Source organism: Chthoniobacterales bacterium, assembly GCA_018883245.1.
Lineage (GTDB): Bacteria > Verrucomicrobiota > Verrucomicrobiia > Chthoniobacterales > JACTMZ01 > JACTMZ01.
In genome coordinates, this window is the sequence record VEQL01000022.1 from 1 (window position 1) to 48,218 (window position 48,218).

A 48,218-nucleotide genomic window follows, 5' to 3' on the forward strand; every position below is an offset into this window, starting at 1 on the left:
GAACAAGACAGGCTACGAGCCAGAAAGGAACTGCGGGTCGCCTTGCATTCCTCTCCAGGCAATGTGCTCGTGTTCTCCGCCGAAGCGTTGTCGCACCTGCAGGAGGAGGAGTTGGCTGATTGCCTCGGCCTTTTCCGGGATCTCGATGTGAACCTCGAGGCTATAGCCTACGTCCGCCACTACCAGAGTTGGTGCGAAAGCTTTTTCCAGCAGGCAGTCAAATATGGCGACTGGCCGACGAATCTCTTTCCATTCGGCACTGGATGCTACCGCTTTGCCATCGAGAAGTTCGACCTTTTGCTGGGGCGGGACAAGGTGAAGCTTTTCAAATACGACCGCAGTGCCTTTGCGCAGGGATGTGTCGTGCGCGATTTTTTTCTGCAGGCAGGACTCGGCGAATTTTCCGGCAGCAGCGAGAATTACAATCCAGGACTTTCCTTGGAAGCTGCCAAGTTTCTCCGTGCCTTTCACCAGAGCGGGATCCGCCCTCTTTCCGATACGTCCGGCATCATCCGGAATCACCGTTTGGCCATTTACATGCGGAGTCTTCGTGGCACCAAGGTCCGATTTCACCCGGAGCTCATGCAAGAGCGCATGCAGGCTGATGAAGCAGACTTGTCTTGGATTGAGCAAAGACTGGGGCAATCAGTCCGAGACGAGTCCCACAAACCACATCTGGAAGGAATGATCCGGCGCGAAGCGGACCTTGACAGATTCAGCGAGGCCAGTCTCGCATGGTTAAGTCGCGAATCCGGAGTGGCTTTGGACCCTAACGGGGATCGACGGGGGCTTCCGTTGGAAGTGGCCCGTGCAATGGCCGCTCTGCAGGACAAGATCTTGGCTGATCCGGAAATGCGCAAAGCCCCGCATGTTTCACGGCGTGTCGTGCCGAAGATCATATGGACGTTTTGGAGCCAAGGAAGGGAGAACGCACCACCATTGGTGCAGAAGTGCTTTGATTCGTGGCAGGAGATGAATCCCACCTGGAGTTTGCGCGTGCTCGACGCCCGCGAGGCCGAGCCCTATCTGTGCCGCGCGGCTATCCCGCCGCACCGGCTCAAGGCATTGCGCATTGAAAAGCAATCGGAGATTTTGCGCATGCGCCTGCTTTCTGAAGTCGGTGGTGTTTGGACCGATGCCACCAATTTTTGCCTGCAACCGCTCAGCGACTGGCTGCCCGACTGCATGGACGCAGGCCTCTTCGCCTTCCGGGATACTGCACCGTTCGTCATGGTCAGCAACTGGTTCCTCGCCGTGTCGCGAAGCAGCCGGCTCGCCGAGCTTTGGCGCGACCAACTCGAGCGGTATTGGGCGTCCAAGGATTATTTGCCAAACGGTAGCTATCCCGGAGAAAAGGCGATGGAGCTTCCGCCCTTTCAACGCGCACTTCTGCAACTTTTTCACCAATGGTTCGACCGCGACACTCGATCGACGCGTCATTGGTTCCATCCCGCCGTCCGCCTTCTGTTCCGCAGTTATCCCTACTGCGTAATGCTCTGCCTTTTTTCCCGGGGATATCACCGGGATCCCGAATGGAAACACCTCGTCGACGAGATGCCTTACAGACCGGCGAAGCCGATCCTCTCCCCTTACGGCCTGGTGGAGGAGGGAAAAACTTTCGATGAAATTCTCGGGATCGGGCGAAGCAGGAATCTTCCGCTGATGAAGTTCAATTGGAAAAGACCGCCCCGGATCCAGCAAAGCGCGTAAAGCTCGCGCCCGATCACCCTGCCGGGCAGCGATCAGTTGCCGCGCGCAAGCATGTGCTCCAACCGGCTTGTCCAACCCGTGGCATATCCGCCGAACCGTTCGGTGCACCGGCGAATGATGTCTTCGTGGGCATGCGCTATTGCTCGCGTGGCCAGCGCCAGGTTCTTGCTTCCTGCGAATTTGCGCGCGATACCATCGCAGGAAAGATGGGACGGTGAAGGATACACTGGGGAGCGCGTGAAGTAGTGGACCTCCTTGCATGGCGGTATCCAAAAGTCGGCGCTTTTTCTGAGATTCCACGCCAGCCAAGAGGTGCCGGAACGCTGGGCTCCGACACAGAGAAAGTGGACCCCGCATGAATCACGATGTGCCATATTCAAGATCGAGCCGCTCTACAGCTTCCCGTATCGCTCCAGTGCTTCGATGCAGAAGCCCGTTGTCAGCTCGCGCGAGCCCCAGCACAGATCTCGCCCGTAACCGTCGTAGTAGAAGGCGCATGCCGGCCATCCACCATCCTCAAGCTGTGCGGATAAAAGCGCAGAAACTTTTTCATCGAGGTTCGCCGAGTCCGGCGCGACGGAACTTTGAACGCGGATGCAAAGAGCCAAATACAGGGACGAAAGTCCGCGCCAATCGATGCCCGAAACCCGGTCCGAGATCAGGGGCATCAAAGGGCGCACGGATGCGCAGCCTCTTTCGACCGCGCGGGTCAAAGCATAAAACAAAGCAAGGTCGCTCTGGTAGTAACGATCGGTGCCGCTCGCAGCACCTTTCCGGACTACACCGGAAAGCCATGACGCGACCGGCAGAGTCTCACGGATATCGCCCAAATACAGCAGGACGTTGGCATTGACCACCGATTCAAACGTGTCTTTGCGCGGTATTTCGGAGCCGCATTCGAAGAAAATGCGGCGCGCCGCCCGGCTGGATAAAGAAGCTGACAGAAACGCCCTGCCCTTCCGAAAGAGCAAATGTTTGCTACTGGGCGTGATCCATGTGCGGAATAGCCCTTGCCGGTTGAGGTTGGCCAAGAGCATCCGCCGGTTGTCGGGCATGCTGTAGCCCAGCGCGCCAAGCAGTGAGGCCGCGCACGCCGTGTCATCGACGTCCGGCGGCATACCCCGGCTTCCGGGGTGCGCTTTTGTCCAGAATTTCCAGAGGCCGCCGGGCTGCATTTCCGTAAGGAGAAAGTCTGCAGCGTGCCGGACGATGCGCCGCGCCCCTAGATCATCGATATCAATAAGCGATGTTGCCACGTTGACCGCGGTAAAAACCGAGGGATCGTGTTTTGCATCCTGCAATAAATCCGGTCCCGGACCGACCAAAGTTAAAAATTCCCCGCTGGGAAGTTGGGACTTCTCGAGAAACTCCAATCCCGCGCGGACGGATCTCTGGCAATCATGCCGAAAGTTCACGACCAGCTTCCCTCGAGACGGATCAGCTGGCCGAGCGTGCGTGCGCGAACGTTCGCGCGCGTGGGTTCGCCGGCCACCACAAACCGCGCGGGAGAATTTTCGATTCCGAAAGTGGCCACGGGAATCCGTGAGCAGCCCTCCCGAATTGCCGCGCGGATATGGAACAAGCCGGGCATGAGGGGCAGAGCGGGCACCGTGAAACGGAAGTAATTCTTTCCCGGCCGGCAAGGAACAGGCGCGCCGCTGTCTTCCGAGGCGACAACCGTGAGCAGGTCGCGGGAGAGAATCGAGATGACGGCGAATGCCTCGGACTCTTCCCGAAAATCGGCGGTGATCACGATGTCCACGGCTTCGCCCGTGCGGATGTTGCCGCCGGCGCTGGCCGATGCAACGGTCACGGAGTCGATCCTGCATTTTGCGTTTTGAGCCGGGCTGAAATTATCAGCGTGGATTCCGCCGGTGCCGGGCGACGGCCGATGCAGATCGCTTTCGTAATAGTGATCGAGCGCCTCCAGAGCGGAACCCCGGAAGACGCTGCGTCCCCGGTCGAGGACAAGGCCGTGCGTGCAGAGCATCTGGATTTGGTTGGCCGCGTGCGAAACAAAGACCAGCGTGCCGCCTTCTTCCACGAATCCCTGCATGTGGCGCAGGCACTTTTGGCGGAAATCGGAATCGCCCACGGCGAGGACTTCGTCCACGAGGAAGATATCCGGCGCGAGACCCCTGCCGATCGAGTAGGCCAGCCGCGAGCGCATCCCGGAGCTGTAGAACCTGACCGGCGTCTCCATAAAATCGCGCAGGCCGGAAAATTCGACGATGGAAGGAAGAAGCTCGTCCACCTCCTCCCGCGGAAGCCCGAGGATGGAAGCGTTGATGTAAACATTCTCGACCCCGGAGAGAACGGGATCAAAGCCCGCCCCGAGTTCGATGAGCGCCGCCATCCGCCCGTTGATCGTTATTTCCCCCGCGTCCGGCTTGATCAGTCCGTAAAGCAACTTGAGCAAAGTGCTTTTGCCCGATCCGTTGCACCCGATCACCGCCAGCGCTTCGCCCGGGCGGACTTGGAACGAAATGTCGTCCAACGCCCAAAATTCGCCGGGCCGCAAACGCGCGGACTTCCCATCCCCCAGCAAAAACTCGCTGGCGATATCGGCGATGCCGTAGCGCAAAGTTTGCCCGAGGCTCTTCGCGAATTTTTTGCCGAGACCGCCGACTTCGACGCGTGGAGACGAATCCGCTTGGGAGGGGAGCGCCGCGTCTTCGTTGGATGGCGCGGTCAGCATAGGCGCACACGAAGACGTCTGATCGAGCGGAAGGCATCGCTCGGCTCGTAAGGCACTTCATCGAGCGGCTGATCCGCGCGCATGGCCGGAAGCCGCGAGGCCAGCGCGGAAGCGACTCCGATCGCCATGGTCTTGGCGATCATTGCACCAAGGCAGAAATGGATCCCGTGCCCGAAAGCAACCGAGGTCACGGTCCGGTCGAAGCGGAACTCCCGAGGCTGCGGAAAAACCGACGGATCGCTGTTGGCCGCCAAAATGCAAATTTTCACCATCGCATTGGCCGGGATCTTCACGCCGGCCAACTCGAAGTCCTGCAGGGCCTTGCGCGGGAGAACACCCGTGGGGCCTTCCATGCGCAAGGCCTCGTTGACGAAGCCCGCGAGGAGGGCTTTGTCCGCGGAGAGCTTTTCCGCAAGGTCCGAGTTTTTCAGCATGAGAAGGATCAACGAAGGCAGAAAATGCGTGCTCGTCGATGTTCCGGCGAACCAGAGGAGACGGAGCAGGCCTGTGATCTCGTCGTCCGAAAGCGCGTCTGGAACGCCCAAGGATTTCAGGGCACCGAAAACGGTGGATGGATCACGATCGTTCGCGGCAGAGACCAGTTGCGAAAGATAGGCCGTGACGTCCGGCCAGCTTTCGTTGAGCTGCGTGCGATTGGACGGCCGCATCGCCATGAGGGTCTCCGTCTCAAGTTTGCTTAGTCCGAGCATGTGCCCCGTGAACTGCTCGGGCAAAGGACAAGCCAGATCTCCCACCACTTCGAACGCCCCGCCGTTTCCTGCCGTCTTTTCCAGGAATGCCTGCATCCAGTTCGCGGTGTAGGATTCGACCATGGCGGCATCGCATCCCGCCATGGCGCGCCCGAGGATCTTGCGGTAAGCCGTGTGCTCGGGCGGATCATTGCCCACCACCAAAGGATCGAATGACTCCGTATACTTGCTGGACAAGATCTGGGGATTTTTGAACGCCCAGACTGCTTCGTCGTATGACAGCACATACCACTCGCCCAGCGACGCATCGAAGCAGACAGGCGACTGCGCGCGCGCCGTGCGGTAAAACTCGTGCACATCAGGTCGAGAACTGCTGAAGGAAAAGTCAAAGGAAGGAGCACCTCCGGTGGAAAAGCGCGGGCGACTGCGGAAAGACTTGGCAAGACGATCAAGGAGAGGACGCATGAAAGTTCAGAGCCGCGCGACAATGTGGGGCCGGGCGGCCCGGTAGAAAACCCACGCGAGCAAAAGCGCCGCGAAGGATGCGATGGTGACGGCAAAAAAACCGGGCGACGGAGGCAATTCGAACCCCTGCAGCCATCGTCTGCCCGTAAGCAACAACGGAACCAACGGGTTGAGTTCGGAAATGAGCGAAACGGGCCAGGTTTTGGGAATCGGGTAAACCACGGGAGTGATGAGGAAACCGAAGCCCAGCGCCACATCGAGCGTGCGGTTGATGTCGTCGTAGAGGAGCCCGACGGGCGCGAGCAAAAGTCCGACTGCCAAGCCCAGACAAATGATCGAAAAGAGAACCAGGGGAGTGAGCAATACGGTCCAACCGGGCAGGCGCGCGTAGTAGAGGAAGGCGACCGCCACCAACAAAGCACGGATGAGAAAGTTGAAAACCACCGTGCCGATGCCGGCGAGCATCACCGCCTCGTGGGGCAGGCGCACTTTCCCGAGAATGTCGCGCGAACTCTTGAGATCAAGGAGCGGACACTTCAACGCATCGACAAAAACGAACCAGAACATCGTGCCGATGAGGACAAAAAGCGGATACGGGACCTTGGTCTCGCCCACGGTTATGACGCCCGATTCGTTGAGACCGGTCCAAACGACGGCGGAGGCAAGCGGCGGCAAGAGCAGCCAAGCATACCCGAGTAAGCTTTGCCGGTGCTGACTGCGGAGATTTTTCAGAAAAAGATGCTTGGCCGGCTCCCATGAGCGGCGCACATCGGCAAAGGCTTCGCGCAAAAAACGGCGCGGATCGCGCAGCGCGGAGGCTGCCGAGTAAACCGTCACGGATTTGGCGGAGGTGCTCTTCAAAGTTCCTTCCAAGATAGCGATCAGGCGTCTCTTTTCATAGCCGCGGGACGCCAGACTTGCCGCGCACGATAAAAGATCCGGCGCCAGCAGTCCGGAAAAAGCGCCAACTGCACCGGAAACAAAACCAAGTAGCGCGGATCACCCCGGGATAACGCCAGAATCAAAGTGAGCGGGAGCCACAGCTGGTAATATTTAATGAGAGCAAAGCGGCAATCCGGGCGGGGGACGACCGCTACCGAAGCTATCCCGCAGCGGCGCCAAAGGATGAGCTGCGTGACGACGTAGGCTACCGCAAAAAGCGGCACGAAAGCAGACCAGCCCATACACAAAAGTGCGGCCAAAGCGCCCAGTTCGAACGGGAGAACAAAGAACCGCACAAAGTGCCGCAGCTTCTCCAGCCCGAGCTTCACCGCAAGTGTCTGCACTCCGGCCACGCGATCGGCGGTAAAATCGCCGGCTTGATGGTAAAGGATGCCGCGCAAGCCGAAGGCAAAAGACCAGACCGCCAGTGCGAGGATAAAGGTCGTCTGCGCCTCGGGGTTTGCCAGAAGCGCGCACCAAAGCGCGGGAAATGCGGTTCCACCGCAGGCATCAGCCACCACACCTGCCGCACCGCGCACTTTCAGCCGGAAGGGCTGCACGGAATACAGCGTGAAGATGATCCAGTTGGCGGCATAAAGCAGGCCCGCGCTCCGGTTGCCGGAAAAAAAGACGAAGAAGCAAATCAATCCTCCGAGAATGCAGGCCAGCACCCAACCGGCTTTCAAGAAGGAAGACTTGCCCTGCATCGTGTTGCTTTTGCCCGCAGTCCGGTCCTCCTGCTCGTCCGTGATGTCGTTGATAACGCACACATAGGAAGCGAGGGGGATGATGGAGACCAAGCAGGCGACGAAAGCAGGCCAAGCGGCGAAAAAGTCGATGCCGCCGACAAACGCAGACAGGTAGGCGATGCCGAGAAAAATGGCCGCCTTGAATTCCCACCAGGTGCGCGCACGCATCGGCGCGAAGAAAGCAGCAACCGGCGCTAGCACAACAAAGCTTCCAGTTTGTCGGCGAATGCCGCGCAGGGATCGCGGGGAAAATAGCGCCAGACGCTCTCGGACGCCTTGCGTCCAATCCCAGCCCACTCGTCGCGACGCGCCCACGCCCGCTCCATCGCTTCGTCGAGCGCATCGACCGTCGAAGCCGACGCAACGAAGCCGGTCACGTTGTCCTCGAGGATCTCCCCCGCCCCGCCGGCCGGGCAAACGATGGGAACGCGGCCGCAGATCATGGCTTCGACTTGCGCCAGCGGCAGACCCTCCGCCCTCGAAGGCAGCACGAGCGCATGGTGGTCCCGCCAAACCGTGGCGATATCGTCGCTGAATCCGCGAAAACGGACGTTTTTCAGTCCGAAAAACTCAGCCATCCCCTCGAGGCCCGCAGCGTGGGAACCGGATCCGTAGAAACTGACTTCCACCGGACGCTCACGCCACTTTGGCCGCGAAAGGACCTGCAAAAGAATGTCCTGACCCTTTTCGTCGGCGTAGAGCCTTGCGACACAAGCCAGGCGCAAGATGCCGTCCTGCGCCGGAGGCCAGGGCAAAGGTTCGTGGGTGGCAACGCAGAAGGGATTGCGAAGCACCTCGCCGTGGGCCAGGGGCAAGCCCAGTTGCATCCGGGCCACATCGAGATTGTGCTCCGAAACGAAGTAGATTTTTTCCGCCCGGGAAAAATGACCCCGGTATCTTTCGCGAAGATCGTCGTTGGGCCACTCGGTTTCGGTATTTTTCTGGCAGACAAGAACAAAGGGCTTGGCTGCTTGGTGTGCGATCAAAGGCAACTCGACGGAATACATCGCATCGTAAGTGTTGCCTTGGGCGATGACGACCAAGTCGGGTCGGAGTCGCCGCAACCGGAAGCACAACCACCGGTTGCCGAGGCCGTAGAGGAAAAAGGCAAGGGGCTTCCAGAACAGCAGGACAGCATCCGGCACGGCGCGCAACAACATTGGAACGGTGAAGCCTCCGATCTCGAGGCCTTGGGCTCGCAACTTCTCCCACCTCGGATGCTTTCGCCAATCTCCGCCCCTCTTGCTGCGACTGCACAACACCCGATGACCACGTTTGTGCAATTCGACGGCTGCGCCGGACCACAGTTCCTCACTGCCGCCCCACACGTCGTAGCAAGAGGTCAGAAAAAGAATCGAACGTGAGCGCTTGGCCATGCGAGCAGCCCGTAATATCCCGCACGACGTCGTGTCGCGCCATCGAAAATAAGCCCTTGGCGCGACTTCAAGTTCAGCGGCGGGGACGGATTGAGTAGGAGATCCGCCGCGAGACCCTCCGCAGAGAAGCGATCGGGTCGCGCACAATGCCGAAAAACCATTTGGGCCAGGTCATCCAGCGAGCAATTTCCGGCGGAGGGACGATCGGGCCAGTGGCACGCCGCGAAGGCTCGCCGACAATGCCGGAAAAAATCTCGACGTAGTCATCGATCATTCGTCCGAGAGAAAATTTCTCGGCGATGGTGCGTGCGGCAGCCACGGACATTTGCCGACGGTCCGCCGGGTTTCGCCAAAGCCACTCCAGTCGATCCGCGAAAGCTTCGGTGTCGCCCACCGGCGCGATCAAACCATTCTCGCCTGCGACTATCGCATCAGGCACACCGCTCCGGATATCGCTCACCACGGGAACCACGCCGCGGGACATTGCTTCGAGCATTCCGAGGGAAAGACCTTCGAAGGCCGAGGGCAGCAGATAGGCGTCGCACGCGGGCAGCAATCGGAGCACGTCGGAATTGGAAAGCGTGCCCTTGAAGACGATCTTGCCGACATCGATCAGATCGGCTGCGGCCTCTTCCATGGCTCGCCGGAGTTCCCCGTCGCCGACAATGGCCAACTCGAAGGGCACTCCCCGTCCGTCGAGCGCGCGGGCGATGGAAATCAAATCAAGCGCCCGCTTTTGGCATTGCACCAAGCGACCCGTGTAAATGATGCGCAACGGATCACCGGGAAGTCGGTGGCTGCGCGCAGCGCAAAGATCCTCAATCGGGTCCGGCGGAAGCGCGATGCCGTAGGGAACGGTGTGCATCTTTCCCGAAAATCCGGGAGCAATCGCGCGGAGATGTCCGGTGATCGCGCTGCTGACGCCGACGATGGCATCGCAAGCGTGGCCGATGCGGCAAAGATTTTCGTAGTGCCACGGATCGTCGCTGTGCCCGATGCCGACCACCCGGACACGCCCGAAAAGTTGCGGGCAGATGCAGGCGTCGCCAGTATTGTAATCGGGCACATAGATGCAGGGTGCCAACCGCTCGATATGCTCGATAGCGAGACGCCAGCGATCCGGCCATGGCAGGAAATCACCTACCGATCCAGGATCCCGGGCTTCGAAGGGAAGATCCGTGGGGGGCGTGAGAGGGCTGGTCGCGGTATTCGGAGACGGACCGTATAACCTGGCGTCGATACCTCGTTCACACAGGCCGCGCACCAAAAGGCCGGCGAAGGTATCAACCCCGGTGATGGTCGACGACGATGTTGCCACGATGACCTTGCACTCCGCGAGACTCCCGGACCAAGACGGAGCAGGTGGGCGGGCCGAGGCGTCGACCAGCGGGGCGTCGGGCCAGGGCACGAGTTTGTTGGCATATTTGACGTCGCGGTGGCCGTGACACCGTGTGATTTTTTCCGCACCTGATGTCTTTCTCGGAGGCGGGACGAGCAAGCCGCGGCGGCGGACAAACCCGCCACGGGAAGAACGTTCCTCGATCCGATCGAGGAGAGAGACATATTTTGCCACCGTATCCTCGGACAAACGACCCTCCTCGCCCGCTACGGGAATGCAGACGAGACGGGTCTTCAGGAAAGGAAATCTGCGGGCGAGTTGCTGCTCCAAGGGACCGCTTCCCGCGATGACCGCATCCAGGTAACGGCCGAGGCGCGCGAACTGCCTGATCTCCGCTTCGCTTCCGCAACCAACGAAGCCGATTGCCTTCACATTCCGCGAGAGCCGTGGCACGACGACGTTATAACGCCAATCATCCGGCATCAGGTAAAAGCACGGCGCCCGTTCCTCCAAATATCTCTCCAACGCCTCCCACCGCTGGCCCCATGTGTCATCCGACCCGACCGGAAGGCGCTCGCAAATCAAGGACGGCGACTTGAGAAGACTGGGCGCCGAAGAACTGCCATTCCCACGATCTATTCCGGTCAGCAGGAGCTTCGCATCATGGCCTCGGTCTACCAATCCACCTGCCAAGAACTCCGGGAAAGCGATCGTTTCTCGCCGACTTAAAGTCGAGATTCCGAGGATCACTCTATGCGGCATGGGATAGAGGGAGAAGGAAGCACGATCCGCGAGTCATCGTAAAATTCAATATTTCCCACGAAGAGATCGATGCCAATAAAAAGCAAGAGCCTGTGGAGGCTTGTTTTCTCGGGATGTCGGGAATTCTGTGAGTCTCCCATCCATGAAATGTTTGCGCCTACCCAGCCAGTTCATTCGGACCATCACTGCCGTTCTTTTTGTTGGAGGTGCCGCCTAATCAGCCGAGGCCTCACGGTTCCTCGGGAGACGGACCAAGACATCGATCTGAAATTCCGCAACGGCTAGCAGGATAATTTCCCGTGACGGCACCTATCGCATCAATGAAAACAGCAACGGGAAGGGATACACCGACATTTCCGCACACCGGAACGCGCCCAAGAGATTCGACATGACCGCAGGGTTCAGGCGTGTTTGCGCGAGGCGACGATCCCGACGAAAAGCATCAGCAGCGCGACGACAGCCGCGACTATCAGGCGCGGCTCCAGATACTCCTTGAAAGGGCCCAAGGCAAGCAGCGCGCCGCCGAGGAAGCAGGCCATCCAGATACTCGAAATAGCGCCGAGTTCCGCTCCGGCACTGCGTTGTCTGGCCGTCGCGCAGAACCGCAAAATACCAATGGTCAGACCGCCGCCTGTAGCCGCACCGCAAAGCGCAGCGCCAGCAAGTTGCAAGGCTCCGAATGCTGGAGCGAACACAAGCACAAGCGCGACGACGAGCGCGGAAGCACCCGCGCCGAGAACAACAGTCCGCCCCGGCACACGCCCGGCGGGAACAAGCCGTGCGATCACCAGACAAGCAGCCATGGCGCATGCGAAAACAAGAAATGGACGAGGAAGAATCGGCGTTTCTTTGGTGGTGTCCGCCACCACAAAAGTGGTGACAAGAAGTCCGCTCACGATGGCAATACCTGCGATGAACACCTTCCACCACCGCGCATAGGGCGCACGGTTCGATTCCGAAAAACCGTGCCAGAGCCCGTGCATGGCGTTCATCCCAATCAAGGAAGTAGCGGGAAGAGAGTCGGGTAAAAACAATACCGATAAAATCAAAGCGACGATCGGGACGAGCAGCGTCACCGCGGGCGAGTAAAGGCCAAGAACCAGCATGCTGCCGCCAAAGAAGGCGCACGCAACGACACCACGCGCAAGATTGCCAGATCGCTGCTCCCGTGAGTCGAAGGTGAACGCGATGGCCAGGGGAAGACCCGCCGTGACCAGGCCATTCACCACGGAAAAAATAAATTGCTGCGGTAAAGCCAAGCGCAAATAACCCACTGCGGCGGCAACCAATGTGGCAACGAGCGAGTAAATAATGGCTTTGCGGCGACCAATGCGGTCTGAAACTGCACCCCAGACCGGAAGCGCCACAATCTGGCAAGTCATGAAGGCAAGAAGAGCCAACGACGTCCCCTGATGCACCAGAAAAGCGCCGTGCGTCGCGGCGACCATTGCCAGAGCAGCGATAGAAACAATGTTAGCTGGCAGTGAGCGACCCAAGAAATTTACGATCTACAACAGACGTTCATCTGGCAACTTTCTTCGACCGCCGCTGAATATTGGACAACGGCGTAAACAACGGCGCATCCGAATAAATTTTTCCAGAGGGAAACCCCATCCACTCGCAGCCGGGCTCATCATGACCAGCGAACGCACAAAGGCAAACAAGGGAGGCTTTGCCTACCGCCCCGATATCGACGGGTTGCGGGCAGTGGCGGTCATTGCGGTGATGTTGTATCACGCTTTTCCAGGTATTTTCCGTGGGGGGTTCTGCGGCGTGGATGTTTTTTTTGTCATCTCCGGATTTCTCATCACGGGGCTCATTCTGGCGGACATCGACGTCGGACAGTTCTCGCTCGGAAATTTTTATGCGCGACGAATCCGACGGATTTTCCCGGCGCTGGCCGTCGTGCTGATCCTGTGCCTGCTCGGAGGTCATCGCATGCTGTTGCCGGAAGAATTCCATCTGCTGGGCCAGCACGTCGTGGCCAGTGTCGGTTTTTTTGAAAATGTGCTGCTGGAGCGAACCGTCGGGTATTTTGCGACCGCCGCCGAAAAGCTGCCTTTGCTGCACCTGTGGTCGCTTGCGGTCGAGGAGCAGTTCTACCTTGTCTTTCCGCTCGTCGTTCTGACTGCCGTCCGGTTGCGGTGGCGCTTGTCGTGGTTTCTTGGCGCGGTGCTCCTGCTTTCTTTCGCGGCGAATGTGTGGATATCCCACCGCAACCCGAATGCGGTTTTCTATCTCGCTTGGTATCGCGTCTGGGAGTTGCTGGCGGGTTCGCTTCTCGCCCTGCTCTGGCGAGGCGGCAAGCTGCCCGCAAACAAGCCAACCGCAAACGTCCTGTCGGTCTGCGGCGCGATCGGGCTCGCCGTGTCGCTGGCCTGGCTCAACCCGTCCATGGTTTACCCAAGCTGGCGAGCTGCCGTTCCCGTGGCATCAACCGTTCTCCTTATCGCCGCAGGGCCGGACACTTGGTTCAACCGTCGATTGCTCTCGATCAAAGTGCTGGTGGGCATAGGTCTTGTGAGCTATCCGCTCTACCTTTTCCATTGGCCCCTTCTTTCCTTCCTGCACATCCGCGACGGGGATGTGTTTTACCATTCTTCTGGCGGTCGCATCGCTGCGTTGATGACTGCAACCGTCTTGGCGGTTTTGACCTATGCCTTCATCGAGCGTCCAATCCGTCGAACGAGGGGCTGGCGGATGGTGGCGATGCTTTGCTTGGTCATGGCAGGCATCGGCTTGTGCGGCGAGTTGATCCGGCGCGGCCTTGTTCCCAACGGCAACGATTCTCCCGGCGTCCTGCGAGTCACAACCGCTCTGGCGGACAAAACATTTGCGAGCCTGCCGAAAGGCATCTCCACAGAACCCAACGTCTGGAGGGTCGGGGGCACAGGGCGAACAACACTTTTCTGCGGCGACAGCATGGCGCTACAGCATCTGCCGCGACTCATACGCCTTTTGGAGAATTCCCCAGAATCCGGCCGTGGAGCGATGGTGTTGGCCGACGGTGGCATGGCGCCCATTCCGGGATTCCGCAATCCCATCGTGAACAAGAATGGTGGTGTGCTGGAGACACGGTTACAGCGCGCCATCGATGAGGATGCATCCATTGACAGGGTGGTTCTCCTCGGGAACTGGCTTGCATACTTCGGTCCAAATTCCTTGTGCTCGGTGGACGGTCAATCCGTCGCTCAAGAGCCCGGACGTCGCGCCGCCGCGGCTGCTCTTGAAAAACTCATGCGCAGCTTGGTCGCGCGCGGCAAGCATGTGACGCTCGTTCTTGGATTCCCGCAGCACAGCCGACTCGATCCGATGACATTTCTGCACCGCGGTCTCGACGGTGTTGGGGCCGTGACTCCTCCCACGGTGCTTCGCCAGGATGTCTTGAGCGAGCGTGCAAGTGGTTGCGAGTGGCTCTTGGAAATTGCAGAGATTGCCAAAGGACTTGGTGTCGAGGTGATCGATCCGATGGACTTTCTGTGCCCCGATGGAATCTGCTTGGTTGAGAACAACGATGGCCCCATTCGTCACGATTCGAACCATCTGCGAGCAAACTATGTCCGCGAGCACCTCACCTTCCTCGACCATCTGCTCGCCCCGTGAAGCGTGGTCGCGAAACGTTTTCACCCCCACGACTAAAACACGTGCGCAGCAGCTTCTGCCACGCTGGACGCGACAGCTATTGGCGATTACTTTGAGCGCGCTGTTAACACCGCAAGCCAAGCCTCGCTCAAAGCCCAACGATAGCAGCTAAGCTTCCCGATGGTAATCAACGACTCCGAAAGCCGACTGCGGCATCCGCTCGATTTTTTGGGAGGCTTTGTGCGCGATCTCTTCGCGTCGCGGTTTGCGACAAGCACGCTTCTGAAAAGAAATCTTGCCCTGCGTTACCGCTATTCCTCCTTGGGAATCTTGTGGGCCGTGGCCCCGCCGTTGGTGACCGCCGGGGCCATAACTCTCGGTCGGAGATTTGACCTTTTCAGCGCAGGGGGGCCGGGAGTGCCTCTCGTTTATTACGCGGTTTTCGGTGTTGCTATGGCCCAGACGTTCCTCGAATCGATGAATATGATGAAGGGCATCTTCGCGACGAATCGTCAACTTCTCGCCCGCGACAACATGCCACTGGAAGGGATCATTGCCTCGTCGCTTTGCGAGGAAGTTTTCCATACGGCTGTCCGCATGGCCGTGGTGTGCTTGGGATTTGCTTTCGGCCTGAAACCGTCCATTGCCACCTTCCCGTTGGTCTTTGTCGGGTTTCTCGGGCTTGTTTTCGCGGGTGCGGGCATCGGTCTGCTCATCGCGCCCATCGCCAGGTTCAAGGGTGACATCGACAAGGCGATGGCGGTTTTTCCGTGGATCTTTTTTGCCGTCACACCGATCTTTGTTCGCTCGGGTGGCCAAGGATTTTTACACACCATTTACGCCTGGAATCCTGCCGCGTGGGTTTTTGACGGTGTTCGCGCTGCGGCCTTTGGTGGATCAGGATCGCTCTGGGCAGCGGGCTTATCGCTGCCTTTCGGGTTGGCACTTTTTGTCGCGGGATGCCTCTGGTGCCGCGTGGCTAGACCTTACGTCGTGGAACGCTCCGTTTAGAAACAAAGTCCATGTCCGCGCCGATTCTCGAGGTCTCCGCTTTGTCGAAGAAGTTCTGCCGCGACCCGCATTTCGGGTTGAGATATTTCCTGCAAGACGTTGGCCGCGAAATACGCTGGCGATCACCATTACCGCAATTGCGGGCGCAAGAATTCTGGGCGCTGCGCGACGTGAGTTTCTCGATGCAATCCGGCGAGGTGCTCGGAGTTATCGGGCATAACGGCGCGGGAAAAAGCACTCTGATCAATTTGTTGGCCGGAGTCATGCGCCCGACCACGGGCCGAGTGACTTTGCATACGAAGAGGGTCGCCCTCGTCGAGCACGGGGGCGGACTCGACCCATCGCTCACGGGACGGGAGAACGCGCGCAACCGGCTCGTTCTGCACGGTTGTCATGGAAAATCATTGCCTGAAAAAGAACGCGGCGTGATCGAGTTCGCCGAGATCGGCTCCTTCATCGATGCCCCGGTCGGAACCTACAGCCTCGGCATGCGCCAGCGATTGGCCTTCTCGATCTACACGCAACTCGAACCGGAGTTGTTCATCATCGACGAGGCTTTGAGCGGAGGGGATCTGCGCTTCAGCCGCAAGTTTTCGGCGTTCCTCAAGACTTACGTGAAAAATGGCGGCAGCATACTCCTGTGCTCCCATTCGCTGCCTTCGATCCAGTGGCTCTGCCCCCGAAGTATCCTGCTGGATGGCGGCAAACTCCTCGCCGAGGGGCCAACCACCGACGTTATAGACGCCTACCAAAAGCTCTGTGAAGATCGGGACAAGCGCAAACAGGTCGGATCGAAAAACGCACATGCGTCGCATGCACGCGAGAGCAGCCCCGAGGAAGTGAGGATCCTGAATGTGTCCGCCACGGGCGCCGATGGAGGCGCTATTGTCCCGCGCTGCGGGGTGCAGATCCGGGTGACTTTCGACAGCCCTCGCCCCATGGGCAACCTGTGCTGCAGCATCGAAATCGGAAACGCGGCGGTCTTCCCCATCTCGGTTCTGCACGGGGGTTTGGAGGATGACCTCCAGCTTTGCGCCGGCTCAAGCACCATGACTTTCCGCATTCCATCCCTGCCTTTGACCGCCGGCACCTATCGCGCCCAAGTTCTTCTCGTGGAAAAGGACAATGCTGTGCCTGTCGCGCGCTATGGTTTTGATGGTCCTGCTTGCGAGTTTGTGGTGACCAAGGAGCCGGATTTGATGTCCAACATGGCCGCCTACCGGAACTACCTTCTGAATATCGAACACGAATGGTCCATTGAATCGGGGAATGCACCCGCCGAACTAACCCCCGGAACGCAGCAGCCGTTGTGACACCCTTTGCACGGAAGCCAAAGGATCGGAAGCAACGCGGCTCAACCAAGCAGACCATGTCATCTCGCGCGCGATGTGCGCAGGCGGGGCAAACGGTCCGAACGAGCGGCGGGAGGGTTCGGCCAGGATCCGGGAAAAAATTTCCACATAGCTGTCGATCATTCTTTCGAGAGAGAAATTATCGGCAACAGTGCGAGCGGCCGCAGCCGACATTTTCATCCGCGCTGCGGGATTGCGCCACAGCCACTCGAGCCGGTCCGCAAAAGCCGCCGCATCCCCAGCCGGGGCAACAAGACCGCTTTTACCCGGGACGATGGCGTCAGGAACACCGCTGCGGATGTCGCTGACCACCGGCACCACACCGTGCGACATCGCCTCGAGCATCCCGACAGAAAGCCCCTCGAACGATGATGGCAACAAATAGGCATCGCGTGATTCGAGAAATTTCAGCACGGCAGCGTTCGGCTGCGGACCAGCGAACCACAATTTCTGTCTGATAATGAGATCGGCAGCCGCTGCTTCCATTTCCGCTCTAAGCTCGCCGTCTCCGACAATGGCCAATTCAAAAGGCACGCCGCGCCGGTCGAGTTCGCGGGCGATGGCAAGCAGGTCAACCGCCCTTTTCTGGTGCAGGACCAGCCGCCCGGTGTAGGCGATACGCAGAGGTGCATCAGGTTTGCGCTCGCGACGGATGGCCGCAAGGCTCTCCGCAGGTTCCTCAGGCAGCGAGACGCCATACGGGATAGTTCGCAGCTTTCCGGAAAATTTTGGGGCGATGGCACGGAGGTGAGCGGTGATAGCTCCGCTCACACCCACAATGGCATCGCATGCATGGCCGATGCGGCACAAATTTTCATAATGCCATGGATCGTCGCTGTGCCCGATGCCAACGACCCTGACTCGGCCGGACAACTGCGGGCAGATGCACGACCACTCGAGGTTGTAGTCAGGAACATAAATACACGGCGCAAAACTCTCGATCTGCTCCACGGCCAAGCGAAAACGATCTTTGTAGGAAATGAAATCCCACTCCAAACGAGGATCGCGCGTCTCGAAAGGCAGATCGGAGGAGGTCTCGAGCGGACTGGTGGCTTTGGACGGAGCGGGACCGTGCAGTCTTGCGTCGATGCCCCGCTGCCGCAACCCGCGGACCAAGCGACTCCCGAAGACATCAACTCCGCTGATGGTTTCTGCCGAGGCGGCAACGATGATCCGGCAATCCTCGAGCTGACCAGTCCACTCCGGCACGGGCGCGATAAGCTGCTCGCACGCAACCGGACCATCAGGCCAATGACCGTGCTTGTTGACATAGAATCGTCCCTCTTCAAGGTCATCCTCGGCAGTGGAGACTTTTTTCGCCAAGCTTACTAAAGGGCCAATATAGTGGCGGGGGCGTGGGCATCCGCCACGCGCCTCCAATTCGCTGATGCGCCCGAACAAGTCGAGGTAGGCATCGGCCATGGCTGGCTCGTCACGAATCATGCAAAGCCGCGGAGCAAGATGTGGAAAACGACTGGCGAGTTTGAAATGGATAGGGGTGCTCGAGGCAACAATCGCAGCCCAAAAGTGTCCGAGGCGCCCGACCTGCTCGATCTCCGCCTCGTCATCGACAAGCAAGACACCAATCAGCTTCACATTGCGGGAGAGGCGCGGGGCAATGATGTTGTTACGCTGGTCACCCAACATGAGGTAGAAGCAAGGGCCGCGTTCCTCGAGATACCGCTGCAATGCTTCCCATCGTTGGCCCAACGTATCGTCAGGACCCGCAGGCAACCTGTCGCACGGAATGTCGCAGGGCACGGAGAGCTCCTCGTCGATACCGTCCACGAGGCGACATCCGCTTTCTGTGAGAAGGACACGGGCATCTTCGCCCCGGGCCTCGAGGCCACGGACCAATCGCTCCGCAAACGAGACTTCACGGTGCACGCCCCAGCTGGGAAGTCCTAAAATTATTCTGCTCACGCGAGGTGTTTTCGATTTTCCCTTGCTACTGCACGGCAAGGTAAAACATACGAAAATAACAAACCTTCTCTGCAGCGCCTATACCCTCTGCAGGGTATCTCAAACCAAACGCGAAAAGGTCGTGGACTATTCGCCTCCCCCGGCAGGAACGACTGGCCCAGCTGTCCGCACTCCTTGCAAAGAAGTGCGGCGGTCGGCTGAGTCAGCGGGCTCTACCAATCGAAAACCTTGGTGGAGTCCAAATCTTTTTGGGACTTGGTATCACTTACCACTGGCAGCGCTTGCAGCCTGTCATCGCGTTGCATTGCAGTTTCGTTGAAGTATCGTCTCACGTTCTACCCTACGATGTCCGCCCTTCTCCGCCGCACCGCCGCTCTCGGTCTTTGTGCACTCAATCTTGTATCGACCCCTTGTTCTGCCGGCCAGACCGAGGAAACGGCCCGGCAACCCAATGTGCTGTTCATCGCCGTCGATGATTTGAATCACTGGGTCGGCCATCTCGGGCGCAACCCGCAGACAAAAACTCCGAATATCGACAGACTCGCCGCTTCGGGCGTGGCTTTTACCCGCGCCTATTGCAACGCGCCGGCGTGCAGTCCATCCCGTGCGTCGGTCTTGTCGGGACTCAGGCCCAGCACAATGGGTGTCTATGGAAATGACCAGGATTGGCGACGTGCAATCAGCGAAGACAAACTGCTGAATACGCATTTCTCAAAGGCCGGCTACCGTGTGTATGGGGCCGGAAAGATTTACCACGGCGCAAATGAGCCCGGCGGCCCTTGGGATGATTATTTCGCGGGGCAACCCGGCACCGGTCCTCTTGTCATGCACCCGTCCGCGAAGGATGAAGGCGTCGGAAGGATCAAATTCTACCCATTGGCAAATTCTGATGAGGAGATGCCCGACTACCATTCCGTGAGCTACGCGATCGAGCGTCTCGAGGAAAAAAGCGACAAGCCCTTTTTTATTGCCGTTGGGCTGCTCAAACCGCATCTGCCTTTCAGTGTTCCGAAGAAATGGTTCGACCTGTTCCCGCTCGATTCGATCGAACTGCCGCCGCACCGCGAGGACGATCTCGACGACGTTCCGCCGCCTGGCGGCGCCATGGCCAAGCCGGGGCAAGATCACGCGGCGATTGTCGAGTCAGGCCGTTGGAAGGAGGCGGTCCAGGCTTATTTGGCGTCGATTGCCTTCTGCGACGCCCAGATTGGCCGTCTCCTCGACGCGCTGGACAAGTCCGAATATCGCGACAATACGATCGTTGTCTTGTGGTCGGACAATGGGTTTAGCCTTGGCGAAAAATCGCTCTGGAGCAAATTCGCGCTCTGGGAGGAACCCACGCGCATCGTGCATGTCTGGCGCGTTCCTGGTGTCACGCAGCCCGGCGGCGTTTGCGAGCGCACGGTGGACCTCCTCAGCATGTATCCGACCCTGTGTTCGCTGACGGGCATTCCGGCGCCGGCGCACCTTGAGGGATACGACTTGTCGCAACTCTTGATAAACCCTTCCGCCGAATGGAAGCACCCAGCCATCACGACGCACGGGCCCAACAACCACGCCATTCGCACCGAGGGTTGGCGCTACATTCGCTACGCGAACGGCGACGAGGAGCTTTACGATGAGATATCGGATCCGCTGGAGTATACCAATCTCGCGAAATCAGAAAAACACGCCGACCGGCGCGCGGAGCTTCAGGCCATGCTCCCAGCGGAAAATGTGCCTGCGGTGCCGTAGAAATGCCTCAGTCCACTTCTCCGCCGACCAGCTAGCTGTGCGCCAACTCATGAGCGACAACGGCTCGGCTTACCGATCCGGTTCCATCGCTACAACTGGCACCGACCCCACACCGCACTTAAACTCAAAACTCCGATCGAGTCCCTCAATCTACAAGTCAACAACGTGTTAAGACTCCACACTTGGCCAATGACAACCGCAGCCCCGCTCAAAGTCGATCGCTGGTGGGCGAGCCACTACGGAATGATGGTGGCATTCGTCTATCTCGTCTTGGCCATCAGCCCGTCACCTCCGACTCTCACTGCCCTCCTCCAAACGCTCGCACTCTTCACCTTCGCATCGCTGGGCATAGGCACTTTTGGCCATCTGCTTAACGACCTCACGGACGTAAGACAGGACAGTCGCAGCGGCGCTTACAATGTGCTGTCCACCAAAGGCCCGGTTGCGCGTTTCGCGTTTTTAACGGGCGCATTGGTCGCGGGAATCGCTCCTTGGTGGTGGCTGCCTACCACGCCTGTTGTGGCTGCGCTGGTTGCTTCGGAGTTTCTTCTCCTTGTGATTTACAGCGTGCGTCCTATCCGGCTCAAAGAGCGGGGCATGCTCGGTGTGATCGCCGACGCCCTGTATGCCTATGTGGTGCCGAACGCTTTTGCCGTGCTGCTTTTCGACAAGCTCGGCGGTGGCGGCACGCCGTCATGGATGATCGCGGCAATCCTGTTTTGGTGTTTCTGCTTCGGCCTCGAGCGGATCATTCACCACCAACTTCTCGACGCCACTCGCGACGAGAAAGAAGGCGTCCAAACGTTCGTGGTCCGCCGCGGATGGGTGAATTCTTTCCGATTTTTGTCCATTTTTGTCACTCCCACGGTTGGCTTGGCCCTTGTAGTTCTCCTTGCGGCTTGCGCCACCGTCTCCCCTCTCGTGCCGATCGCATTCGCCGTGCATGCCGTTCTCGTTTTGGCAGTGTGGAGCCGTTTGAGCACACTGCACGACCCATCACTCGGCAGACTGCCGCCGATCAACCTTTACCACGTGATCGCCGAGCGATTGATCGCCACATTTGTCTGGCGATGGTTTGCTTTGCTTTCGCTCATTGTCCTCGTCATTGCGCATCCGCAATACCTGCCGTTGATACCACTGCACCTGATGTTGTTTCCCGGCGGCGCGCTGTGGGCCCTACGACATGGAATTCCGCACACATGGAACTTGTTCCGGCCCGGTCGCGCATACGGATTGCACTAAGATGTTCTCCCGCTACCGACTCACCGCCACATGTCCTCCGCTCAAAATGAATCTCTGAATTCGGCAAGCCCGAAGAAGATCATCATGATCATGGGGGTGCAAAGGTCGGGCACGACGACCTTGTTCAATGCTCTGGCTAGCGCCGCCAATGTGACGGCAAGGGAGGAATCGCCGGACGACCAAATTTATTCCGATTATTTTCTGCGACCGGAGCCCGAGATCCGCGATGTTCTGCAAGGCCTTCCCGGAACCATTGTTCTCAAACCGGTGCGCGAGTCCGAGCGACGCTCGCCGCTGGAGGTTGCCAACGAATATGCAGACTACGACCTACGCATCATTTGGCTCTACCGCGACCCGGTTAACGTCTTCGACTCATATTTGCGGTGTGACTGGCTCACAATCCGGAAGCGCACCGATGCGCTGACCTTCGCGGGAAAGTGGCACGAACGAAACGCCCAAGCCGTCGCGGACGCGGCAGATCTCGGCGACCGGCTGGTTGTCGTCAGCTACGAGGATCTTGTCACCGACCCGGACGTTCTGCGACGTCTTGGTCTGGCTTTAGAGCTGCGGGTGAAAAACACCTTTCGCGACGACTCTGCTCTCGGTCGGATGCGCCAACCGGGTGCTATCTGCGGCATGATCGACGACGCAACCGCCAGTGTGCGCAGCCATCTCGACCGGATGCGTTTGGTGAAGCCGGCCACGCCGGGAAAAGCACCCGACAGCCTGGCGAGTCGTTTCACCCGATGGATTCATCGATTCCGGCCCGCATCCCGGCACCACAACGCTCCCCAGGAGAACACGGAGAACCGGGACATCGCGGTGGACCAGAGCGTGCCTGCTGTCGTCACGGCGGTTCTGCGGACCTCCCACTACTGGGAAGTGCTGCTGGGGGAAGACCCCTCCGCGCTGTATTCCCGCTGGCTCGCCGCGGGCCCGCTCCGACACCATGCTGATATCAACACATTCGTGGCGCTCGGATACAACGCATCACGCGCGATACTTGAAAGATCGGCGCCCTTTCGTCCGGTGCCCACTTTGGCTCAGGGCGTGCAGCCACCGGCATGTGTGGTTGAAATCGGCCGATATATGGCAGAATGCCACAACCGCGTTCGCGATCGACTGACCGCCACGCTTGCTGCATGGGAGGCCGCCCTACCGCGGGGCCAGCAGGGCAATCTGCTCGAACAACTTGCCCCTCTCAGCATCGACTGGATCGCAATCTGGCTCGATATTTCGACAGATCTCGCAGCCGCCGTTACCTCGGAGATTCAAGGGCTGTATTTTTCCACTGACTCTGCGAATCCGTCGCCCGCTTGGGAAAGCCTGGCGGCGTCGATCTGCCAAAAAGGCGTGGTCGCAGACCTATGCGCGGCAGGCTTGCTGCGTCGCGAGGATGTTCTGGGCTTTGTTTGCGACGCGGTCACACCGGCAATGACGATCCCCCCCGCGGTTTGCAACTCGCTCGGCGCGATTGCGGCGCAGCCTGATGTTCTCGCACTCGCGCGCCAATACCCGGAGAAGATCCCTGCCATTTTCATGGAGGCCATGCGGCTCGTGCCCATGTGGTTCAGCCTCAAGCGGCGGCTAAGCGAGGCCATCAGAATCGGTGATGTGTCGCTCCCGAAAGGTGCCACCGCCGAGGTCTTTATTGCGACGGCCAATCGCGATCCGGCGGCGTTTGAGTCTCCCGATCAGTTGATTGTCGATCGGCAAAGCCCTCAGCCACTTCTGCCCATCACGAGGTCGGCCTCGTTGGGTGATGGAGAAAACGATCTCGAGAAGATCGGCCGCAAAATGTTTCTTGAGCTGTCTTCTTCGGTCCTCGGCCGCCTGCTGGCGGCGCCGCTGCAATTTCCATCTCCTATGCCTCCACGACTTCGTGTCTCACCGCTTCCCGGAGGCGATGTTTTTCAAAAACCCCAGGAACTAATCGTAGCTTTGGAGGGCAACCCGGATTGACGCGGTGATGATGGCATCGATCCCCGACTAAGTTTTTTTGTAAGACAGCTCCAGCCACTCGCACCAATCGACCCTCTCGCCGCCTTCGAAAATGTTGATTTGATTTGTCGTGGCGAATTTTTCCATAAAGAACTCCGAGAGTTCGAAGCCAATCGGCCGACACGTCACCTCCTCCAAGCCTGCTTCGGCCAAAGCAGCGCGCACTGCGGAGACCTCGCGGACGTTACACCGAAACTCGCGCTCGACACGACTGCTTACCACATCGGCCCAAGCTTTCCGCGCCGGATCGCTATGGTGCTTCCGGTAAAAATCTTTGACGTAAACTTGGCCCCCTTTGCGAAGAACATCGCGACATTCCCCCGCCACCTTGCCGAGCCGCTTCGCGTGGCAGAGTGATTCGAGAAAAATGATCCGGTCGAAACAATCGTGTCCGAACATCGCGCCCAGTTCGGAGTAGTCGCCCAGATGAACCTTGATCTTGTCGGATAGACCGCTCTCTCTCACGCGTTGGCGCGCGAGATCAGCTTGGACGGGCGATATGGTTACTGCATCGATTTTGACATCGGCGATTTGTGCAATCCGGATGCTCGGACCGCAGACTCCGCACCCAGCATCGAGCACGCGCATCCCATCCTCGATTCCCGCCATGCGGACAAAGTAGGCGATAAGGTCTTCATCCCGCTCGGCCCGGGCGGCCTGAAAAACATCGCCGAACGAATCGAGATACCGGTCTGTCCAAGCATCGTAATATTGCCGCACCGACTGGCGACGGCGGCGCACAAAAGCAGAGATGGACTTCCAAAAAGCCAAACTAGAAAAAGTGCCGAGTAAGCAGCGCTTCATCAATCACAAAGCAGTCCACGCTCCGCGCCCATGCTACCCGGCAAGGATCCGGTCACATCTCTCGAGCCAGCGAGCCGGGTGACCGGCATATCGGTCGGCCAGTGCCGCAATCATAGGACGCGTGTCGCGAGCGATGCAGCTAATAACCTCACTCGGAATGTCAACGGACGGGCGGCAATTCCTCGCCGTAGTAATGGCTCCAACAGCAGGAACGATCAGAGGTGTGTGTGACACATCAACTCCAAGAAACGCAAACAGCTTGCCGAGGAAGCCGACAGGATCGGCCTCGAGATCGTCATACCAACCAACGAAAAAATTGGAGGGGGGTAGATGCGCCGACCAGATGTTGATGGTGCGCAAGTAATCGTTACGCAACCGAAATTCCGGAGACTGAATCAGGTCCGCGAATGGCGTTTTCACAAGACCCAGGTCGTGGTTGAGCCGAATGTGCGAGATCGTCCTGGCGACAGGATCACGCAGAATGAAGAAAACCTTCACACTTGGGAAAAGCGATGTGACATGCCTCACTCTGGGCTGGTCGAGGATTGCATAGGCTGGAGTGATTTCCCCCTTCACCAGTCCGTTGCCGCGGCGAAAGCGACTGCGATACCAAGCGTCGTTCTTTTCTCCGTGGGCACAAAGAGAGATGCCCTTGGAGAGCGCGCGGAGTGACGCCTTTCGGCCCAGGGGAGCGCCGGTTGCCAACCCGCGAAGACAGCTGGCTAAAAGCTTCCACCGATTCGGAGCGTCAAGTCCTGTGCTTAAGCATACTTCCGCCACATTTGGGAGCGGTGGACCTGTCGGGGGCTCTCCCCACCCATGGCGCACAAGCCGGTCGAAGTAGTGAATTTCCTTAGCGTTTGGCAGCCACAACTCAGGATGATGCCTGAGGCAGGAGTGGATCCATGTTGTGCCCGCCCGCTGGGCCCCGATGCCGAGGAAGTCCACGACAGGTTGTTCGTTCATGATTGGTGAAAGATGGGCCCGGTGTGGATGCGAGAAGCACTCAATATTCCCCGCGTGATCATGAGACGTCAACGAAACCAGACGCTGCAATTTGCGAACGCGGAAATGGAACTGCGAAAATTATCGTCAGCAGTGACCGCTCGAGATAGCGATGATAGCCGTTGCTCAGGCTCGAACTCGCGAGAAAACCGCCGCCACAAATTTCGACATGACCTTCAACCCGAACTACGACCACTTTTACAGGGCGCGGCCGGCGTGGCTGCGGGGGAGCATTTCGTATCGGGACGGCCTGTTTCTGCAAGATGCCATCCGGCTAGAGAGGCCCTCTTTCGTGCTGGAGATCGGGACGGCATCGGGCTTTTCGGCAGCGAGCTTGTGCCACTCGCTCGAGATTGCGGCGCGATCGCACGGGGGCAGATGGGACTATCGCGTGATCTCTTACGACATCGCGCCGTATTTCTATGCCGATAAGTCGAAGTCCGTCGGCGATGCCGCAAAGTATCTCCTGGACGCAAGTCTGCTCGCGCACATCGAGTTTCGAAATCCCCGCAGGGCCGCTGACGCCATCGACGAGTTTCCACCCGACTCGGTTCCTTTCGTGTTCATCGATGCCAACCACAAGCATCCGTGGCCAGCGCTCGACCTACTCGCACTGACGAACGTTATCTGTCCTGGTGGGTCGGTTATCCTACACGACATCAACCTTCCAATCCTCCAGCCGACTTATCAATTTTGGGGCCCGCATCACCTGTTCGCAGATTTGAACCTCGAAAAGACGATTCCCACGGGACCGGGCAAGCCGGCAAACATCGGGCAGTTGCGGATGCCCGAGGACAAAACGAGCCTGCGCCACGACCTCTTGACCATCATCAACGCCCATCCGTGGGAGATAGCGATTGACGACCATTACCTGAGTCGACTCGGTTTGCGTCGAGTTAACGGTGCCGCAAAGCGCGTCCCCGTTCTCGATCGGCTGCGGAGTTTTTTCCGATCCGCACCGACGCCGGCCGCCAGCCATGTCGAATTCATGACGGCCGACAATTAGGGAGCCTAGGCTAGGCGCGCGCGCGACTGGGCCAACGGATGCCGCGGAACCAAGCAATAGCCAAAACGATGCCCGCAGCCATCAGCAGAGAATGCAGCGCAGACAAAAGATGCAGATACCGGTGCGTGTCGAAGGAGTTGGCCACGGCAACGGTCAGGCTGGTGCCGAGGCACGAGGCCCAGAATATTCCGGTCACGAGAAGCGCATCCCTGAGGCTGTCGCCGTGGCTTCGCGCTCGTCGCCATGCGATGCGCACGGCGAGGAGCGGCCACGCACATACCCACAAGGCGAGGAAGGGCGGGCCGATGCGCTGAAGCAGGACATCGGGCACGGGGGGGGCCACGGCGACCTTTTTGGGAATGGCACCGACTCGGGATCTCGTCTCCGCCCGAACTCGCTCGTAAACATGGCCCAACGGCAACTCCGGCCGCATGGCGTCGTGGGCCTCAAAGGTGTCCATCGCACGCAGGCTCTGCTGAAAAAACGCTTTCCAGCGCAGGTTCTCCCCGTAGAGCGTGAGGGACAAATCACTGACGGACAGACGTAACTGCCGCAAGACCTTTAACAGCATCTCGGACGGGTGTGCGACGAGCGCTTCGAAGTAGGCACGATACATGTATCGCCTCCGCTGAGCGGCATCACTGCAGTGCGGAATCTCATCCAGGAGATTCGAATGATAGAGCAGCGTCTCCGGATTGTGGCCAAGCACGAAGTGAAAGAAGGATTTCGTGACGCGGCGGCTCTCTTCGATCTTCGCTTCGAGTCGACCGAGGTATGCCTCTTCCTCCGCACTGGATCCGCCTTTTTCGACCCGCATGCGAATGGTCTTCGCGATGATGGGAGCGTGTAAGCAAAATAGTTCTTTCGGCAGGAAATCCTTGGCCCGTTCGTCCGGAATCCACCCCACAGACCAAGGGACAAAAAGGAGCCACACAACGGCCAAAGCGCCGCCCAAAGCCAGCGGGGACGCGCGCAAGATAACATTGGGGGGCGCAGTTTTCCCAATAAGACCCAGCGCAACTACCAAGACCGGCACCAACGAGGCAAATCCCCAACTCGGCTTGGTGCTGTAGGCGATAAATGAAACGAGAATGGCGGCGCCCCCGTAGCACATCATGGGGACGATGCGCGCGTCTTTCCAGCGCGCCCGGGCATACAGCAGGCACAACCATATCTGCACGAGGGCCAGCATCGGAAAAATCCCCTCGGGTCGGATCGATTCCTCGTAGCGAATCGCGTTGGCATTCCAGAGGTAGAGGGCGAGGAAAGCTAGTCCGGTCAAACGCACCCACCACGCGCGGTCCAGACGGGCCGGAAGCCAGGCCGCCCATTGAAGCCATGTGGCCCACCACACGAAGCCCGAAAGGATTCCGCTTACGTGCTGGACGGTGGTGATCGTGTAGTAGTCTCCGCCGCACTTCAGCACCGCCAGGAGAAAGAGAGGATAGGCAAGGTCGCGGCCCAAGAAAGTCTGGCAAAAACCCGAGCCGGAGAGCTGGCTGAGGGCGGGCATGATGTAGCTATAGGTGTCGAGATCCAATAGCGGCACGCCGGGCGCGCGTGTTCTCAACAGTATCGCCACTCCGAAAATTAACGTCAGGAGTGACCACTCGAAATATCGCCGACCGCCAGTGCCCATGTTTAGTCTGTGACTTTGGTCGCCGCCCTTCGGAAAACTTTCCTGCTTATGGCTACGGTTGCAACCAAGAGCACGATCTGCGAGTTCTGCCACAAGGGTAAACCATACCGCGGTGTGATTTCGGTGAACATGGTGACCATGGTATTGGCTAAGGTGATCCCTAGGCCGACCGCAAGAAAGCCAAACATGGCCAGCAGCATCGTCGTGTCCTCGCCCAAGGGCCGCCTGTTGGTTGCGAGGACCACCAGTGCCGACGCAGCGGCGAGGAACCAAATGCCCAGCGGCACAAAGCCCCATGGGTCAACATACGCGCGGAAAAGCGGCGCCTTGCGCACAGAGTCCACGCCCCGTCTCGAGTAGTTCGCGAAGGTGTCCAACCGGGCGATCAACTTGTGTTCTCGCACGTCCTTTGTCTTTTGGTCGTTCAGTCTGTCGATGAGCTGCGCAGTGGTCGCGGGAGGTGTGGCCGCGATGTTAGACAGGGGCGTCAAAGATGCGGTCCAGAGATCCCGCCCCACCGAGCGGATCCAGCACGGATCCGGCGGCCAGAGGACCAAACGCGCAAGTCGATTGAGTCTCCGACGCGACTCGACGAAGAAATCTTTGTGTCCTCGCTCGCGAAGCATCCGCCGAATGTCGACCTCCAGTTCCGACCCACCTTGGTTCAACCCGCGAGCCGACCAGGCCCGGAGCGCCTCTTTTGTCTCGACGTCGTCCTCGGGGAGCCGCGCAACGATGCGCTCGACGAATGAGTCAACCATGTCCCGCGGTTGTTTGTGGATTTGCAACAGTCGCCACTGGAAGGTGTAGCCCATGCTCGAGACGGGTTCGATGTGATAGCGGACGCAGAGAGTTTTCACGGTGGCCCAAGAAGCGATCAGCGCGAGGAGGGTCCACGCGAGAGCCAGCAGGATCGGTCGTAACTGGGCACCGCGCAGTGGGGCCAGCATCGCGAATGGAACAATCGCCGCGTAGAGGACATAGACATGCCGCGACTGCAGGCACGCATAAAGCGCTGCACAGTAGATCACCCAATGCCACCACCGGTCCTGAGGAATCGATCGGATAAGCCACAGCACACTGGCGGCGAAAGCATAGACGGCAATGATGCCACCCGTCTCACTGCCGACGCATTGGGCAAAGCACGGAGCGATCGGACAGACGACTAGAAAAGCGGCCGCCCACCAGCGCGCCCGCCACGATTGCGCCGCCACCCCCACCAGCCACGTTTGCGCCAGCACGAGGGCACAGTGCTGGACAAGGATCAGCCCCTCCACGCCACGATCGCTGGGAAAGACTCCGTCTCCCAAGGCGCCGATGAGATGACGCGCGGCCAGACAATACAGCGGCGGCCACTGGATCACCGTCAGGTAGTCGATCTGGCGCAACGCTTGGAACATGCCGTCAGAATCACGCCACCACGCTGGTTGTGTGCAGTAGAGAACGGCGGAAGGAAGTCCAAGCAGCGTTACGAGCAGCAACCACTGGGCGAATTCATGTCGCCATGTTGGCCGGACCCCAGCGGACTGAGCACATGACTGCCGTGGCGGCGGCAGACCGGCACCCGCGTGTTCGTCACCTTTTTCCGGGGGAGTCCTCATGGAATCGCGAGGAATACGAGGATACCGCAAATTTTAAGGCGGAGCAGCATTGGCTTTATTAGCCAGCAATAAGCGCGATCGTTAGCGGCTTTGCCGGCAACCACCACGAATAACGCCCAAGGCCAATGCAGCGACAAAAATCATGCGGCGAGCAAGACTTCTTTTCCATGCGGAGAAATCGAGAGTTCAAGAAAGCACACCCGGGCGCGAGCGCCGTTAGCATGGAGCACCTTAGCTGAGAGCTTTGCTTTTGCGGGAGGGCGGGGAATCTGTGACATTTTCCGCCAATGAAGCGCTTGCGCCTGCCCAGCCCGTTCATCTGGATCTTGGCGGCCATGCTTTTCGCCGGTGGCGCGGCTTACATCGGGCGCGGGCTTTCCTTGCCGTGGCAAACGGACCAAGACATCGACCTCAAACTGCGCAATGATGAGCATGCCATTTTTGCGGAGCGTATTTACCCGCACGGACTCGTCGCCGCCGCGGACGGGCATGCGGGCATTACCAATTACACAGTTTATCCTCCCTACGCTTTTGCCATTTTCACCCCGCTCTTCGCTCCCCCGGGATACAACCCGGATCGAGCCCTGTTTCAATTCTTGAGCGTGGCTGCGCTCGGACTCATGGCTTTTTATGGGGCCTCGCAATTGCGTTTCGCGGGCCCTGCAGCGGCCGCTTTGGGCGCGGCGATTCCCTTGGCTTTCTCGGGGAACTTTGTCGCGCTCTGCCAAGGACAGTTCTCCATCATCAGCACCGGATTCGTCATCGCGCAGATGATACTGCTAGACCAGAAGAGGCCGATCGCGGCAGGCCTCTGCTGGGCTCTGGCCATGATCAAGCCACAGATCGCTGTCGCTTTCGCCCTGCTCTTTTTTATCGGGCAACGAAGAAATATTCTCGGACTTATTGCAGGCGCGGTATCCCTCTTGGCCTTAAGCGGCGTCGCTCTTCTCTGGACAGGAACTTCGCCCGAAAATGCCGTCGTCGAGGGATTTCTCAGTCACCAACTGACACACCTGCAGCATCAGAGCAACGCCGCCGGAATGTGGATGGGGTCTTTTGGACTCACGCCGATCCAGGCGACCGCGGTGGCCGGCGGGCTCACCGGGCTTCTGGCCGTGGCTTTATGGCTTTTCGCGCGTCAAAAGGCTGAGTCAATGTCGATAGACAAAACCGCCGCCGTTTGCGCCGCGTTTGGTTACTCCGGATTTTATCATGTGCACTATGACAACATGATGCTCTTCCCTCTTTTGCTCGCTTTGGTCGTGGCGGCCTTGAGAAGCGGCGCCATTGTTCTTTGGGCAACTTCCGCCATTCTTGCTGCCATCTGCTACGCCGAGCCGGGATTTCTCGTGGGTGCAGTGCAAACGAGCGCTTTCGTGCGTTGGTTCGTCTTCCTCTGGCCGCCAGTTGCTTGCGCAGTGCTACTCTGCACGCCACGCACCGAACGCACGGCTGCGGCACATGCCTAATCTCAGGAGCAGGACGCCACATGCCAAGGCGTAGCAAGTAGTTCCTCCCGGTTCCAAATTTGACACCGAGGTCGTCATTCAAACGCTCGTCCAACAAATTGTAACCCAAATTGTAACCCTACGACCGTCAAATGGGGTGGGGTGAGTTCACATGAGAGCTTTGAGAAAAGTTTCTAAGTCTCTAGCGACAAACGGTTAGCGCACGTGAAAGCATTTGGGGCGAAATGGGCGAAAAGTGCCGAAAAATCGTTGCGAACGAGACGCTCTACCAACTGAGCTATACCCCCTGTCGCGGATGCGCGGATGAAATAAAACATCACGCGCTGACGTGGGCAAGCAGAAGTGCGGTTGCGCTGTCGGCCTGTTTTTGTTGGCGGGAAGAACGGGAGGCAGGCATTATCGTGCCATCGTCCGTCGATGGGCGCCTCGCAGCGTGCGGTTGCGAACGTTTCCGGCGAACAACGCAGAACCAAGAAAACAACTCTTATGTCCACCGAATCCAAATGCCCCTTCAACCACGGCCAACCTGGATCCCAAGTGTCCGGCCGCGGGACCTCGAACCGCGACTGGTGGCCGCACCAGCTCAACCTCCGGATGCTCAGCCAGCAATCCTCCAAGACCGACCCGATGGGGAAGGACTTCGATTATGCCGAGGAGTTCAAGAGCCTCGATCTCCAGGCGGTGAAGAAAGACCTTACCGACCTTATGACAGACTCGCAGGATTGGTGGCCGGCCGACTTTGGTCACTACGGTCCTCTTTTCATCCGCATGTCTTGGCACAGCGCGGGCACTTACCGAACCGGTGACGGTCGCGGCGGAGGCGGGACCGGAAATCAGCGCTTTGCCCCTCTCAACAGCTGGCCGGACAACACGAATCTCGACAAGGCGCGCCGACTTCTCTGGCCGATCAAGCAGAAATACGGACGCAAAATTTCCTGGGCCGATTTGATGATCCTCGCGGGCAATGTCGCCCTCGAGTCGATGGGGTTCAAAACGTTCGGCTTCGGCGGCGGTCGCGAAGACATTTGGGAACCGGAAGAGGATATCTATTGGGGATCCGAGAAAGAATGGCTTGGCGACAAGCGTTATTCGGGAGACCGCGAGCTGGAAAATCCGCTCGCGGCCGTGCAGATGGGCCTCATTTACGTGAACCCCGAAGGCCCCAACGGAAACCCCGATCCGATCGCTGCTGCGCGCGATATTCGCGAGACTTTTGCGCGCATGGCGATGAACGACGAGGAAACCGTGGCGCTCATCGCCGGCGGTCACACCTTCGGCAAATGCCACGGGGCGGGCGACGCCAAGCATGTCGGCCCCGACCCTGAGGACGCGCCGATCGAACAGGAAGGACTCGGTTGGAAGAGCACGTTCCGTTCCGGCAAGGGTGCGGACACCATCACGAGCGGACTCGAGGTCACGTGGACCCAGACACCAACCAAGTGGAGCAACTATTACTTCGAGAACCTCTTCAAATACGATTGGGAACTCACCAAGAGTCCGGCGGGCGCGCATCAGTGGGTCGCCAAGGGCGCGAAGGCGGACATCCCCGACGCTGCCGACCCGAGCAAGAAGCACGTGCCGACGATGCTAACCACGGACCTCTCGCTGCGTTTCGATCCGGCCTACGAGAAAATCTCGCGCCGCTTCTACGAGCACCCCGAGGAGTTCGCCGATGCGTTCGCCCGTGCGTGGTTCAAACTCACGCACCGCGACATGGGTCCGCGTTCCCGCTACCTCGGTCCCGAAGTGCCGAAGGAGGAACTCATCTGGCAGGACCCCCTTCCCGCTGTGGATCATCCGCTGGTCGATGAAAAGGACATCGCAGCATTGAAGGCGAAAGTCCTTGCCTCGGGACTGACGGTCCCGGAGTTGGTGACCACGGCGTGGGCTTCGGCTTCCACATTCCGCGGATCGGACAAGCGCGGGGGCGCCAACGGCGCGCGTATCCGGCTCGCGCCGCAAAAATTCTGGCGCGTCAACCAGCCCGAACAGCTCGCAAAGGTGCTCAAGACGCTCGAAGGCATCCAGGCCGACTTCAACAAAAGCGCAGGCGGCAGCAAGAAGGTATCGCTCGCCGACCTGGTCGTGCTGGCAGGATGTGCCGGTGTCGAGCAGGCTGCGAAAAACGCCGGTCACGACGTGAAGGTTCTGTTCACCCCCGGGCGCACGGATGCCTCGCAAGACCAGACCGACGTTCAATCCTTTGCCGTGCTCGAACCGGTTGCCGATGGCTTCCGCAACTACCTCAAGACCAAATTCGCTGTTCCAGCCGAGGAAATGCTCGTGGACAAAGCCCAGCTTCTCACGCTCACCGCGCCGGAAATGACCGTCCTCTTGGGTGGTTTGCGTGTGCTCGGTGCCAATGTCGAGAATTCAGCGCACGGCGTTCTCACCGGGCGGCCCGGTGCACTGACCAACGACTTCTTCGTCAATCTCCTCGACATGGGGACCGAATGGAAACCGACAACACCCGAGCGCGATCTTTTTGAAGGTCACGATCGCAAAACCGGCAAAAAGAAATGGACCGGAACACGTGTGGATCTGGTCTTCGCGTCGAACTCCATACTCCGCGCACTGGCCGAGGTTTATGGAAGCGCGGATGCGCAGGAGAAATTCGTCTGCGACTTCGTGGCCGTCTGGAACAAGGTCATGAACCTCGACCGGTTCGACTTGGCTTGAATCCGGGATCGGCCGCGCGCGCAGACGGACCGTCGCGATTCCCGCCCCCTCAATGGGGCGGGAGTGGACGGTTCCACCATAGCCATGCGAGCCCACCGCCCGCGGCGTAGGCCACCACATCGAGCCAATCGCCTGTCGCGCGCGCGATGAATCTCGGCGCGACAATTTCAAATAGCACTGACCACAGAAGGAGCACGAAGACGATTTCCCGTGCATCTGGCGGTCTATCGTGTTTTCGCAATCCGGTTTTCTTTTCGATCCAGAGGCACACCGGAACTGCGCAGGGAATGAGCAGCAGATCATTCAACGACCACGCAAAAAATCCATGCGGCACGAGCGGCTTGATCGCCCAGCGATTCACGGCGTAAAGCACGCAGGAAAAAAGAAACAGTCTGTCGCGCAGGTAGGCGAACGTGCTCAAAGAGCAAAGGCTATGACCACACCGATGCCTGTTGCGATGGCGGCTTTGGCCAGTAGAAAACTCATGGTGCGGCGAGCGTCCTCTGGAAATTGGCCTTCGGCAAGCAACTATGCCCTTGAATAAACCTCCGCGCCTTTTTCCAAAAACTCCTTCGACTTTGCCTGCATCCCCCGTTCGATGGCTTCGGTTTCTCCGAGGCCTTGTTCCGCGGCGTATTTGCGCACGTCCTCGGTGATTTTCATCGAGCAGAAATGCGGACCGCACATGGAACAGAAGTGCGCTGATTTGGCGCCCTCCTGCGGAAGCGTGGCATCGTGGAATTCGCGGGCTGTTTGCGGATCGAGTCCGAGGTTGAACTGATCCTCCCAGCGAAATTCGAAGCGGGCCTTGCTCAACGCGTTGTCGCGGTATTGGGCGCCCGGATGTCCCTTGGCCAAGTCGGCCGCATGCGCGGCGATTTTGTAGGCGATGACGCCGTCTTTGACGTCTTTCTTGTCCGGCAACCCGAGATGTTCCTTGGGCGTCACGTAGCAAAGCATGGCGCAGCCATACCAGCCGATCATCGCGGCGCCGATGCCGCTCGTGATGTGGTCGTAACCGGGTGCGATGTCGGTGGTGAGCGGTCCGAGCGTGTAGAACGGCGCCTCATGGCACCATTCGAGCTGCTTTGCCATGTTCTCCTCGATCATGTGCATCGGCACGTGGCCGGGTCCCTCGTTCATGACTTGCACGCCTTTGGACCACGCGCGCTTGGTGAGTTCGCCCTGCACCTCGAGTTCGCCGAACTGCGCGCGATCGTTGGCGTCGGCGATCGAGCCCGGACGCAAACCGTCACCGATCGAAAAACTCACGTCATAGGCGGCCATGATGTCGCAGATGTCGTCCCAATGCGTGTAGAGGAAGTTCTCCTTGTGGTGTGCGAGGCACCATTTCGCCATGATGCTGCCGCCGCGGCTGACGATGCCGGTCATGCGCGAGGCGGTGAGGGGAACGAACCGCAGCAGCACGCCGGCGTGGATGGTGAAATAGTCCACGCCCTGTTCGGCCTGCTCGATGAGCGTGTCGCGGAAAATGTCCCACGTCAGGTCCTCGGCTTTGCCGCCGGTTTTCTCGAGCGCCTGGTAAATCGGCACCGTTCCGATTGGAACCGGAGAGTTGCGAAGGATCCATTCACGCGTGGCGTGGATGTTCTTGCCGGTGGAGAGATCCATCACCGTGTCGGCACCCCATTTGGTCGCCCAGCGCATTTTTTCCACCTCTTCCTCGATCGAGGAAGCAACGGCGCTGTTGCCGATGTTGGCGTTGATTTTCACCAGGAAATTCCGCCCGATGATCATCGGCTCGCTTTCCGGGTGGTTGATGTTCGCGGGAATGATCGCGCGGCCCGCGGCAACTTCGTCGCGCACAAACTCCGGAGTGATTTGCGCCGGGATGCGCTGAGGGAAACGTCGGAAGACGGACGGTGCGTAGGGACTGTCGTGCGATTGAGCTGAACCGGCATGCTGTTTGCGGAGGTCGTTGCGGACGATGTCCTTTCCAAGGTCGGCGATCATGGCGCGCCCCATATTTTCGCGTATGGCGATGAATTCCATCTCCGGGGTGATGATGCCCGCCCGGGCGTAAGCGAGTTGCGTGACGACTTTGCCGGCCTTGGCGCGCAGCGGTTTGCGGCGCAGGCCGGGAAATTCTTTGAGTGCTGCCTTGCCGTTGCGCTTGCCTGCGTGCGAGGCGTGGACACCCGAAAGGTAGCCGTTGTCCTCCGGCCGGACCATGCGGCCCGCATACTCTTCCACGTCTCCGCGGCCGAGGATCCACTCGCGGCGCAGAGCGGGGAGGCCCTGTTCGACGTCACCGCGGTATTCCCCGTCTCCCCACGGTCCGCTGGTATCATAAACGCGAACCGGGTCATTCGGTTCGAGCCGGCCTTGGAAATCTTTGGTCGGCGCCAGCGTGATTTCGCGGAACGGGACCCGCACGTCGCGGTGGACTATGCCGTTCACGTAAATGCGACGGCTGTTGGGCATGGCGTTGTCGGTCTGCCCGTGTGCGCTTTGGGTGGAAGGATCGGAGATCATGGTGGTTGTTCGCGCAGGGGAGGGTGCGCGCGGCCCGGATTCTTCTCCGCTCCCTGCGCCGGCATGACCCGGATCAGGTTCGAAGGGTCACCCGCCGTGGCGGGACTCTCAGCCTTGCGGCTCCCCTGCGCCTTTGATGATGGGGCACGGTTTTTCGCGGCGCCAATAAAAAAGCGCCGCGAACTGGAGTCCGCGGCGCTTGTGAAAGGGCGTCGGTTTTTCAGGCCAGGAGATCCGACGGCAGTTTGCCGCCGTTCTTGGCGATTTGCTGCAGCACCTGCTTGTGGAGCCAGATGTTCATCTTGGCGGAATCGGCCGTGTCGCCCGGATAGTTCAGTTCCTTGGCCAGCTCTTTGCGCGCCGCAAGACTGCTGTCCATGCCCACCAGTTTCATCAGGTCCACGATGGAAACTTTCCAGTCGAGTTTTTCTTTGGACTTCGAGGAGAGGTCGTTGAGGTAAGCGGTGACGTCGATTTCCTCGACGGGAGCGGCCGCTGCGGCCGGTGCCTCGGCGGTGGCTGCTATCTCGGATGCGGCAACTTCCTTTTTGCCGCCGAAGACTTTGTTGATGATGGTTGCGAGTAGACCCATGGTGTTGTCGGTGTTTGGTGTTGTTATTTGTTGGCGAAAAGGGAAGCGAGGGCCGGAAGTTGTTTCACGACCGCATCGACCGCGTCGGGGCCCGCGACCGACTTGGCCTGCTCGAAAAATCCGCCGGCCAGAGGACCGGCTTTGTCGAGAGGAATACCGGCGCCTTGCAGTGCGCTGATCGCCTGCGCTGCGCCACCCAAATCGCCGCCGAGCATGCTGCCCGCTTTGGCCAATAGCCCGCCGAGCATTCCCGAGGCGTCGCCTGACGCACCCGCTGCCGGAGCCGATGACATCAGCGCGGATGCGCCCGGCAGCAAGCCGACCATGGCTTCAAATTGCGTGCCGCCCGCTTTTTGTTTGATGAAGTTGAGAAGAATCCCCACCCCGGCGCGGACGGCCGGCTCGGGAAGGCTGAGACTTTGACTGAGGGACTTGACGATTTGATCCATAAGGAACGCAGTTTTACCGGACCTCCTCCTCCGCCGCCAGTCTCCTCCGGCGTAATACCCTGCACAGGGTATGGGAACTCAGCGGTCGGCGTCTTCCGCGGCGGCAGAGGCCGCATCGTCGGCATCGAGAATGCGACCGAGTGCGTCGTAAAAATCGTCGAGCGCCTCGTCCGGAACCATGATGGTGTCGCGTCGTCCGTTCACGTCCTCCGTGATTTTCAAGACCCGGCCACGACTGTTCTCTTTGAAATCGAGAAAGAAAATCTTCCGTCCCGATACTACTTTTTCCGAGGCCAATACCCGGTCAGGACTGCGCGAATAATCATCATTCATGCCTTCACTCCTTGCTTCTCCTGAGAACCAATAAAGAAGCGGCTGGAACAGCGATCAAGGAGAAAAGATTAAGCGCCATCGAAAGTCCGTGCCAGCGTGCAAAGCCGGTGGTGCCGGGCGCGTGCACCGCCATCGCCGGCTGGATAAACAGCGGGATTGCTGTGAGAGCGGAAAGAGCGGCCAATTGCAGGATGAGCGCTGCGTTGGCATGCGGTGCTCGGCGGTTAAACCAGAGAATTAGCGTGGCGCCCAGTCCCAGCGCGATGGCGACGATGAAATATCCCGGAAACAAAGCCGTGGTCACTTCACCGGCGCGCTCGCGCGGGAACACGCCGAAAAGATGACGTGCCACGCCGAAGGTGAAAAACCACAGCACGGCAGTCCAAGCTCCCGCCAGCCACGTGTAGAGAATCATGCCCGCAATCCGACTGCGCTTTCAACGCGCGCCATGACTTTGTCCGCGAGCGCGTTGGCATGCTCTGCGCCGCGGCGCAGGACGTCATCCACATGGCATGGATCGGACTCGAGTTCCGCGCGCTTGGATCGCATCGGCGCGAAATATTCCCACACCGTGGCAAAAAGTTGTTTTTTGAACTCGCCGTAGCCGGAGCCGCCCGCGCGGAACTTTCCGGCCATGGTCGCGGCGTCGTCCGCGGACGCGAAGAGTTTGTAAAGTTGGTAAATGGCATTGGTCTCGGCGTCCTTGGGCGCCTCGACCGGCGTGGAGTCGGTGACAATCGCCATGATTTTCTTCTTCATCGTTTTCTCATCGGCGAAAATCTCGATCGTGTTGCCGTAGCTCTTGCTCATCTTCGCGCCGTCCGTGCCCGGAACCACGGCCGCGTTCTCGCGTATCGAGGGCTCGGGGAGCTTGAACACGGGCCCGAAGGTTTCGTTGATTTTCACCGCAATGTCGCGGGTCACTTCCAAGTGCTGTTTTTGGTCCCTGCCCACCGGCACGATATCGCTGTCATAAACAAGGATATCCGCCGCCATCAGAACGGGATACGAGAACAGCGCGTGGGAGGGTGCAATACCGTGGGCGATCTTGTCCTTGTAGGAGTGACAGCGCTCAAGCAGGCCCATCGGCGTGACTGTGCTGAGAATCCAGGTGAGCAGCGGGACTTTCGGGATGTCCGACTGCCGGAAAAGGAACGCCTTCGACGGATCGAGTCCGCAAGCCAGGAAGTCGAGCGCCACATCGCGCGAGTAACGACGCAGTGCGACCGGGTCGCGTAGCGTCGTGAGCGCGTGCAGATCGGCGATGAAATAAAGTGCCTCGCCTTGGTGCTGCAATTCCACAGCCGGACGCATCATGCCGAGGTAATTGCCGAGATGCAGCGCGCCGGACGGCTGGATGCCGGAAAGAATGCGTTTCATGCAGTGCGGACTTTAGTCGGTGCCGTGTCCTGAACGAAAGCGATTTGCAGTGCGCGTGGGATCAGGGATTGACGACATTGATCGGCTTGCCTTGCAGGAATGCCCGGATGTTCTGCGCTGTCACCTCGAGCAGGCGCTGGCGCGCACGTGGTCCGGTCCATGCCATGTGCGGCGTGATGATGCAGTTTGGCAGAGTGCAAAGCGGATGATCAGCCGGTGGCGGCTCGACCGTGAGCACGTCCAACCCCGCGCCCGCAATCGGGCCGCGCCTCAGCGCCTGTGCCAAATCCACCTCTTTGATCAATCCGCCGCGGGCTGTGTTGATGAGAAACGACCCGGCTTTCATCTTTCCGAGGAGCGTGGAATTGATCATCCCGGCATTCGCGGGCGTCAGCTGGCAATGAAGGGAAAGGACGTCCGCTTCCCTGATCACCCGATCGAGGGCCGACAATTCTCCACCGCCCTCCGGCTTGGACGGGCTGGCCATGAGGGCTTCCATGCCGAAAGCGCCGCCGATTTCCGCCACGCGCTTCGCGATGCGTCCGCGACCGATCAGGCCGAGCGTCAGTCCCGACAACTCCGTGACAGCGGTCTGCGGAGCGCACCACTCGCGCGATGCCGACCAATCCCCCCTCGCGACGAACTGTGCATGCAGTCCGACGCGGTTGCACAGCTCGAGGATCAGGGCGAACACATGCTGGGCAGCCGAATCCGTGCCGTAGGCCGGCACATTGCTCACGGTGATTCCATGCGTCCGCGCCGCGGAAGAGTCCACCACATTGTGACCGGTGGCGAGCACGCCGATGAATTTCAGCCCGGGCAGCGCGGCCAAGGTTTCCGCCGTGATCGGTGTTTTATTGGTGAGAATGATCTGCGCCCCCCGTGCACGCGCGACCACATCAGCTTCTGCCGTGTGCTTATACACCGTCAGCTCGCCCAAGTCGGCCACTTCGCCCCATGGCAGATTTCCGTCGAGCAAATGACCTTCATCAAGCACGACGATACGGTGGTGCTGTTTCATTCGTTTGATGCTGCGGCTTGTGCGCTTGCGGGCAAGTCCGGACTTGTTCAATAAACGTAATATTCCGGCAGCGGGAAGGCATTCCGGATGAGAGTGATCTCGGGATTGTCCCGCGTCGTCGCCAGAACTTCCACGATGTCGAATCGGAAGCGGATGTCGGGAAAATTCAGCAGGCGCAGCCACGCCATCGCACCGCGGGCGACGAGCCGCTGTTTCTCGTAATCGACCGCGTCGGCGGGGCGTCCGCGCTCTTCGGTGGCGCGGGTCTTTACTTCGACGAAAACGAGCGTGTCCTCGGGCTTGTCGCGGCAGACGAGATCGACCTCGCCGCCGCCGGGCGCACGGAAGTTGCGGTAAAGAATCCGGTATCTCTGGCGTCGCAAAAACTTCTCCGCCTCCCGTTCGCCCCACCGCCCGAAGGCGATGTGGTCAGGAAGCGGCGTGCGCGGCTTGCGCCCGAGCCACCGGCGCAAACGATCGGCGATGGGCGGGGCAGGGTCCATGTTCGCGTAGGGCTTCAAGGTGCTCGCGCACACCATAGCCTTTGTGGCGTGCAAATCCATATTGCGGAAATTGCGCATCGAGCAGCTCCATCGCGCGGTCGCGCGTGACCTTCGCGATGATGCTGGCCGCGGCGATGCTCAGGCTCAGGGAATCGCCGCCGACGAGCGCCGTGTGTTCCACCGGCAGTCCCCGAACCGGAAGCCCGTCCACCAGCGCGTGGTCGGGTTTGCGAGGCAGTGCATCGACGGCGCGGGCCATGGCGAGATGCGTGGCCCGCAGGATGTTGAGATCATCGATCTCCGCCGCCGAGGCCTCGCCGACCGCCCAAGCCACTTCAACCGTCGCAGTGATCGCCGTGAAAAGTTTTTCACGCTTTGGCGGGGAAAGTTTTTTCGAGTCGGTCAGGCCGTCGAGGGCGAAGTCACCGGGCAAAACGACTGCCGCCGCCACCACGGATCCGGCCAGCGGTCCGCGTCCGGCTTCGTCCACGCCGGCAACCGTTGCAAAACCGCGGGCTTGGAGAAGTCGCTCGCGGCTGAGGTCGCAGGCCATGGGGAGGCCCGGGGAAAGATCAGGCAGCCGCGGATTCGGCGCCGGACTTCTCTTTCACCGTGGTCGCCGATTTGCCTTTGCGTTTGCGCAGATAATTCAGTTTGGCGCGGCGCACGGAACCTTTTTTCTCCACCTCGATCTTGGCAATGCGCGGGGAATGGAGCGGGAAGACGCGCTCGACGCCCTCGCCGTAGGAGACGCGACGCACGGTGAAATTCTCGTTCACACCGGTGCCTTTGCGGCCGATGACGATTCCGGCGTAAATCTGGATGCGCTCTTTCTCGCCCTCGATCACGCGGGTGTGAACTTTGACGGTGTCTCCTACCGAAAACTTGGCCACATCAGCCTTGAGTTGCTCAGCCTCGATTTTGTCCAAAACATTCATGACTTCTTTCCTTTCACAAAAATGGCCCTGTTGTTTATCGCCGTAATGGCTTCAGGGCAACAACTTTCCTTGGTTCGAAAAGAACATATCTACATATCATGATATTTTGATGGGTTGCTTTTATATGAGCCTCAGGTATTTAATCGCTCCGTGAACAGTATTGCCACTCGAACCGGGGACGATGGAACCACCTCGCTGCTATTCGGATGCCGTGTGCCCAAGACCGATGCGCGCATCGTGGCCAACGGCCGGGTCGATGAACTCAATGCGCGCCTCGGCATGGCCAAAGCTTGTCTTCCGCCGGACGAATCCGAGTCGCGTGCTTTCATCGAGCAGGTGCAGCGCAATCTGGTCAATTTGATGGGCGAGGTGGCTGTTGCCCCGGAGGACTGGGAGCGTTACGCGGCCTCCGGTATGCCGAATTTTGACGAGGCGCTGCTCGGCGTTTTGGATGGGCGGGTGGCGCGTCTGGAATCCGAAGGTTTCACATACAAAGGCTGGGCGACGCCCGGTGCCAATCTCTCCGCAGCAGCCCTCGACTGCGCCCGCACCGCCTGCCGCGAGGCGGAGATTGCGCTTCTGTCGGTCAACCAGGCTGGTCTGCTCAATCCCCAACGCGCCGACACAATTCTCCAGTCGCTGAACCGCTTGTCCGACGTCCTGTGGCTGGAGGCGCGTCGGGCCGAAAGCGCCATTTTTTCCCCGCGCGAGTAATAACTCCGATGAGCAAACCGGACACAGCGCAAGCGCTGCAAGCCCTGCTGGCCGAACGCATCGTATATCTCGATGGCGCGATGGGCACGATGGTCCAGCGCCATAAACTCGACGAGGCTGCCTATCGCGGGAAGCGCTTTGCTGGATGGCCTAGCGACGTCAAAGGAAACAACGACCTCCTTGTTTTGACCCAACCTCAAGTCATCCGCGGCATCCACGAGCAATACATTGCGGCCGGGGCGGACCTCATCGAGACCAACACCTTCAACAGCACGACCATCTCCCAAGCCGACTACGGGATGGAGGAACTGGTCCCCGAGTTGAACCGCGAAGCGGCCAAGCTCGCGCGGGCCGCGGCCGATGCGTGCAAGAGCCGCCGCGTCTTCGTCGCGGGTGCGGTCGGGCCGATGAGCAAAACGCTCACCATTTCCCGCGATGTCAACGATCCCGGTGCACGCGAGGTGACGTTCCAGCAAGTGGCTGCCGCCTACCGCGAGCAGATCGAGAATCTTATCACCGGCGGGGTGGATGTGCTCCTCGTCGAAACCGTCTTCGACACGCTGAATTGCAAAGCCGCGCTTTATGCCATTGCGCAATATTTCGCCGACAAAAACATCAGCTTGCCCGTCATGGTCTCGGGCACCATCACCGATTTGAGCGGACGCACGCTCACTGGTCAGACGACCGAGGCTTTTCTCAATTCCATTTCGCACTTTCCGCTGCTCAGCGTCGGGCTCAACTGCGCGCTCGGACCCAAGGAAATGCGTCCTTACATCGAGGAACTCGCGCACCTCGCTCCGTTTCATGTCAGTGCGTATCCGAACGCCGGCTTGCCCGACCCGCTTTCGCCGACCGGATTCCCCGAGACGCCAGAGTCGCTCGCCCCGCAGTTGCGCGAATGGGCCGAGCAGGGGTGGCTCAACATCATCGGCGGCTGTTGCGGCACCACGCCCGATCACATCGCTGCCATCGTCAAAGCCACGCGGGACGTCAGGCCGCGTCGCATCCCCGAGCGCACACGCACGCTGCGCCTGAGCGGACTCGAGCCCTTCACCGCGCGTCCCGAGATCCCGTTCATCAACATCGGCGAGCGCACCAACGTCACCGGCTCGCCCAAATTCGCCAAGCTCATCCTCGGCAACCAATATGACGAGGCGCTGGCCGTGGCCCGCCAGCAAGTCGAAGCCGGCGCACAGATCATAGATGTCAACATGGACGAGGGGATGCTCGACGGCGCCGCCGCCATGACCAAATTCCTCCAGCTCGTGGCCAGCGAGCCGGACATCTCGCGCGTGCCGATCATGATCGATTCCTCGAAGTGGGAAGTCATCGAGGCCGGCCTGCGCTGCGTGCAGGGCAAGTGCGTGGTCAACTCCATCTCGCTCAAAGAGGGTGAGGAGAAATTCAAAGAACAGGCCCGCCAAGTCATGCGTTACGGCGCGGCGGTCATCGTCATGGCATTCGATGAAAAGGGTCAGGCGGACAATTACGAGCGCCGCATCGAAATCTGCCGGCGCGCCTACAAGATCCTCGTCGAGGAAGTCGGCTTCGCCGCGGAAGACATCATTTTCGACCCGAACATCCTTACCGTTGCCACGGGTATCGAGGAACACAACAACTACGCGGTCGATTTCATCGAGGCCACGCGCTGGATCAAACAGAATCTCCCCTACGCGCGCGTCAGCGGTGGTGTGAGCAATATTTCCTTCAGCTTTCGCGGAAACAATCCCGTCCGCGAGGCGATGCACACGGCTTTTCTTTACCATGCGATCAAAGCCGGTCTGGACATGGGAATCGTCAATGCCGGGCAGCTCGGTGTTTACGCGGAAATCCCGCCCGATCTGCTCGAGCTAATCGAGGACGTCCTGCTCAACCGCCGTCCCGATGCCACCGAGCGCCTTGTTGCATTTGCCGAGACGGTCAAAGGCGCGGGCAGAGCCGCCGTCGAGAAAGACACCAAATGGCGGGAGGCCCCGGTCGAGGAGCGGTTGGCTCACGCTTTGATCAAAGGTATCGTTGATCACATCGACGAGGACACCGAGGAAGCGCGGCAGAAATACCCGCGTCCGCTCGATGTCATCGAGGGGCCGTTGATGAATGGTATGCGGATCGTCGGCGATCTTTTCGGCGAAGGAAAAATGTTCCTCCCGCAGGTGGTGAAAAGCGCGCGCGTTATGAAACGATCGGTCGCCTGGCTCACGCCTTACATGGAGCGCGAGCGCGCGGCGAATCCCAACGCCCGTGCGCAGGGCAAAGTGCTCATGGCCACGGTCAAAGGCGACGTCCACGACATCGGCAAGAACATCGTCGGTGTCGTGCTGGCCTGCAATAGTTACGAGGTCGTCGATCTCGGTGTCATGGTCTCTTGCGAAAAGATCCTCGCCGAGGCCCGCACCCACGGGGTCGATGTGATTGGCCTGAGCGGGCTCATCACCCCGTCGCTCGACGAAATGATGCACGTCGCCTCGGAAATGAAGCGTGAAGGATTCGACATCCCGCTTCTCATCGGCGGGGCCACCACCAGCCGCGCCCACAGCGCGGTGAAAATCGCCCCGCATTACGACAAGGAAGTCGTGCATGTCACCGACGCTTCGCGCGTGGTGGGTGTTGTCTCGCAATTGCTCAATCCGGACACTCGGCCGAAATTCGCCGCCGATTTGTCGGCCGACTACGAACGCCTGCGCACGGAATTTGCGGCCAAACAGCGCGACGCCAAGTTGGTGGGCATCGAGGAAGCGCGCAAACGGCGTTTCGCGCCCGACTGGTCGAAGGAGTCTATCGACACTCCGGCATTCACCGGGGTGAAAGTCTTCGACGATTTCCCGTTGGAGGAATTGGTCGATTACATCGACTGGTCGCCGTTTTTCCACGCGTGGGAATTGCGCGGACGTTTTCCGTCCATCCTCGAAGACGAAGTGGTAGGACAACATGCCACCGAACTCTACAACGACGCCCGCAAGATGCTCGATCGGATGGTGCAGGAGAAATGGGTCACGGCCAAAGGCGTCTGCGCCATCATGCCGGCCAACACGGTGGGTGACGACATCGAGATCTACGCCGACGCGGATCGCTCCAAGGTCCTGAAGACGTTCCACACGTTGCGTCAGCAGCTGGACAAATCCTCCGGCCAGCCTGACTACGCGCTAGCCGACTTCCTTGCGCCGAAGGGCAGCGGACGCATCGACTACTGCGGCGGTTTCACCGTGACCGCCGGCATCGGCGTCGAAGAACGTGCCAAGGCCTTCGAAGCCGAGCACGATGACTACAGCGCGATCATGCTCAAAGCGCTGGCTGACCGTTTGGCCGAAGCCTTTGCCGAGCGCATGCACAAGGAGGTTCGCGATCTTTGGGGCTACGGCAAATCCGAGTCGCTAAGCAATGAGGATCTCATCCGCGAAAAATATCGCGGAATCCGTCCGGCGCCCGGCTATCCGGCGTGTCCCGACCATACGGAAAAATGGACGCTTTTCGACCTCCTCGAGAGCACCAAGCACACCGGCGTCAAGTTGACTGAAAGCCTCGCCATGATGCCGGCCAGCTCGGTGAGCGGTCTCTACTTCGCGCACCCCGAGGCCAAATATTTCGCCGTCGGCAAAATCCAGCGCGACCAAATAGAAGACTACGCGAAGCGCAAAGGCATGACGGTGGCCGAAGTGGAGAAATGGCTCAGCCCGAACTTGGCTTACGAGTCGAAGCGGTAGGAGTGGGAAAGGGCTGAGACCTGAGTGTGAAACCTGAGTGAGGTTGTAGCGGCGCTCTGTGAGTGCCGGAATTTTTGAGCGGTCTCCACCTGGATATCTGCTCTGGCCGGCGCGCGAATTGACTGAGTATCTGTGCCTGGCTAGTTTTCAGTCATGAGCACGGCGACGCTTGAACTGATCCGTATCTGCGAATCGTTACCCGAAGCGAAGCAAGCTGAGGTCACCGACTTTGCCCGTTTCCTTCTGGACCGGGAGGGTGACAAGCGCTGGGAATCTATCGTGGCCGAAGGCGAGCCGCGCCCGCGGTTCGAGAGTTTCCTGCGCGATGCGGCAGCGGAGCCAGCCGAGCCTCTCGACCTCAAGCGCTTGTGAAGTCCCTTGTCCGTCCGAGTTTCTGGCGTGCCTACGGCCAGCTTTCGGACCGGGCACGAAAAGACGCGCGCAAAGCCTACGCTCAGTTCGCCCAAGATCCGGCGCATCCCTCGCTTCGTTTCAAAAAATTGGCTGGCTACGCGGATGTGTGGTCGGTGCGAGTCTCCGCGCAATACCGCGCCATCGGACAACGCAGCGGCGATGAAATCACTTGGGTCTGGATCGGGTCGCACAACGACTTCGACAAACTTTTCGGCTGAAACGAGACGGCCAAACTTGAAGGAACAGAATCTCCGATCTGTTGATCGTGAGCAGAGCCGTCAGCGGTGATGTATCGGAGAGAACGATCATCGCGCCGACAGCGCATCGACCATCCGCAGATCCTCGGCGAGTTCGTGTTCGCCGTAGTGCATCGCAATACCGCGGCGCCCCAGTTCACGGAGGAAATCGCTTTGCGAGAGGCCGGCCGTGCTCGCCGCTTGGCCCAGCGTGGCTTCCTCGGATATGAACAGCCCGATGGCCAGATGCAACGCAGCATCGCGGGTGGAAAGGCGTTCGCTCAGAGACTTTGGCAGCGTCAGCTCCATTGCATCAATATGAACCATGACCCCAGCAGTAGCAAGGCGTGCTGCTCCACCTCTCAAAGCCCTTAGACACGCAGAAGGTGAATGGCGACGCTACGCCGAATGTCCGCGATCATCGGCGACGGGTAGTGGTGCGGTGGCGCGCATTGTTGGACTTATTTAAGCTTGCGCAGTTTTCGGGATATCCACGATGGATCTCTGCGTAGATCCAAAACCGCCCGAACCAGAATCAGGTCGTCCCGCACTTCATAGTAGACGGCGCATGGAAATCTTTCCGAGAGAAGGCGATGCTTGCCAAAATGCTGCGGATGAATTCCTGCGTAGAGGAGAAGGGACTCGATATCGGAATAAAGTGAATCGAGAAAATAGCTTCCGAGTCCCGTCTGCTGTCTTTCGTAAAACCGAAACCCACCCTTCAAGTCCGCCAGTGCTGACGGTTGAATGACAATTTTCACTGAAGCTCTTCTCGGAGCTGTTTCTTGGCAGTTTCCCAGTCGATGAATGTCTCTTCTCCAGAGGCGATCAATCGGTCCCGTTCCGCAAGAGCCTCTCCATGCCACTCGGGCGAGACTACTTCTGAAGCAGTCGTGGCAAGATTTTGCCACAATGCCTCCATGAGGCGCAGCTTGTCGGACGTGGTCATCTCTTGGAGGTCAATCATCGCGGACATGGTTAAAGACACAGCAGCGATCGTGAGGAACTCAATTTTTATTGCCGAACGACCGGCATCAGGCGCCGAGCGGAGCGAGATTGGCTGCGCGCGATCGTTCGGATTTCTCCGTCTTGATGCGTTCGCTGAGCCAGACCTTGATGATCGATTGACGCGTCACGCCGATGAGGGAGGCCTGTTTGTCGAGCTCGGATATCATCCAACTCGGGAGGTCCACATTCACCCGGCGCGGTTCCAGTCCGGGACGGCGTACGTTGTCCCAATCCAGATACGCGCTGATATCCTCGCCATCGTCAAAACGACGATCAAATTCCTCAGCGGTTATTGTAGCGTTCGCTTTCTTCATTTCTTGATCTCCTTACCGATATGATGCGGATCGATTCGCTCCGCAGGGTGTAAATGGCAGTCCACAATGTTCCATCAAGCTCTGCAATGATAGCCTCGCGCGGTTCCGTGACGGATCGGGCAGAGACCACCAATCCTTTCCCATCAAGCCAAAGTCGTCTCGCATCATTGAAATCGATGCCATGCTTGGCTGCGTTGATTTTGCTCTTTTCGGGATCATACTCAAACTCCACAAAAGGAGAATATTCATACCGAAAAGGTTGTCAAAGTGTTTATTTTGAACGCTTGAAGACAGCCGCTGAGCGCAGCGAGATTGGCTGG

43 protein-coding genes and 1 riboswitch are annotated in these 48,218 nt (G+C 59.3%); of the genes, 14 read left to right on the forward strand and 29 right to left on the reverse strand.

Features of this window, described 5'->3' with window-relative positions; all coding sequences use genetic code 11:
- Window positions 1–42 precede the first annotated feature (42 nt).
- A complete protein-coding gene (locus FGM15_08630; protein MBU3665920.1) occupies window positions 43–1,710 on the forward strand; it encodes a hypothetical protein in 1,668 nt (555 codons plus the stop codon).
- 392 nt (window positions 1,711–2,102) lie between these two features.
- On the opposite strand, the gene FGM15_08635 is transcribed toward FGM15_08630, so the two are convergent.
- The 8 genes from FGM15_08635 to FGM15_08670 form a co-directional block, all read right to left on the reverse strand.
- Window positions 2,103–3,125 carry a hypothetical protein gene (locus FGM15_08635; GenBank protein ID MBU3665921.1) on the reverse strand — a complete coding sequence of 341 codons (1,023 nt, stop codon included), beginning with the start codon at window positions 3,123–3,125 and terminating at the stop codon, window positions 2,103–2,105.
- On the reverse strand, window positions 3,122–4,408 hold the full coding sequence (locus tag FGM15_08640; GenBank protein MBU3665922.1) for an ATP-binding cassette domain-containing protein: 1,287 nt from the start codon (window positions 4,406–4,408) through the stop codon (window positions 3,122–3,124). Before FGM15_08640 ends, FGM15_08635 begins: the two co-directional genes overlap by 4 nt.
- Window positions 4,402–5,583 carry a cytochrome P450 gene (locus tag FGM15_08645; GenBank protein ID MBU3665923.1) on the reverse strand — a complete coding sequence of 394 codons (1,182 nt, stop codon included), beginning with the start codon at window positions 5,581–5,583 and terminating at the stop codon, window positions 4,402–4,404. The genes FGM15_08640 and FGM15_08645 overlap by 7 nt, the downstream gene beginning before the upstream one ends.
- Before the next feature lie 6 nt (window positions 5,584–5,589).
- Window positions 5,590–6,444: an ABC transporter permease gene (locus tag FGM15_08650; protein ID MBU3665924.1), complete on the reverse strand. Its 855-nt coding sequence runs from the start codon at window positions 6,442–6,444 to the stop codon at window positions 5,590–5,592.
- Window positions 6,445–6,464: 20 nt separating this feature from the next.
- Entirely contained in the window at window positions 6,465–7,442 is a 978-nt protein-coding gene (locus FGM15_08655) for a hypothetical protein (GenBank protein MBU3665925.1), read from the reverse strand.
- A 26-nt stretch (window positions 7,443–7,468) separates the two neighbouring features.
- Entirely contained in the window at window positions 7,469–8,650 is a 1,182-nt protein-coding gene (locus FGM15_08660) for a glycosyltransferase family 4 protein (protein ID MBU3665926.1), read from the reverse strand.
- Between the two features lie 73 nt (window positions 8,651–8,723).
- Entirely contained in the window at window positions 8,724–10,751 is a 2,028-nt protein-coding gene (locus FGM15_08665; protein MBU3665927.1) for a glycosyltransferase family 4 protein, read from the reverse strand.
- A 401-nt stretch (window positions 10,752–11,152) separates the two neighbouring features.
- Entirely contained in the window at window positions 11,153–12,133 is a 981-nt protein-coding gene (locus tag FGM15_08670) for an MFS transporter (GenBank protein MBU3665928.1), read from the reverse strand.
- 88 nt (window positions 12,134–12,221) lie between these two features.
- On the opposite strand from FGM15_08670, the gene FGM15_08675 reads away from it, so the two are divergent.
- The 3 genes from FGM15_08675 (at window position 12,222) to FGM15_08685 (ending at window position 16,657) form a co-directional block, all read left to right on the forward strand.
- Window positions 12,222–14,354: an acyltransferase gene (locus tag FGM15_08675; GenBank protein ID MBU3665929.1), complete on the forward strand. Its 2,133-nt coding sequence runs from the start codon at window positions 12,222–12,224 to the stop codon at window positions 14,352–14,354.
- A 159-nt stretch (window positions 14,355–14,513) separates the two neighbouring features.
- On the forward strand, window positions 14,514–15,344 hold the full coding sequence (locus FGM15_08680; GenBank protein MBU3665930.1) for a hypothetical protein: 831 nt from the start codon (window positions 14,514–14,516) through the stop codon (window positions 15,342–15,344).
- A gap of 11 nt (window positions 15,345–15,355) precedes the next feature.
- The gene (locus tag FGM15_08685) at window positions 15,356–16,657 is read left to right on the forward strand and encodes an ABC transporter ATP-binding protein (protein ID MBU3665931.1); all 1,302 of its coding nucleotides are present in this window, start codon (window positions 15,356–15,358) and stop codon (window positions 16,655–16,657) included.
- Here the strand turns inward: FGM15_08685 and FGM15_08690 are convergent.
- Window positions 16,628–18,619 carry a glycosyltransferase family 4 protein gene (locus tag FGM15_08690; GenBank protein ID MBU3665932.1) on the reverse strand — a complete coding sequence of 664 codons (1,992 nt, stop codon included), beginning with the start codon at window positions 18,617–18,619 and terminating at the stop codon, window positions 16,628–16,630. The genes FGM15_08685 and FGM15_08690 overlap by 30 nt on opposite strands.
- Before the next feature lie 345 nt (window positions 18,620–18,964).
- Here FGM15_08690 and FGM15_08695 point away from each other — a divergent pair, with 345 nt between their 5' ends.
- The 3 genes from FGM15_08695 to FGM15_08705 all read left to right on the forward strand — a co-directional run bounded on the left by FGM15_08695 (window position 18,965) and on the right by FGM15_08705 (window position 23,557).
- Window positions 18,965–20,353 carry a sulfatase gene (locus FGM15_08695; protein ID MBU3665933.1) on the forward strand — a complete coding sequence of 463 codons (1,389 nt, stop codon included), beginning with the start codon at window positions 18,965–18,967 and terminating at the stop codon, window positions 20,351–20,353.
- 189 nt (window positions 20,354–20,542) lie between these two features.
- Window positions 20,543–21,595 (forward strand): hypothetical protein, encoded by a 1,053-nt coding sequence (locus FGM15_08700; GenBank protein MBU3665934.1) that lies wholly within the window; start codon window positions 20,543–20,545, stop codon window positions 21,593–21,595.
- 30 nt (window positions 21,596–21,625) lie between these two features.
- Window positions 21,626–23,557 (forward strand): cytochrome P450, encoded by a 1,932-nt coding sequence (locus FGM15_08705; GenBank protein MBU3665935.1) that lies wholly within the window; start codon window positions 21,626–21,628, stop codon window positions 23,555–23,557.
- Between the two features lie 27 nt (window positions 23,558–23,584).
- Here the strand turns inward: FGM15_08705 and FGM15_08710 are convergent, their stop codons facing one another.
- Together FGM15_08710 and FGM15_08715 are read right to left on the reverse strand one after the other, a co-directional pair.
- The gene (locus tag FGM15_08710) at window positions 23,585–24,400 is read right to left on the reverse strand and encodes a methyltransferase domain-containing protein (GenBank protein MBU3665936.1); all 816 of its coding nucleotides are present in this window, start codon (window positions 24,398–24,400) and stop codon (window positions 23,585–23,587) included.
- A gap of 33 nt (window positions 24,401–24,433) precedes the next feature.
- Window positions 24,434–25,366, reverse strand: coding sequence for a sulfotransferase (locus tag FGM15_08715; GenBank protein MBU3665937.1), 933 nt, complete (start codon window positions 25,364–25,366; stop codon window positions 24,434–24,436).
- Window positions 25,367–25,517: 151 nt separating this feature from the next.
- On the opposite strand from FGM15_08715, the gene FGM15_08720 reads away from it, so the two are divergent.
- A complete protein-coding gene (locus FGM15_08720) occupies window positions 25,518–26,411 on the forward strand; it encodes a class I SAM-dependent methyltransferase (protein MBU3665938.1) in 894 nt (297 codons plus the stop codon).
- 10 nt (window positions 26,412–26,421) lie between these two features.
- On the opposite strand, the gene FGM15_08725 is transcribed toward FGM15_08720, so the two are convergent.
- Entirely contained in the window at window positions 26,422–27,993 is a 1,572-nt protein-coding gene (locus FGM15_08725; GenBank protein MBU3665939.1) for a hypothetical protein, read from the reverse strand.
- 59 nt (window positions 27,994–28,052) lie between these two features.
- The gene (locus FGM15_08730) at window positions 28,053–29,450 is read right to left on the reverse strand and encodes a hypothetical protein (GenBank protein ID MBU3665940.1); all 1,398 of its coding nucleotides are present in this window, start codon (window positions 29,448–29,450) and stop codon (window positions 28,053–28,055) included.
- Between the two features lie 488 nt (window positions 29,451–29,938).
- On the opposite strand from FGM15_08730, the gene FGM15_08735 reads away from it, so the two are divergent.
- Both FGM15_08735 and katG read left to right on the forward strand, forming a co-directional pair.
- On the forward strand, window positions 29,939–31,120 hold the full coding sequence (locus FGM15_08735; protein MBU3665941.1) for a DUF2029 domain-containing protein: 1,182 nt from the start codon (window positions 29,939–29,941) through the stop codon (window positions 31,118–31,120).
- Between the two features lie 486 nt (window positions 31,121–31,606).
- Window positions 31,607–33,799 (forward strand): catalase/peroxidase HPI, encoded by a 2,193-nt coding sequence (gene katG / locus FGM15_08740; GenBank protein MBU3665942.1) that lies wholly within the window; start codon window positions 31,607–31,609, stop codon window positions 33,797–33,799.
- Window positions 33,800–33,848: 49 nt separating this feature from the next.
- Here katG and FGM15_08745 read toward each other — a convergent pair whose 3' ends face one another.
- The 11 genes from FGM15_08745 to FGM15_08795 all read right to left on the reverse strand — a co-directional run bounded on the left by FGM15_08745 (window position 33,849) and on the right by FGM15_08795 (window position 41,511).
- Window positions 33,849–34,220 carry a hypothetical protein gene (locus FGM15_08745; GenBank protein ID MBU3665943.1) on the reverse strand — a complete coding sequence of 124 codons (372 nt, stop codon included), beginning with the start codon at window positions 34,218–34,220 and terminating at the stop codon, window positions 33,849–33,851.
- Window positions 34,221–34,327: 107 nt separating this feature from the next.
- Window positions 34,328–36,244, reverse strand: a complete 1,917-nt coding sequence (gene thiC, locus FGM15_08750) for a phosphomethylpyrimidine synthase ThiC (protein MBU3665944.1) — start codon at window positions 36,242–36,244, stop codon at window positions 34,328–34,330.
- A gap of 84 nt (window positions 36,245–36,328) precedes the next feature.
- A riboswitch (TPP riboswitch) is annotated at window positions 36,329–36,432 on the reverse strand.
- 83 nt (window positions 36,433–36,515) lie between these two features.
- Entirely contained in the window at window positions 36,516–36,887 is a 372-nt protein-coding gene (locus FGM15_08755; protein MBU3665945.1) for a DUF3597 domain-containing protein, read from the reverse strand.
- A gap of 23 nt (window positions 36,888–36,910) precedes the next feature.
- Complete coding sequence (locus FGM15_08760) at window positions 36,911–37,336, reverse strand: DUF2780 domain-containing protein (GenBank protein ID MBU3665946.1); 426 nt, start codon at window positions 37,334–37,336, stop codon at window positions 36,911–36,913.
- A gap of 78 nt (window positions 37,337–37,414) precedes the next feature.
- Entirely contained in the window at window positions 37,415–37,669 is a 255-nt protein-coding gene (locus FGM15_08765; GenBank protein MBU3665947.1) for a DNA-binding protein, read from the reverse strand.
- A gap of 4 nt (window positions 37,670–37,673) precedes the next feature.
- Window positions 37,674–38,084 (reverse strand): DUF4149 domain-containing protein, encoded by a 411-nt coding sequence (locus FGM15_08770; GenBank protein MBU3665948.1) that lies wholly within the window; start codon window positions 38,082–38,084, stop codon window positions 37,674–37,676.
- The gene (gene trpS, locus FGM15_08775) at window positions 38,081–39,049 is read right to left on the reverse strand and encodes a tryptophan--tRNA ligase (GenBank protein MBU3665949.1); all 969 of its coding nucleotides are present in this window, start codon (window positions 39,047–39,049) and stop codon (window positions 38,081–38,083) included. The genes FGM15_08770 and trpS overlap by 4 nt, the downstream gene beginning before the upstream one ends.
- A gap of 61 nt (window positions 39,050–39,110) precedes the next feature.
- A complete protein-coding gene (locus FGM15_08780) occupies window positions 39,111–40,070 on the reverse strand; it encodes a D-2-hydroxyacid dehydrogenase (GenBank protein MBU3665950.1) in 960 nt (319 codons plus the stop codon).
- A gap of 47 nt (window positions 40,071–40,117) precedes the next feature.
- Complete coding sequence (locus tag FGM15_08785) at window positions 40,118–40,633, reverse strand: YraN family protein (protein ID MBU3665951.1); 516 nt, start codon at window positions 40,631–40,633, stop codon at window positions 40,118–40,120.
- Window positions 40,500–41,126, reverse strand: a complete 627-nt coding sequence (locus tag FGM15_08790; GenBank protein MBU3665952.1) for a ribonuclease HII — start codon at window positions 41,124–41,126, stop codon at window positions 40,500–40,502. The genes FGM15_08785 and FGM15_08790 overlap by 134 nt, the downstream gene beginning before the upstream one ends.
- Before the next feature lie 19 nt (window positions 41,127–41,145).
- Window positions 41,146–41,511 (reverse strand): 50S ribosomal protein L19, encoded by a 366-nt coding sequence (locus FGM15_08795; protein ID MBU3665953.1) that lies wholly within the window; start codon window positions 41,509–41,511, stop codon window positions 41,146–41,148.
- A gap of 114 nt (window positions 41,512–41,625) precedes the next feature.
- On the opposite strand from FGM15_08795, the gene FGM15_08800 reads away from it, so the two are divergent.
- From FGM15_08800 to FGM15_08815, 4 genes are all read left to right on the forward strand, one after another.
- Window positions 41,626–42,225 carry an ATP:cob(I)alamin adenosyltransferase gene (locus FGM15_08800; protein MBU3665954.1) on the forward strand — a complete coding sequence of 200 codons (600 nt, stop codon included), beginning with the start codon at window positions 41,626–41,628 and terminating at the stop codon, window positions 42,223–42,225.
- 8 nt (window positions 42,226–42,233) lie between these two features.
- A complete protein-coding gene (gene metH / locus FGM15_08805) occupies window positions 42,234–45,926 on the forward strand; it encodes a methionine synthase (GenBank protein ID MBU3665955.1) in 3,693 nt (1,230 codons plus the stop codon).
- Window positions 45,927–46,079: 153 nt separating this feature from the next.
- Complete coding sequence (locus FGM15_08810; GenBank protein ID MBU3665956.1) at window positions 46,080–46,298, forward strand: DUF2281 domain-containing protein; 219 nt, start codon at window positions 46,080–46,082, stop codon at window positions 46,296–46,298.
- The gene (locus FGM15_08815) at window positions 46,295–46,558 is read left to right on the forward strand and encodes a hypothetical protein (GenBank protein ID MBU3665957.1); all 264 of its coding nucleotides are present in this window, start codon (window positions 46,295–46,297) and stop codon (window positions 46,556–46,558) included. Before FGM15_08810 ends, FGM15_08815 begins: the two co-directional genes overlap by 4 nt.
- An 87-nt stretch (window positions 46,559–46,645) precedes the next feature.
- Here the strand turns inward: FGM15_08815 and FGM15_08820 are convergent, their stop codons facing one another.
- The 5 genes from FGM15_08820 to FGM15_08840 all read right to left on the reverse strand — a co-directional run bounded on the left by FGM15_08820 (window position 46,646) and on the right by FGM15_08840 (window position 48,130).
- Window positions 46,646–46,903: a UPF0175 family protein gene (locus FGM15_08820; GenBank protein ID MBU3665958.1), complete on the reverse strand. Its 258-nt coding sequence runs from the start codon at window positions 46,901–46,903 to the stop codon at window positions 46,646–46,648.
- A gap of 134 nt (window positions 46,904–47,037) precedes the next feature.
- A complete protein-coding gene (locus tag FGM15_08825; GenBank protein MBU3665959.1) occupies window positions 47,038–47,337 on the reverse strand; it encodes a type II toxin-antitoxin system RelE/ParE family toxin in 300 nt (99 codons plus the stop codon).
- A complete protein-coding gene (locus tag FGM15_08830) occupies window positions 47,334–47,552 on the reverse strand; it encodes an acyl-protein synthetase (protein ID MBU3665960.1) in 219 nt (72 codons plus the stop codon). Before FGM15_08830 ends, FGM15_08825 begins: the two co-directional genes overlap by 4 nt.
- A gap of 58 nt (window positions 47,553–47,610) precedes the next feature.
- Window positions 47,611–47,877, reverse strand: coding sequence for a CopG family transcriptional regulator (locus tag FGM15_08835; GenBank protein ID MBU3665961.1), 267 nt, complete (start codon window positions 47,875–47,877; stop codon window positions 47,611–47,613).
- Window positions 47,867–48,130, reverse strand: coding sequence for a BrnT family toxin (locus tag FGM15_08840; protein MBU3665962.1), 264 nt, complete (start codon window positions 48,128–48,130; stop codon window positions 47,867–47,869). The genes FGM15_08835 and FGM15_08840 overlap by 11 nt, the downstream gene beginning before the upstream one ends.
- Window positions 48,131–48,218 lie beyond the last annotated feature (88 nt).

Coding starts and splice junctions, on each gene's coding strand:
- FGM15_08640 (MBU3665922.1), bottom strand. CDS start 4,408: ATGCTGACCGCGCCATCCAACGAAGACGCGGCGCTCCCCTCCCAAGCG.
- FGM15_08645 (MBU3665923.1), bottom strand. CDS start 5,583: ATGCGTCCTCTCCTTGATCGTCTTGCCAAGTCTTTCCGCAGTCGCCCG.
- FGM15_08655 (MBU3665925.1), bottom strand. CDS start 7,442: ATGCGTGCGCGCACCTGGTGGGAATTCAAGGCGGCCATTTTTCTCGGC.
- FGM15_08660 (MBU3665926.1), bottom strand. CDS start 8,650: ATGGCCAAGCGCTCACGTTCGATTCTTTTTCTGACCTCTTGCTACGAC.
- FGM15_08665 (MBU3665927.1), bottom strand. CDS start 10,751: ATGCCGCATAGAGTGATCCTCGGAATCTCGACTTTAAGTCGGCGAGAA.
- FGM15_08670 (MBU3665928.1), bottom strand. CDS start 12,133: ATGACTTGCCAGATTGTGGCGCTTCCGGTCTGGGGTGCAGTTTCAGAC.
- FGM15_08675 (MBU3665929.1), top strand. CDS start 12,222: ATGTTAGCTGGCAGTGAGCGACCCAAGAAATTTACGATCTACAACAGA.
- FGM15_08680 (MBU3665930.1), top strand. CDS start 14,514: ATGGTAATCAACGACTCCGAAAGCCGACTGCGGCATCCGCTCGATTTT.
- FGM15_08685 (MBU3665931.1), top strand. CDS start 15,356: ATGTCCGCGCCGATTCTCGAGGTCTCCGCTTTGTCGAAGAAGTTCTGC.
- FGM15_08695 (MBU3665933.1), top strand. CDS start 18,965: ATGTCCGCCCTTCTCCGCCGCACCGCCGCTCTCGGTCTTTGTGCACTC.
- FGM15_08700 (MBU3665934.1), top strand. CDS start 20,543: ATGACAACCGCAGCCCCGCTCAAAGTCGATCGCTGGTGGGCGAGCCAC.
- FGM15_08705 (MBU3665935.1), top strand. CDS start 21,626: ATGTCCTCCGCTCAAAATGAATCTCTGAATTCGGCAAGCCCGAAGAAG.
- FGM15_08710 (MBU3665936.1), bottom strand. CDS start 24,400: ATGAAGCGCTGCTTACTCGGCACTTTTTCTAGTTTGGCTTTTTGGAAG.
- FGM15_08715 (MBU3665937.1), bottom strand. CDS start 25,366: ATGAACGAACAACCTGTCGTGGACTTCCTCGGCATCGGGGCCCAGCGG.
- FGM15_08720 (MBU3665938.1), top strand. CDS start 25,518: ATGATAGCCGTTGCTCAGGCTCGAACTCGCGAGAAAACCGCCGCCACA.
- FGM15_08730 (MBU3665940.1), bottom strand. CDS start 29,450: ATGTTCCAAGCGTTGCGCCAGATCGACTACCTGACGGTGATCCAGTGG.
- FGM15_08735 (MBU3665941.1), top strand. CDS start 29,939: ATGAAGCGCTTGCGCCTGCCCAGCCCGTTCATCTGGATCTTGGCGGCC.
- katG (MBU3665942.1), top strand. CDS start 31,607: ATGTCCACCGAATCCAAATGCCCCTTCAACCACGGCCAACCTGGATCC.
- thiC (MBU3665944.1), bottom strand. CDS start 36,244: ATGCCCAACAGCCGTCGCATTTACGTGAACGGCATAGTCCACCGCGAC.
- FGM15_08755 (MBU3665945.1), bottom strand. CDS start 36,887: ATGGGTCTACTCGCAACCATCATCAACAAAGTCTTCGGCGGCAAAAAG.
- FGM15_08760 (MBU3665946.1), bottom strand. CDS start 37,336: ATGGATCAAATCGTCAAGTCCCTCAGTCAAAGTCTCAGCCTTCCCGAG.
- FGM15_08765 (MBU3665947.1), bottom strand. CDS start 37,669: ATGAATGATGATTATTCGCGCAGTCCTGACCGGGTATTGGCCTCGGAA.
- FGM15_08770 (MBU3665948.1), bottom strand. CDS start 38,084: ATGATTCTCTACACGTGGCTGGCGGGAGCTTGGACTGCCGTGCTGTGG.
- trpS (MBU3665949.1), bottom strand. CDS start 39,049: ATGAAACGCATTCTTTCCGGCATCCAGCCGTCCGGCGCGCTGCATCTC.
- FGM15_08780 (MBU3665950.1), bottom strand. CDS start 40,070: ATGAAACAGCACCACCGTATCGTCGTGCTTGATGAAGGTCATTTGCTC.
- FGM15_08785 (MBU3665951.1), bottom strand. CDS start 40,633: ATGGATTTGCACGCCACAAAGGCTATGGTGTGCGCGAGCACCTTGAAG.
- FGM15_08790 (MBU3665952.1), bottom strand. CDS start 41,126: ATGGCCTGCGACCTCAGCCGCGAGCGACTTCTCCAAGCCCGCGGTTTT.
- FGM15_08795 (MBU3665953.1), bottom strand. CDS start 41,511: ATGAATGTTTTGGACAAAATCGAGGCTGAGCAACTCAAGGCTGATGTG.
- metH (MBU3665955.1), top strand. CDS start 42,234: ATGAGCAAACCGGACACAGCGCAAGCGCTGCAAGCCCTGCTGGCCGAA.
- FGM15_08810 (MBU3665956.1), top strand. CDS start 46,080: ATGAGCACGGCGACGCTTGAACTGATCCGTATCTGCGAATCGTTACCC.
- FGM15_08820 (MBU3665958.1), bottom strand. CDS start 46,903: ATGGTTCATATTGATGCAATGGAGCTGACGCTGCCAAAGTCTCTGAGC.
- FGM15_08830 (MBU3665960.1), bottom strand. CDS start 47,552: ATGTCCGCGATGATTGACCTCCAAGAGATGACCACGTCCGACAAGCTG.